The sequence below is a fragment of the Chromobacterium sp. INPA-IVC genome (genome assembly GCF_059047085.1).
The window spans coordinates 217,886-274,601 of sequence record NZ_JBTNLS010000008.1 but is presented as its reverse complement, the minus strand read 5'-3'; the positions used below and the strand labels follow the sequence as shown (position 1 = coordinate 274,601).

The window sequence follows — 56,716 nt, the reverse complement described above, 5'->3', positions numbered from 1 at the left end:
TGTCGCGCAGCAGCAGGTGCAGGCTGTCCAGCCGGCGCGCCAGGCCGGGGTCGATCACCACGGTGTCGCGGAAATAGGGCAGGCCCGCCTTGCCGTTCAGGTCGGCGGCCAGGCCGCCTATCATGTCGACGCCGGGATAGAAGCCGCGATAGGCCCAGCCGTTTTCGTGGGCGGTTTCGCCGGTGTGCACCTCGCCGGGATTGATCAGCACCAGCGCGCCGACGCCGGCGCGGTGCAGGCCGCCGCGGTGGCGGTAGGACTGCGCGCCCAGGGTCAGCGTGTTGACGACGAACTGCTCGTGGAAATGGGGCGGGAAGGTCCGCTCGGCGTATTGCGCGTCCAGGCATTCCAGCGCGCCGAGGTCGTCGGCGCGGAACAGTTCGGAGCGTTCGGCGGAAAGGGCGAGCATGGCGCGGACCTGCGGTGATGGTCCGCCCATTGTGGCAGAGGCGGCGCGGCTTGTGCGCGCCGGCTTGCTTGGCTTGGGCGGCGGCTCAGGAGCCGGCCATGAAGGTGCGGATGCCGGAGCCGACGAACTGCACGCCGATGCAGATCAGCAGGAAGCCCATCAACCGCGTCATCACCTCGCGGCCGCCGCGGCCCAGCCGCTCCGAGATCAGCAGCGACGACTTCAGCGTCAGCCACATGCCGGCGCAGGTCAGGCCGATGGCGGCGAAAGTCATCGCGAAGGCCAGCGCCTTGGCCGGCAGCGTGGAGAGTTCGGCGATCTCGGTGGAAATGCCTATCACCACCGCGATGGTGCCGGGGCCGCTGATGCCGGGCATCGCCAGCGGGAAGAAGGCGTAGTCCTCGCGCTCGCCGGACTGTTTGGGCGCCTGGCCGGGGTCCTGCGACAGGAACAGCATGCGGTAGCCCAGCACCGCCACCACGAAGCCGCCGGCGATGCGCAGCGCGCCGTAGGAAATGCCGAAGGCGGCCATGATCAGGTTGCCGGCCAGCAGGCTCACCGCCATGATGGCGGCGGCGAACACGCAGGCGCGGCGGGCTTGCGAGTCGCGGTGAGGTTCGCTCATTTCGCGGGTCAGCGTGATGAACAGCGGAATCTTGGACAGCGGATTGGTGATGGTGATCAGGCTGAGCAGACCGCCGAACAGGAATTGCAGCGACAAGGTTTTGAACATGGTGTTGAGGCCGGGTATCTAGCCCGCCGATTGTAGAGGCTTACGTTGTGGCGGGGTAGCCGGTGACTGCGCTTTAGACCGGCGGCATGGCAAGGTGTGGCGCGAGGCCGACGGATGCGGCAATTTGTCGCGTTCATCGGCCCGCGCGGCGTGCTAGAGTGAGAGCCATTTTCAATTGGAGACCCCGCGATGAAACGTTTCGCCGCCGCCCTGTTGGGCCTGTGCCTGTCCGGCCTGGCAGCCGCCCACTCCTTCCAGCTGGGCGCCATCCACATCGGCCATCCGTGGAGCCGCGCGATGCCGGCCGCCAGCCAGACCGGCGGCGTCTACCTGTCGCTGGAAAACCAGGGCAAGGCCGAGGACAAGCTGGTGTCGGCCAGCACCCCGCGCGCCGATCGCGCCGAGCTGCACACCCACGTCAACGACAATGGCGTGATGCGGATGCGCAAGGTGGAAGGCGGCGTGGCGATCGCGCCGGGCCAGACCGTCAAGTTCGCGCCGGGCAGCTACCACATCATGCTGATGGGTCTGAAGCAGCCGCTGAAGGCCGGCGACCGCTTCCCGCTGACGCTGGGCTTCGAGAAGGCCGGCCAGGTGGAAGTGCAGGTAGTGGTGCAGGACGGCGTCGACGACCACGCGCACTGATAGCGCTATCAATCCATGCCCACGGCAGCTTGCCGCCATTTTCGGCGCAAGCTGCTGTTTTTTTGTTTGTTTGCCGGCGTTGCGCCGAAGTTACATGCTGCTTCGCAGCAATGCGCGAGGCGACCATCCCGAGCTTTACAGTCCAGGCCCGGCTGGGCACACTGGCCCGAGCAACAAAGTTGAACAAGACGATATCCGCGACGCCGGCCCCCGACTCGGCACTGCGCCAAGTCTGCCAAATAAAAGAGAAATGATGGAGGAGAGGGTGCTTCGCACCCGCACAACACGCTGCAAACAGGGGGTCGGCGCCGTTTTTTACGTTATGCTGTCGTTTTGTTCCCGCCTCGCCTTCTCGTCATGAATCCGTCCGACTCCCCCGCTTCCCTTCCCCGCGTCGTCATCCACTACTGCACCGGCTGCCGTTGGCTGCTGCGCGCCGGCTGGCTGGCCCAGGAACTGCTGACCACCTTTGAGAAAGAACTGGCCGAGGTGGCGCTGCGTCCCGGCAGCGGCGGCGTGTTCCGCGTCGAGGTCGACGGCGAGTTGCTGTGGGACCGCAAGGCGGAGGATGGCTTTCCCGAGCTGAAAATCCTCAAGCAGCGGCTGCGCGACCGCATCGCGCCGGACAAGGCGCTGGGGCACAGCGACCGTCCCTGATTCCCGATGAACGCCCCGCAACGCAAGATCATCCATGTCGACTGCGACTGCTTCTATGCCGCGATCGAGATGCGCGACGACCCTAGCCTGCGCGAAGTGCCGCTGGCGGTGGGCGGACGCCCGGAGACGCGCGGCGTGGTGGCCACCTGCAACTACATCGCCCGCCGCTACGGCGTGCATTCGGCGATGTCGTCGGCGCGCGCGCTCAGGCTGTGCCCGGAGCTGGTGATCCTGCCGCCGGACATGGCGCGCTACCGGCTGGCCAGCCAGCAGATCATGGCCATCTACCAGCGCTACACCGACGTGATCGAGCCGCTGTCGCTGGATGAGGCCTATCTGGACGTCACCGGCCAGCCGCACGAGCAGGGCAGCGCCACGCTGATGGCCGAGGCGATACGCCGCCAGATCCGCGACGAGGTGGGCATCACCGCGTCGGCCGGCATCGCGCCCAATAAATTCCTGGCCAAGGTGGCCAGCGACTGGAACAAGCCGGATGGCCAGTTCCTGATCCGCCCGCGCGACGTCGACGGCTTCGTCGTCACCTTGCCGGTGGAGAAGATACACGGCGTCGGCCGCGTCACCGCCGAGCGGCTGCACCGGCTGGGCATACACAGCTGCGGCGATCTCAGGCGCTGGTCGCCGGCCGACCTGTTCCGCCATTTCGGCAGCTTCGGCGAGCGGCTGCTGGCGCTGTCGCAGGGCCGCGACGAGCGGCCGGTGTCCACCGACCGCAGCCGCAAGACGATCAGCGTCGAGGAGACCTACGCCCAGGACCTGCCCGACCTCGCCAACTGCCTGTCCAAGCTGCCGGAGCTGGCGGACCGGCTGCAGGCGAGGCTGGCGCGCAGCGGCAGCCCGGAGTTCAAGGGCTTGTCGGTGAAGCTTAAGTTCGACGATTTCAGCCAGACCACGGTGGAACAGCCGGGCTACGCGCTGTCGATGGCGGCGTTCGGCCAACTGCTGCGCACCGGCTACGCCCGCGGCGCCCGCCCAGTGCGTTTGCTGGGCGTAGGCGTGAAGCTGGCCGACGATTTCGACCTGCCGCGCCAGCTGAGGCTGTTCGGCCGCGACGGCCGGCCGCTGCCGGACAGCGCGCCGGCCGGCGAGGAGACGCCGCCGCCGGAGGAGCCGGCGGCGGATGCGAGCGCTTGACGCGCCTTACTTGGCCGCGGCCGGCTTGGCGGCGAAGTCGCCGGCGTAGGCCTGGGTCAACAGTTCCGGCTGCAGATACTTGCGCAGCGCGGCGTTGACCTGGTCCACCGTCTGCGCGTCCAGCATCGCCAGCCGCTCGCGGGTGAAGGCCATGGTGCGGCCCTGCCACAGCTGGCGCTGCAGCAGATCGCTGAGCGGGCCGTCCTGGGCCAGCGCCACCTGGTAGGTTCGCCGCAGGCCCTGTTTGGCTTCGGCCAGCTCCTCGGCGGTGACGCCGTCGCGCCGCAGCCGCGCCAGCTCCTCGGCCACGCCCTGTTTCAGCTTGTCCAGATTCTGCGGCGCGAAGATCGCGCCCATCCGCCACGCGCCCACCTTGCCGAAGCTGGCGGCGTCGACGCCGCTGCCGGCGCCGTAGCTGATGCCGTCCTGCTGGCGCAGCCGCGCCAGCAGCCGCGATTGCGCGCCGCCGCCCAGTATTTCGTTGGCCAGCAGCAGCGCCGGGTAGTCGGGCGAATCGTCGCCGATGGCCAGCGGCAGCGAGGCGCTATAGACGGCGTTGGCCTTGTCCGGCGTGGCGATGGACAGGCTGGCCGGCTTGGGTTGCGGCAGCAGGCCGTCCACGCGCTGGTAGGCGGCCTTGCTGTTCCAGCGGCCGAACAACTGGTCCAGCTGGCCGCGGACGGCGGCGGCGTCGAAGTCGCCGACCAGGGCCAGCTGCCCGTGGTCGGCGCCGTAGAACTGCTGGTGGAAGCGCTTGAGCGCGTCCAGCTTCACCCCGGCGATGTCGCGGTAGGATTCGTCCAGCGTCGGGCTGTAGCGGATGTCGTCCTTGGCGTAGGCGTTCAGCTGCTGGCTGACCGCCTGGCCGGCCAGCGCCTGCGGCTCGCCGCGCGAGGCGTCGATGCCGGCCAGCGCCTGGCGTTTCAGCTGCTCGAACTCGTCGGCGGGGAAGGCCGGCTGCTGCAGCAGCTCGGCGATCAGCTCCAGCAGCGCCGGCAGGTTCTGGCGGGTGGTCTTGAAGCGCACCTGCAAGTCCTGGCCGTCCTGGCCGATGTCCAGGCTGGCCTGCAGCGCGTCCAGCTTGTCGGCGATGGCGGCGCGGCTCAGCTTGCGGCTGCCGCGGTCCAGCATGTTGGCGGCCAGCTCGGCCGCCGCGGCCTGGCCGCGCAGATTGCCGGCGTCGCCGAAGGAGAAGCTGAACGCGCCGTGGACGACGTTGCCGCGGGTTTGCTTGGGCAGCAGCGCGATCGCCGCGCCGTTGGCGAGCCGGCCGCGCTGGGTGCGGGCCTCGATATTGGCGGGACTGGCGTCGAAGGCCTCGCCGGCGGCGACGGCGGTCTTGCCCTTGTAATCCTTGACCATCGCGGCCACGTCCGGCACCGGCGGGATGACGGCGCGGTCGGGCTTGGCGGTGGGGATGAACTGGCCGTAGCTGCGGTTGCTGGGCTTGAAGTAGTTTTCCGCCGCCCGCTGCACGTCGGCTACGGTCAGCGCCGCGATGCGGTCGCGTTGCAGGAAGTACAGCCGCCAGTCGCCCAGCGCGATGGACTCCGACAGCTGCACCGCCAGCCGCTGCGGATCGTTCAGCGTCTGGTCGATGTCCTTCAAGAGCGCGGCCTTGGCGCGCTTGAGCTCGGCGGCGGTGATGGGCTTGGCGCGGATGGCCTCGACGGTGGCCTGCAGAATGGGGCGGGCCTGGGCCAGGCTCTGGCGCTTGGACAGCTCGGCCAGGAACACGATGTAGCCGGGCTCGGCCAGTTCGAACGGCATCGCGCTGACGCCGACGGCCTTGTGGGCGGCGACCAGGTTCTTGTACAGGCGGCCGTTGGGCGTGTCGGCCAGGATCGCCGCCAGCGCCTGCAGCGCGGCGCTGTCCGGGTGGCTGCCGGCCGCGGTGCGGTACAGCGTCGCCGCCAGCTGGGTGTCGCCGACGCGGCGCACGGTGACTTCGCGCTCGCCGTCGCGTTGCGGCTCCTCGGTCCAGGTGGGCGCCAGTTCGCGCGGCGGCCGCGGAATCTTGCCGAACAGCGCCTCGATCCGCGCCAGCGCGTGGGCGGGGTCGAACTTGCCGCCCACCACCAGCACCGCGTTGTCGGGCTGGTAGTACTTGCGGTAGAAGGCCTGCAGGTTTTCGATGCGCACCTTTTCCACGTCGGAGCGCGCGCCTATCGTGCTGTGGCCGTAGTTGTGCCAGTCGAAGCTGATCGCCGACAGCTGCTTCCACAGCACGTTGGCCGGGTTGTTCTCGCCCTGCTCCATCTCGTTGCGCACCACCGAGAACTCGGTGTCCAGATCGCTTCTGGCCACCTTGCTGTTGACCATGCGGTCGGCCTCCATCGCCAGTGCCCAATCCAGGCTGGCCTCGTCGGCGGGGAAGGTTTCGAAGTAGTTGGTGCGGTCGAAGAAGGTGGAGCCGTTGAACTGCATGCCGCGCTTGGACAGCTCGGACATCAGGTTGCCGCTGGTGGGCGTGCCCTTGAACAGCATGTGCTCCAACAGGTGCGCCATGCCGGTTTCGCCGTAGCCTTCGTGGCGGCTGCCGACCAGATAGGTCAGGTTGACGGTGGTGGTGGGCTTGGAATCGTCGGGCGCCAGCAGTACGCGCAGGCCGTTGGCCAGCCGGTATTCGCTGATGCCTTCGGCGCTGGCGTAGGGGGCGGGCGCCTGCGCGCGCTGGGCGGCCGGCGCGGCGGTTTCGGCGTGGACGGACAGCGCGGGCGACAAGGCCAGCGCCAGCAGCAGGCTCAGGGTCTTCAGTCTCATGGATTAAGTTGCGTTTCCTTGCTGGATGGGAGGGCGTCCGCTTGACGATGCCGCAGCGTCGCGCGCGGCGTCAAGCCGCGCGGGGCGGATGGACAAACCGGCCTGCTTGGGCAGGCCGGTTCGGCAAGGGTTCCGGAGCGAGGCGCTCAGCGCCGCAGATTGCTGATGCCCATCAGCATGCCCATGCCGATGAACAGCGTGACCGAGGCGGTGCCGCCGTAGGACATGAAGGGCAGCGGCACGCCCACCACCGGCAGGATGCCGGACACCATGCCCATGTTGACGAAGGCGTAGACGAAGAAGGACATGGTGATCGATCCGGCCATCAGCCGGCCGTACAGCGTCTGCGCGCTGGCGGTGATCATCATCGCCCGGCTCAGGATCAGCAGGTAGAGCGTCAGCAGCACCGCGTTGCCGGCCAGGCCGAATTCCTCGGAGTAGACGGCGAAGATGAAGTCGGTGGTGCGCTCCGGGATGTAGTCGAGATGGGTCTGGGTGCCGTTGAGCCAGCCCTTGCCCCAGGGGCCGCCGGAGCCGATGGCGATCATCGACTGAATGATGTGGTAGCCGGTGCCCAGCGGGTCGGTGGTGGGGTCGATCAGGGTCAGCACCCGCTTGCGCTGGTAGTCGTGCAGGTGGTTCCAGACGATGGGCAGGCTGGCGGCGGCCATCACCGCGCCGGCCAGGATCACTTTCCATGGCAGGCCGGCGAAGAACAGCACGAAGAAGCCGGCGGCGGCGATCAAGAGCGCGGTGCCCAGGTCGGGCTGTTTCAGCACCAGGCCCACCGGCACCAGCATGATGGCGGCGGCGATCAGGTAATGCCACCAGCGCAGCGACAGCTCGTATTTCTGGAAGAACCAGGCCAGCATCATCGGCAGCGCGATTTTCAGGATTTCCGACGGCTGGATGCGGGTGACGCCCAGGCTCAGCCAGCGGGTGGAGCCGTTCACCGTGATGCCCTTGAAGTGCACGGCGATCAGCAGCAGCACGCCCAGCACGTAGATCGGCGGCGCGAAGTTCATCACGCTCTGCGGCCGCATCCGCGCGATCACCCACATCACGGTCAGCGCCATCGCGGTGTAGATCAGCTTGTTGTCTATCTTGTCGAAGGACTGGTTGTTGGCGGAGTAGAGCAGCACCATGCTGACCGCGAAGATCAGGCCGAGGAACAGCATCAGCCAGCCGTCCAGCGGCTCTTTTATCTGCTGCCAGATCTGCTTAATCAGCGGCGTCTTCACGTACGTCTCCGTTTTCCATCGGCACGGTTTTCAGCAGGCCGGCCAGGTCGTTGCGCACCTTGCCGGTCAGGTAGAAGTCGAACAGGCCGCGCGCCACCGGCGCGGCGGCGGCGGCGCCGAAGCCGGCGTTCTCGACGATGATGGCCACCGCGATCTTGGGCTGCTCCACCGGCGCGAAGGCGATGAACCAGCTGTGGTCGCGGTACTGCTCGGCCAGCGCGGCGGCGTTGTACTTGGCGCCCTGCTTGATCGCCACCACCTGGGCGGTGCCGGTCTTGCCGGCCATCGAGTACTGCAGGCCGGCGCCGACGCGGGCGCCGGTGCCGGAGATCATCACGTTGCGCATGCCTTCCTTGATGTAGTCGAAGTATTCCTTCGGGTAAGGCAGCTGCCGGATCGGCTGCGGCTCGATCTGGCGGGATTTTCCGGTCTTGGAGTCCACCACCTGCTGCACCAGGTGCGGTTTGAACACCTGGCCGCCGTTGGCCATGATGGCGGTGGCGTTGGCCATTTGCAGCGGGGTGTAGGCGTTGAAGCCCTGGCCGATGCCGATGCTGACCACGTCGGCCGGATACCAGCGCCGCACCTCGGGCTTGTAGCGGGCGAAGCGCTTTTCCTTCCACTCCTTGGACGGCAGCACGCCGATGGATTCGCCGTCCAGGTCGATGCCGGTTTTGCTGCCCAGGCCGAAGGAGCCGACCACCGGATGGATCTTGTCTATGCCCATGTCCCAGGCCAGCTTGTAGAAGAAGGTGTCGCTGGACACGGTGATCGCGCGCTGCAGGTTGACCATGCCGTTGCCGCTTTTCTTGCTGTCGCGGAACTGGTGGCTGGAGCCGGGCAGCGTGAAGTAGCCGGGCGCCGGACGGATGTCGTGCATGCCTATGCTGTGGGTGTTCAGCGCCGCCATCGCCATGAAGGGCTTGAAAGTGGAGCCCGGCGGATAGGTGCCGCGAAGCGCGCGGTTGATCAGCGGCTTTTGCCAGTCGGTGTTCAGCGCGGTCCAGGTCTGGGTGTCGATGCCGTCGATGAACAGGCTGGGATCGAAGCCGGGCTTGGATAGGAAGGCCAGCACGCCGCCGGTGTTGGGGTCTATCGCCACCAGCGCGCCGCGGCGCTCGCCGAACAGCTTGTCGGCCATTTCCTGCAGCCGGATGTCCAGCGCCAGCTTCAGGGTGTTGCCGTTGACCGGCGGCGTGCGGCGCAGGCTGCGCACCGCGCGGCCGCCGGAGTCGGTCTCCATTTCCTCGAAGCCCACCTGGCCGTGCAGGTCCTCTTCGTACACAGCTTCCAGGCCGGTCTTGCCGATGTAGTTGGTGCCCTTGTAGTTGGTGGTCTTGTCCTCTTCCTCCAGCCGCTCCTTGTCCCTTTGGTTGATGCGGCCGATATAGCCCAGCACGTGGCTGGTCATTTCTTTATACGGGTAGTCGCGGAACAGCCGCGCCTTGACCTCGACGCCGGGCAGCTCGAAACCATGGGCGGCCACGCGCGCGGCTTCGTCGTCAGTCAGCTTCACCTTCAGCGGAATGGCTTCGAAATTCTTGCTCTCGGCCAACAGCTTTTTGAACAGCTTCTCGTCGCGCGGGCTGACGTCGGCCAGCGTCTTCAGCTTGGCGACGGTGGCGGCGAGGTCGGGAATCTTGCTGGGCGTCAGCTCCAGCGTGTAGGCGGAGTAGTTCTGCGCCAGCACGATGCCGTTGCGGTCCAGAATCAGGCCGCGGTTGGGCAGGATGGGCACCAGCGAGATGCGGTTGTTCTGGGCCAGCGTGGAGAAATGGTCGTGCTGCAGCACCTGCAGCCAGATGAAGCGCGCGAGCAGGGTGAGGAACATCAGGATGATCAGCGCGTAGGCGATGATCAGCCGCAGCTCGAACTGGGCTTCTTCGGACTGCGGGTTCTTGAAACGGGACGGGCGGCGCATGGATCAGTCGGGTTTCATGCCGTGTGGTGGCGGTAAGGAATCAGCATCAGCTTGGTCAACAGCGGCCACAGCAGCGCGCCGATCAAGGGCGGCAGGAAATAGCTCCAGCCGACGAAGGCGGAGCCGGTCAGCATCCGCACCACCACCATGATCAGCTGGTTGGTCAGCATCAGCCCCAACACCACCAGCGCCTGCTGGCCCAGGTTGAACATCACCAGCTGGCGCTGGCGGCTCAGGGCGAGGAAGGCGGTGATCGAGTAGGCCAGCGCGTGCTGGCCGAACAGGCCGGCGGTGGACACGTCGGCGATGATGCCCATCATGAAGGCGATGCCGATGTTGACCCGGCGCGGCTGGTTGATCACCCAGTACAGGATCAACAGGCCGATGAAGTCGGGCAGCCAGCGCGTGCTGCCGTGCGGCAGCGGCACCAGCTCGACCAGCACGGCGATCACGAAGGTGGTCAGGATGAAGCGGCGCTTGACCGGCTTGAGCAGTTCCTTGGGGCGGTCCAACGACATCTGGGCTTACTCCTCGTCGGCGGACTTCTTGCCGCCCTTGGTCTTCTTCTCCGGCAACTGCGGCGGTTCCGCCGGGCGCGGGCGCGTTTCCTTGGCCTGCAGCACCAGCACGTAGCGCGTCTGCTGCACGCCGGACAGCGGCAGGGTGCTGACGCGGGTGAAGGCGGCGCCGGCGTTGCGGTCGACCTTGCTCACCACCGCCACCGGGATGCCTTCCGGGAACACGCCGTCCAGACCCGAGGTGACGATGCGGTCGTTTTCCTTGACGTCTGAACTCTGCGGCAGGTAGCGCAACTCGATGCCGCCACCATAACCATAGAGGATGGCGCGCTCGCCGGTGCGGGCGATCATCACCGGAACCATCTGGTTCTTGTCGATGATCAAGGTCACCTCGGCAGTCAGCGGCTGCACCCGCGTTACCTGTCCCAGGAGCCCGCGCGCGTCCACCACCGGCTGGCCGGCCTGCAGCTTGGCGTCGTCGCCCTTGTCGATGATGATCTTGTACGAGAACGGGTCGCGGCCGGTGTACAGTGTCTCGGCGATCTGAGCCGAGTCGTCGCGCTGGGCGCGGATGCCGTTCAGCTGGCGCAGCTCGTTCAGCTCGCGCTCCAGCGTCTGCAGCCGCCCCAGCTGGGCGGCCATCTGCAGCTGCTTCTCGCGCAGCAGGGTGTTTTCCTGCTTCAGCTCGGCCTGCGAGGTCAGGTAGTCGCCGGCGTGGCGCACAGCTTGCGCCGGCATGTTGACCGCGCGCTGCACCGGGTACAGCGCCAGCGACAGCGCTTCGCGCGCCTGTTCCATCAGGCCGTAGCGGCTGTCTCCGATCAACAGCGCGATCGAGGCGACCACGCTCATGGCCAGGCGCGCAGCCGGGGGCGGCCCGGAGCGGAAAAAGCTTGGGGTGTTGGCGAAATCCATGGCCACAGCCACCGCGCCTTGACGGCGCGGCGTTCGCTCGGTTTACAGGGTGTTTGCTGGAAGTTTAAGGCACGTTGGTGAAAATGGTGCCGATCTTGTCCATTTTTTCCAGCGCCTTGCCGGAGCCGCGCACCACGCAGGTCAGCGGTTCCTCGGCCACGAACACCGGCAGACCGGTCTCTTCCGCCAGCAGGCGGTCGATGTCCTTCAGCAGCGCGCCGCCGCCGGTCAGCACCATGCCCTTTTCGGCGATGTCGGCGCCCAGTTCCGGCGGAGTCTGTTCCAGCGCGATCTTCACCGCGGAAACGATCTGGTTCAGCGGCTCGGTCAGCGCTTCCAGGATTTCATTGGAAGACACGGTGAACGCGCGCGGAATGCCTTCGGCCAGGTTGCGGCCCTTGACTTCCATCTCGCGCACCTCGGCGCCCGGGAAGGCGGAGCCGATGGTTTTCTTGATTTCCTCGGCGGTGGTTTCGCCGATCAGCATGCCGTAGTTGCGGCGGATGTAGTTGATGATGGATTCGTCGAACTTGTCGCCGCCGACGCGCACCGAGTTGGAGTAGACCACGCCGCCCAGCGAGATCACGCCGACTTCGGTGGTGCCGCCGCCGATGTCCACCACCATCGAGCCGGTCGGCTCTTCCACCGGCAGGCCGGCGCCGATCGCCGCGGCCATCGGCTCTTCGATCAGCTCGACGCGGCGCGCGCCGGCGGCCAGGGCGGAGTCGCGGATCGCCTTGCGTTCCACCTGGGTGGAGCCGCAGGGCACGCAGATCACGATGCGCGGGCTGGCGGCGAAGAAGCGGTTCGGGTTCACCTTCTTGATGAACTGCTTCAGCATTTGCTCGGTGACGGTGAAGTCGGCGATCACGCCGTCCTTCATCGGACGGATCGCCTGGATGCTGCCCGGGGTGCGGCCCAGCATGCGCTTGGCTTCCAGGCCGACGGCCAGGATGGACTTCTTGTTGGTCGGCGCGTCGTTGTGGATGGCGACGACCGAAGGCTCGTCGAGGACGATGCCCTTGCTGCGCATGTAGATCAGGGTGTTGGCGGTGCCGAGGTCGATGGCGAGGTCGTTGGAGAAGTATCCGGTCAGCGAACGAAACATTGGGCGGTCCTGGTCAGTTTTCGTCAGTGGCGGACGCCGGCGGCGTCCGTAAAAATCCAGTTTAATCTGTGGCAGGCCCGTTTCCCCGCCTTTTTATCAGGCATGGCAACTATTCACTGTCCCGAGCGTTGCGCGCGGGCGTTTTGTCGCGCCGGCGCGGTGGCATTCAAACAGTTGTTGCCGGTCTTGCCCGGCGGCGGATTCGGCCTGCGTCTGCAGCCCCGGCGCAGGCTTCCGGCGAGGCGGTAAATGCCCCCGGAATGCGTCGTGGCGCAATGTCGATCTTGGGAGAATCAAACGGGGTATGATACCCTATAAAGCTTGAAATATTAAAGGTTTTAACGAGGAAGCCATGTCGCTGACGCATCAGGATGTCGCACGGATCGCCAAGCTTGCCCGCATCAATGTGAGCGAGGCGGAAATCGCCGCCACAGCGGACCAGCTCAACAATATTTTCGGCCTGATCGAGAAGATGCAGGCGGTGGACACCGACGGCATCGAGCCGATGGCGCACCCGCAGGACGTGTCGCTGCGTTTGCGCGACGACGTCGTTACCGAGACCAGCCAGCGCGAGGCCTTCCAGGCGGTCGCGCCGCAAGTGGAAAAAGGCCTGTTCCTCGTTCCCAAAGTGATCGAGTAAGCCTGTGAGCCGTCCCGCCGCGATTGGTTCCCAGAAAATCGCCGGCCGGGCCAGACTATCCGGATAGCAAGATTTGATCGAAATGACACAAGCCACCCTCAAGCAATTGTCGCAACAGCTGGCGGCCAAGCAGGTCTCCAGCGTGGAACTGGCCGGCCAGTATCTGGACCGCATCGAGGCGCTGAACCCGCAGCTCAACGCCATCGTCACCACCGACCGCGAAAAGACGCTGGCCGAAGCCCGCGCCGCCGACGCCCGCATCGCCGCCGGCGACGCCCATCCGCTGACCGGCGTGCCGCTGCTGCACAAGGATCTGTTCTGCCAGCAAGGCTGGAAGACCAGCTGCGGCTCCAAGATGCTGGACAACTTCGTCTCGCCGTACAGCGCCCACGTGGTGGAGCAGTGCGCCGCCGCCGGCATGGTGACGCTGGGCCGCGCCAATATGGACGAGTTCGCGATGGGCTCGTCCAATGAGAACTCGTTCTACGGCGCGGTGAAGAACCCCTGGGACGCCAAGGCGATTCCGGGCGGCAGCTCCGGCGGTTCCGCCGCCGCGGTCGCCGCGCGCCTGGCGCCGGTGGCCACCGCCACCGATACCGGCGGCTCCATCCGCCAGCCGGCCAGCCATTGCGGCGTCACCGGCATCAAGCCGACCTACGGCGTGGTGTCGCGCTATGGCATGGTGGCCTTCGCCTCCTCGCTGGATCAGGGCGGCCCGATCGCCCAGACCGCCGAGGACTGCGCGCTGATGCTGAACGTGATGGCCGGCTTCGACGAGCGCGACTCCACCAGCCTGGAGCGCCCCCGCGAAGACTATAGCCGCGATCTGAACCAATCCCTGGCCGGCCTGAAAGTGGGCCTGCCCAAGGAATACTTCGCCGCCGGTCTGGACGCCGACGTCGCGCGCGCCGTCGATAACGCCGTGGCCGAGCTGAAGAAGCTGGGCGCCGAGGTGGTGGAGATCGCGCTGCCCAACACCGAGCTGTCGATCCCGGCTTATTACGTGATCGCGCCGGCCGAGGCCTCGACCAACCTGTCCCGCTATGACGGCGTCCGCTACGGCCATCGCGCCAAGGACTACAAGGATCTGGTCGACATGTACGAGAAGACCCGCGCCGAAGGCTTCGGCGACGAGGTCAAGCGCCGCATCCTGGTGGGCAGCTACGTGCTGAGCCACGGCTACTACGACGCCTACTACCTGAAGGCGCAGAAGATCCGCCGCCTGATCGCCAACGACTTCAAGGCCGCCTTCCAGCAGTGCGACGTGATTCTGGGGCCGGTGGCGCCGACCGCGGCCTTCGATCTGGGCCAGATGGCGTCCGATCCGGTGCAGATGTATCTGTCCGACGTCTACACGCTGTCGGTCAACTTGGCCGGCCTGCCGGGCATGAGCGTGCCGGCGGGCTTCGCCGCCAACGGCCGCCCGATCGGCCTGCAGATCATCGGCAATTACTTCGGCGAAGCCAAGATGCTGAACGTCGCGCACCAGTTCCAGCAGGCGACAGACTGGCACGCCAAGGCGCCGGCGCTGTAAGCCGGCGGCTGCGAGACGCGAGTATGGAGTTGGGCGCGCTTGCCGTACGGAATGTGCTGGCTGCGCGCGCCCGCCTTGCCTTCGCGCTGCTCGCGCGCCGACTGAAAGTTTACGTTTTCGAGGGTGCGGCTCTGGCTGCGTCCTGGCATGAATAAGGATTTTCCGACCATGAAATGGGAAGTCGTCATCGGTATCGAGGTGCACGTGCAGCTCAACACCGCTTCCAAGATTTTCTCCGGCTCCAGCACTGCCTTCGGCGCGGAGCCGAACACCCAGGCTTCCGCGGTGGAGCTGGCGCTGCCCGGCGTGTTGCCGGTGCTGAACCGCGCGGTGGTGGACAAGGCGATTCGCCTGGGCCTGGCGCTGGACGCCAACATCAACCAGAAGAACGTGTTCGCCCGCAAGAACTACTTCTACCCTGACCTCCCCAAGGGCTATCAGATCAGCCAGATGGACCTGCCCATCGTTGAGGGCGGCCGGCTCAAGATCCTGGTCGGCGACCAGGAGAAGGTCATCGGCGTGACCCGCGCCCACATGGAAGAAGACGCCGGCAAGAGCCTGCACGAAGACTTCCAGGGCCTGTCGGGCATCGACCTCAACCGCGCCGGCACCCCGCTGCTGGAAGTGGTGTCCGAGCCGGACATGCGCTCGGTCGACGAGGCGCTGGCCTACGTCAAGGCCTTGTACACGCTGGTGACCTGGCTGGGCATCTGCGACGGCAATATGCAGGAAGGCAGCTTCCGCATGGACGTCAATGTGTCGGTGCGCCCGGAGGGCCAAAAGGAATTCGGCACCCGCCGCGAGATCAAGAACCTCAATTCCTTCCGCTTCCTGGAGCAGGCCGCCAAGTACGAGATCCAGTGGCAGATCGACACGCTGGAGGATGGCGGCAAGGTGCAGCAGGCCACCGTGCTGTTCGACCCGGACAGCGGCGAGACCCGCATGATGCGCAGCAAGGAAGACGCGCACGACTACCGCTACTTCCCGGATCCGGACTTGCTGCCGGTTCGCATCTCCGACGAGCAGATCGCCCGCATCAAGGACGAGATGCCGGAGCTGCCGGGCGCGATGCAGGCCCGCTTCGTGGAGAGCTACGGCGTGTCCGCCTACGACGCGGCGCTGCTGACTTCCAGCCTCAAGCAGGCGCAGTATTTCGAGGCCGCAGCCAAGGCCTCCGGCCAGGGCAAGCTGGCCGCCAACTGGATCAACGGCGAAATCGCCGCGCGGCTGAATCGCGACGGCAAGGACATCGCCGACTGCCCGATCTCGGTGGAGCGTTTGTCCGGCCTGATCGTCCGCATCGCCGACAACACCTTGTCCAGCAAGCTGGCCAAGCAGGTGTTCGACGCGCTGTGGGACAGCGAGCTGTCCGCCGACGCCATCATCGAGCGCGACGGACTGAAGCAGGTGTCCGACGTCGGCGCCATCGAGAAGATGGTGGAGGAAGCCATCGCCGCCAATCCCAAGGCGGTGGAGGAATTCCGCGCCGGCAAGGAGAAGGCGCTGAACGCGCTGGCCGGCCAGGTGATGAAGGCGTCCAAGGGCAAGGCCAATCCGGCCCAAGTGCAGGACATCCTGCGCCAAAAGCTGTCTTGATCGCCTGATCGCCAGAACAACAAGGCGGCCTGAATGGCCGCCCTGTTGTTTTTTAAATACATGGCTGAAAATCACCGCCGGTAATTTGTTGCTTTTCCTGAAGATACTTGTGGTTCAAACAGTTCCATTGGCAATCATTGCCGCCTTGTTACAGTCTCCGCGACCCGCAATGTTCATGTCCCACTTTTACAGGCGAATTTAAGTCCCTGATTTGTTTCAGATTCCATTTTTATACGCTGCCGTAAGTCATTGTCTCAAAAGGCGAATTAGTAAATCCCTATGTTGACCGTGGGGCAGTTCTTTCTTATAGTGGCGGAAAGTGGGTCAAAGTGGGTGAAAGTGGGGAAATTCTCCCCCCGGAGCGACGGCTCCGTTTTTCTCGGTCAGCGGGTCTCAAATCATGATTGGTGGCGTCAGCATCTTGTCTCTCGATAGCAAGGGGCGCTTGGCTATTCCGGCCAAGCACCGCGAGACGCTGCTGTCCGCGTTTGGGCACAAGCTGGTCGTCACCCTCGAATCCCAAGACCATCTGCTGCTTTACCCCGAACCCAACTGGCGCCCGGTCGAGGCCCGTCTGCTGGCCCTTCCCACCGGCAATCCCACCCTGAAACGCTATCAACGACTGGTGCTCGGCCACGCCGAGACCCTGGAGATGGACTCCGCCGGCCGCGTGCTGCTGCCGGCCCGCCTGCGCGAATTGACCGCGCTGGACAAGGACGTTGCCCTGGTAGGCATGGGCAACCGCTTCGAACTGTGGAATGCCGAGGAATGGGACAGCCAGACCGCTGACGCGCTGGCCATCGACCAAGCCGATTTGGCGCAACACCTTGGAGATTTCACGCTGTGAGCACCCCCACCTTCGTGCACCGCACGGTATTGCTGACCGAAGCGGTCGACGCGCTCGCCATCCGGCCGGATGGCGTCTACGTCGATTGCACTTTCGGTCGCGGAGGCCACAGCCGCCTGATCCTGTCGAAGCTCGGCCCTTCCGGCCGGCTGATCGCCTTCGACAAGGACCTGGAAGCCATCGCCGTCGCCGACAGGCTGGCGGCGGAGGATTCCCGCTTCAACATCGTGCACAACGGTTTCGAGACGCTGTCGGCCGAGCTCGCCCGCCTGGGCGTGGCCGGCGTCGACGGCGTGTTGATGGATCTGGGCGTGTCGTCGCCGCAGATCGACGACGGCAGCCGTGGTTTCAGCTTCCGTTTCGACGCGCCGCTGGACATGCGCATGGATACCACCCGCGGCGTCACCGCCGCCGAGTGGTTGGCAACGGCCGATGAGGCCGATATCAGAGAGGTCATCAAGACTTATGGTGAAGAGCGGTTTGCTCGCAAGATCGCAGCAGCCATTGTTGCGCAACGGGGGGAAAACCCCATCACGACCACCCGCGAGCTCTCTGTGCTCGTTGGGCAAAACGTCCGTACTCGCGAACCGGGCCAAGACCCGGCTACGCGCACCTTCCAGGCGATCCGGATCTTTGTGAACCGCGAGCTGGACGAGCTGAAGGCGGTGCTGCCGCAGGCCGCGCGCCTGCTGAACGAAGGCGGCCGCCTAGCGGTGATCAGCTTCCATTCGCTGGAAGACCGCATCGTCAAGCAGTACCTGCGCGATGTCAGCAGCGAGGAAAAGCTGCCGATGTGGGCGATGGTGCGCGCCGAGGACATGGCCAAGCCGCCGATCGCCCTGGTGGGCAAGGCGGTGCGGTGCTGCGCTGAGGAAGTGCGCGAAAACCCGCGCGCTCGCAGCGCCATCATGCGCGTGGCCGAGCGCACCGCCGCGCCGTGGCGGGAGGGCGACGCATGAACAAGCTCAACGCGACGCTGCTGCTGATGGCCGTGTTCTCCGCCTGGTCGGTGGTGACGTCCACGCACGTGTCGCGCAAGCTCTACAGCGACTTGCAGAAGGAAACCAAGTCGGGGCAGCAGCTGGAGGTGGAGTTCGGCCAGCTGCAGCTGGAGCAGAGCACCTGGGGCGCGCACGCGGTGATCGAGAAAGCCGCGTCCACCCGCCTCGACATGCACACGCCTGATCCGCGCCAGATCCAGGTGATCACGGCCAAGGGAGCGCTGTGATGCGCGCCGGTTCCAGCTACAGCGTCCGCACCCGCCCCGCGCCGGCCAGCCCCGCGCTGCGGATGACCAGCACGCGCGTGCGCTGCGTGCTGCTGATGCTGGCCTTGCTGTTCCTGGCGCTGATCGGCCGCGCGGTCTATCTGCAGGTGGTGCAGCAGGACTTCCTGCAGGGCCAGGGCGAGGCGCGCTTCCGCCGCACCCTGATGCTGGAAGCCAACCGCGGGGTGATCACCGACCGCAACGGCGAGCCGCTGGCAATCAGCTCCCCGGTGCAGACCATCTGGGCCAGCCCGGCCGACATGGAGCCGGTGCCGCCGGCCAAGCTGCGCGAGCTGGCCGGCCTACTGGACCTGTCGCCGGAAGAGCTGTCGTCCAAGCTGTCCGACCGCAAGAAGGAATTCGTCTACATCAAGCGCCAGATCAGCCCGGAGCTGGCCGACAAGGTGATGGCGCTGGGCGTGCCTGGCATCGCCAAGCAGCAGGAGTTCCGCCGCTTCTACCCGGCTGGCGAGATCGTGTCGCACATCATCGGTTTCACCGGCGTGGACGGCAAGGGCCAGGAAGGCGTCGAGCTCGCCCGCGAGAAGATGCTGTCCGGCAAGGACGGCCGCCGCGTGGTGCTGAAGGACCGCCGCGGCCACATCATCGAGGATGTCGCCGCCATCGAGCCACCGCGCGACGGCCAGAAGCTGGCGCTGGCGATCGACCACCGCATCCAATACCTGGCTTACCGCGAGATCAAGGCCGCGGTGGAGACCAACAAGGCCAAGGCAGGCAGCGTGGTGGTGCTGGACGCCCACACCGGCGAGCTGCTGGCGCTGGCCAACTACCCGTCGTTCAACCCCAACAACCGCAGCGGCGTGACGCCGGAGATGATGCGCAACCGCGGCGTGATCGACTTGTTCGAGCCCGGTTCCACCATGAAGCCGCTGTCGATCTCGCTGGCGCTGGAGCACGGCAAGGCCAATCTGAACACGGTGCTGGACACCCACACTTATATGATCGGGCCGGCCACCATCCGCGACGTGGCGCCGCGCCCCAGCCTGGACATCCTCGGCATCATCCAGAAATCGTCCAACGTCGGCACCAGCAAGCTGGCGCTGATGAACAGCCCGGAAGAGTCCTGGGCCCATTACGACGCGCTGGGTTTCGGCCGGCCGCCGGAAACCGGCTTCCCCGGCGAGGCCGGCGGCCGGCTGCGCGACTGGCACAAATGGCGCCCGATCGAGCAGGCGACCATGTCGTTCGGCTATGGCTTGTCGGTCAGCCTGATCCAGATGGCGCGCGCCTACACCATCTTCGCCAACGACGGCGTGATGCTGCCGATCTCGCTGTACAAGACTGCCAACCCGATGCCGGGCAAGCGCGTGCTCAACGAAAAGACCGCGCACGAGATGCGCGATCTGCTGATCGCCAACAGCCAGCCGGGCGGCGGCGCCGTCGGCGGCCGCATCATCGGCTACAGCATAGGCGGCAAGAGCGGCACCGCGCGCAAGCTGGAGGGCCGCACCTACGTGGCCAACAAGCACCGCGCGCTGTTCATGGGCTTCGCGCCCGGCCACTCGCCCAAGGTTATCGTGGCGGTGATGATAGACGAGCCGTCGGCGGGCAAATACTACGGCGGCGCGGTGTCCGCGCCGGTGTTCTCCCAGGTGGCGGGCGGCGCGCTGCGCGTGCTGAACATCGCGCCTGACGAGCCATCCAACAACACTTTATTGCCGGAATCGACCCCGGTTCCGGCGGATTTTTAAGATCATGAAGAGCCGTTTGACTGCGTTGCCGGACTGGGATCCGGCCTTGTTGCAACAGCTGGGCCTCCCGATCAAGCGGGTGGAGGCCGACAGCCGCCGAGTGCTGCCGGGCGATGTGTTTCTCGCCTGCCGCGGCGAGTACGTCGACGGCCGCGATTTCATTCCCGCCGCGCTGGAAAAGGGCGCGGCCGCGGTGCTGTGGGACGACGCCGAGGGCTTCGTCTGGAAAGCCGAATGGCAAGTGCCCAATCTGGCGGTGCCCAATCTGCGCGAGCGCGCAGGCATCGTCGCCGCCCATGTGCTGGGCCAGCCCTCGCGCGACCTGACCGTGGTCGGCATCACCGGCACCAACGGCAAGACCTCCATTTCCCATTGGCTGGCGCAGGCGTTTTCGCTGCTGGGCCAGAAGGCGGCGTTGATCGGCACCGTCGGCAACGGCTTCTATGGTCAATTGACCGAAACCACCCACACCACGCCGGACCCGGTGACGGTGCAGCAGAAGCTGGCCGAATACCGCCGCCAGGGCGCGCACGTGGTGACGATGGAAGTGTCCAGCCATGGCCTGGACCAGTTCCGCGTCAACGGCGTGGAGTTCGCCACCGCGGTGTTCACCAACTTGACCCGCGACCACCTCGACTACCACGGTTCGATGGAAGCCTACGGCGAGTCGAAGAAGAAGCTGTTCTTCTGGGAAGGCCTGAAACACGCGGTGATCAACGCCGACGACGCTTTCGGCCGCCAGCTGGCCGCCGAGATCGATCCTAAGCAGACCCGCGTGGTCACCTACGGCCTGGAGCAGGGCGATGTGCGTCCGCTGGCGCTGGCCGCCACGCTGGAAGGCCTGCAGCTGACCGTGGCCACGCCCTGGGGCACGGTCGACGTGCGCACCGGCCTGGTCGGCCGCTTCAACGCCGCCAATCTGCTGGCCTGTCTGGCCACGCTGTGTGTCAACGGCGTCAGCCTGCAGGACGCTGCCGCGGTGATGGCGCGCATCCAGCCGGCCCGCGGCCGGATGCAGAGCGTCGGCGGCGCGCATGAGCCGCTGGTGGTGATCGATTACGCCCACACCCCCGACGCGCTGGAGAAGGCGCTGGCCACGTTGTCCGAAATCCGCCCCGCCGGCGGCAGGCTGTTCTGCGTGTTCGGCTGCGGCGGCGACCGCGATCCGGGCAAGCGCCCGATGATGGGCGCCATCGCCGAGAAGCACGCCGACGTGGCGGTGCTGACCAGCGACAATCCGCGCAGCGAGGACCCGCAGGCCATCATCCGCGACGTGCTGGCCGGCATGGACGCCGCCCGCGCGCATGTCGAGGCCGACCGCGAGGCTGCCATCCACTGGGCGGTGGGCCAGGCCAAGGTGGGCGACGTGGTGCTGGTGGCTGGCAAGGGCCACGAGGAATACCAGGACATCGCCGGCGTCAAGCGGCCGTTCTCCGACTTCCGCGTCGCGGAAGAGGCGCTGACCGCGTGGGGGAAGCCGCGATGATGACGCTGAGCCAAGCCGCCCGCTTCGCGCAAGGCCGCCTGACCGGCGCCGACGGCGAAGTGCTGCGCGTGATCACCGACAGCCGCCAGGCGCAGCCTGGCGATTTGTTCGTCGCGCTGAAGGGCGAGCGTTTTGACGCGCATGATTTCGTTGCCGAAGTGACCGCCAAGGGCGCCGCCGCGCTGGTGCGCGATGGCTTTGAATTGGCCGGCGCCAGCCTAATCCAGGCGGGCGACGACACCCGGCTGGCGCTGGGCCGTCTGGCCGCCGGCTGGCGCGAAACCCAGCCGGCTGTCCGCATCGGCGTCACCGGCTCCAACGGCAAGACCACGGTCAAGGAAATGCTGGCCGCGATTCTGCGCGCCCACGCTGGCGACGACGCGGTGCTGGCCACCGCCGGCAATTTCAACAACGACATCGGCCTGCCGCTGACGCTGCTGCAACTGAAGCCTCAACATCGCTACGCGGTGATCGAGATGGGCATGAACCATCACGGCGAACTCCGCTACCTGACCGGGCTGACCCGGCCGCAGGTGGCGCTGGTCAACAACGCGATGCGCGCTCACTTCGGCCATTTCGGCTCCACTGAGGACGTCGCCCGCGCCAAGGCCGAGATTTTCGAAGGCCTGGCCGACGGCGGCGTGGCGGTGGTCAACGCCGACGATGCCAATCTGCCGCTGTTCCGCGCCGCCGCCGGCGGCCATCGCCAGCTCAGCTTCGGCCTGGAGCAGGCTGAGGTGAGCGCGCGCGGCCTGGCCCTGTCGGCGCTGGGCAGCCATTTCACGCTGCGCTCTCCGGCGGGAGAGGCGGAGATTTCGCTGCCGGCCCCGGGCGAGCACAACGTCAGGAACGCGTTGGCCGCAGCGGCCGTCGCCTTGGCGCTGGACGTGCCGCTGGCCGCCATCGCCCAGGGCCTGGCCGCCTTCGGCGGCGCCAAGGGCCGTCTGCAGATCAAGCAGAGCCCGCGCGGTCTGACCGTGATCGACGACAGCTACAACGCCAATCCGGACTCGATGAAGGCCGGCCTCGACGTGCTGGCCGGCCTGCCGGGCCCGCGCTGCTTCGTGATGGGCGATATCGGCGAATTGGGCGAGGCTTCGCCGGCCTTGCACGCCGAGGTTGGGGAACACGCGCGTCTGCGCGGCATCGAACAGCTCTTTGCGCTGGGCGAGGCCTCGCGCCGCGCGGTGGCTGCGTTCGGCGATGCAGGGCAGGGATTTGATTCGATTGACGAGTTGTTGGAATGCCTGGATAGCCGGCTGGCGTCGGGTACCGCCGTTCTGGTCAAGGGGTCGCGCTTCATGCGCATGGAACGGGTGGTGGAACACCTGATGCAAGCAAAGAAAGAGGGAGTTTAAGGTGCTGCTTTGGTTGGCTGATCTGTTGGGTTCGCATATCCGGGCCTTCAATGTTTTCAATTACACCACGCTGCGCGCGGTGATGGCGGCGCTGACTTCGCTCGCCATCTCGCTGCTGCTGGGGCCGTGGGTGATCCGCAAGCTGACCGAGCTGAAGGTCGGCCAGGCAGTGCGCAACGACGGTCCGCAGACCCATCTGGTCAAGGCCGGCACGCCGACCATGGGCGGCTCGCTGATCCTGCTGGCCATCACCATCACCACGCTGTTGTGGGCGGATTTGTCCAACAAATACGTGTGGCTGCTGCTGGCGGTGATGCTGGGCACCGGCGCGCTGGGCTTCTACGACGACTGGCGCAAGGTGGTGTACAAGGATCCGAAGGGCGTGTCCGCCAAGTTCAAGATGGCGTGGCAGTCGGCCATCGCCATCGGCGCCGGCGTGTTCCTGATCGCCACCGCCAAGCTGCCGGCGTCCACCGAGCTGATCGTGCCCTTCTTCAAGACCGTCGCCTATCCGCTGGGCGCGGTGGGTTTTTGCGTGCTGACCTACTTCGTCATCGTCGGCACTTCCAACGCGGTGAACCTGACCGACGGCCTGGATGGCCTGGCGGCATTGCCGACGGTGCTGGTGGCCGCCGGCCTGGCCATCTTCGCCTATGTCGCCGGCCACGCGGTGTTCTCCAAATACCTGGGTTTGCCCTTCATCCCCGGCGCGCATGAGGTAGTGGTGTTCTGCGCGGCGATGTGCGGCGCCTGCCTGGGCTTTTTATGGTTCAACGCCTATCCGGCCCAGGTGTTCATGGGCGACGTCGGCGCGCTGGCGCTGGGCGCCGCGCTGGGCGCGGTGGCGGTGATCGTGCGCCAGGAGATCGTGCTGTTCCTGATGGGCGGCCTGTTCGTGATGGAGGCGCTGTCGGTGATGATTCAGGTCACCTCGTTCAAGTTGACCGGCAAGCGGGTGTTCCGCATGGCGCCGCTGCATCACCATTTTGAATTGAAGGGCTGGAAGGAAACGCAGGTAGTGGTTCGCTTCTGGATCGTCACCATGATGCTGGTGCTGATCGGCCTGTCGACGCTGAAGCTGCGCTGAGGACGGTAGAGATGGATTACGCCAATCGACATGTGACGGTGGTGGGGCTGGGAGGCTCGGGCCTGGCGGCCGCGCGCTACCTGGCCGCGCACGGCGCGCGCGTGCGCGTCGCCGACGCCAATCCGTCCTCCGAGCGGCTGGCCGAGCTGGAGTGCCATTTGCCGGGCGTTGAGGTGGTTGTCGGCGTTTTCGACGATGCGACCTTCGCCGGCTCCGACCTGCTGGTGGTCAGCCCCGGCGTGCCGCTGGCCAATCCGGCCATCGCCGCCTTCCGCCGCGCTGGCGGCGAGGTCGTGGGCGATATCGAGATCCTGGCGCGCGCGATCAAGAACGATGGCAGCAAGGTGATCGCCATCACCGGCTCCAACGGCAAGAGCACGGTCACCAGCCTGGTCGGCCATCTGTGCGAGGCCGCGGGCCTGGATACCATCGTCGCCGGCAATATCGGCCTGGCGGTGCTGGAGGCGCAGCTGGAGCGCGAGCAGAGCGGGCGCCGGCCCGACGTATGGGTGCTGGAACTGTCCAGTTTCCAGCTGGAGTCGACGCTCACGCTGGAGGCCGATGCCGCCACTGTGCTCAATATTTCCGAGGACCACCTCGATCGCTACCAGGATTTGCTGGACTACGCGCACGCCAAGACCCGGGTATTCAACGGCAAGGGCGTGCAGATATTGAACAAGGACGACGCGCTGGTGCGGGCGATGATCCGCCCCGGCCATCCGGTCAAGTGGTTCTCGCTGAACGGCGCCGCCGACTACGCGCTGGCCCGCAACGGCGGCTACTGGCTGAGCGTGGGCGGCGAAAAGGTGTTCGATTGCGCCGACATGCAGCTGCAGGGCCTGCATAACGCCGCCAACGCGCTGGCCGCGCTGGCGCTGTGCCAGGGCATCGGCCTGCCGCTGGACAAGCTGCTGGAAGGCCTGAAAACCTTCCGCGGTCTCGCCCATCGCGTCGAGCTGGTAGACGAATTCGACGGTGTTGCGTTTATCGATGATTCCAAGGGCACCAATGTCGGCGCGACCGAGGCCGCGTTGAACGGCATGACCCGCCGGGTGGTGCTGATCGCCGGCGGCGACGGCAAGGGCCAGGATTTCGCGCCGTTGAAGCCGGCCTGCCAGCGCATCGCGCGCGCGGTGCTGCTGATCGGCCGCGACGCCGGCCGGATCGAGGCGGCGCTAGCCGATAGCGGGCTGACGCTGGAGCGTTGCGACACGCTGGAGGAGGCAACCCGCCGCGCGGCGGCGCTGGCCCGGCCGGGCGACGTGGTGCTGCTGTCGCCGGCCTGCGCCAGCCTGGACATGTTCAAGAACTACGCGCATCGCGCCCAGGTGTTCATCGACACCGTGGCGGCGGTGAAGGCGGCCCGCGCATGATCCGCAATCCGGCCAGCCGCTACACGGCGATCACCGCGCTGGACGAGGCGCTGGCCTGGGCGCTGGCGCTGCTGTTGTCGATCAGCCTGGTGATGGTGTATTCGGCGTCGATCGCCTACGCGGAAGCGGACGCGGCGACGCAGAACCGCTACTTCTACCTGATCCGCCATGTGGTGTTCATGGTGATCGGGCTGTCGGCGGCGTTCGCGGCGTTCCAGATCCCGACGGCGTTCTGGCAGAAGTATTCGGGAAAGATCTTCCTGATCGGCTTGGTGATGCTGGTGCTGGTGCTGATTCCCGGCATCGGCAAGGTGGTCAACGGCTCGCGCCGCTGGATCAACCTGTTCGTGCTGAATCTGCAGCCGTCGGAGGTGATGAAGTTCGCCACCGTGCTGTACGCGGCCGATTACACGGTGCGCAAGAGCCACCTGCTGCACAGCATCAAGGAAGGCTTCGCGCCGATGTTCGCGGCGATGGTGGTGGTGGCCTTCCTGCTGCTGCGCGAGCCGGACTTCGGCGCGCTGATGGTGGTGATGAGCATCGCGATGGGCCTGCTGTTTCTGGGTGGCATCAATATGCGCATCTTTTCGGGGCTCGCGGCGATGGCGGTGGTGGCCATCGTGCTGCTGATCGTGTCGTCGCCGTACCGGCTGAAGCGGGTGCTGGGCTTCATGGACCCGTGGGACGACCCGTACGGCAAGGGCTACCAGCTGAGCCATTCGCTGATCGCCATCGGCCGCGGCGAATGGTTCGGCGTAGGCCTGGGCGGCAGCATCGAGAAGCTGTTCTACCTGCCGGAGGCGCACACCGACTTCATCATGGCGGTGATCGCCGAGGAGTTCGGCTTCGCCGGCATCTGCGTGGTGATCGGCCTGTACGCCTGGATCGTGCGCCGCGCCTTCCACATCGGCGTGGAGTCGAAAAAGCTGGAGCGCTATTACCAGGCGTTGGTGGCGCAGGGCATAGGCATTTGGCTGGGCATCCAGGTGTTCTTCAACATCGGGGTGAACATGGGCTTGCTGCCGACCAAGGGTTTGACGCTGCCGCTGATGTCGTTCGGCGGCTCGGCGATGCTGATGAATTTGATCGCGGTGGCGGTGCTGCTGCGGGTTGATTACGAAAACCGAAGGATTATGCGGGGCTATAAGGTTTAGCCCCGCGTAAGGAAAGGCTGCAGGCCTTTCCAGGCGCCTTGGCGCCGTGTCCTTTGGTTTCTGCGGGCCCGAAGGGCGAAGCAAGAACTGGCGCATGATGCGCGGCAACAAGATTTAACGGAACGGATAGAAATGGCGAATCGCACGGTCATGGTGATGGCGGCTGGTACGGGTGGACACATCGTCCCCGGCCTCGCCGTGGCCAAAGAGCTGCAAAGCCGCGGCTGGAAGGTGGTGTGGCTGGGCACCCGCCGCGGCATGGAAAACAAGCTGGTGCCGCCGACCGGCATTCCACTGGAACAGCTGAATTTCCACGGCGTGCGCGGCAAGGGTCTGCTGGGTTCGATCAAGGGCGCGCTGCAACTGGCCGGCGCGTTCTTCAGCAGCGCGGCGCAGATTTTCCGCCACCGGCCGGATGTAGTGCTGGGCATGGGCGGCTACGTCTGCCTGCCCGGCGGCGTGATGGCCGGCTTGCTGTGGAAGCCACTGGTGCTGGTCAACGCCGACGCCGGCCTGTTGTTGAGCAACAGGGCGCTGCTGCCGTTCGCCAAGAAGCTGGCCTGCGGTTTCGACGGCGACGCCGCGCGCAACGGCAAGGCGCTGGTCACCGGCAATCCGGTGCGCGGCGAGATCGAAAGCATCGCCGCGCCGGCAGAGCGCTTCGCCGGCCGCAGGGGACCGTTGAAGGTGCTGGTGGTCGGCGGCAGCCTGGGCGCCAAAGTGTTGAACGAAACGCTGCCGCAGGCGATGGCCAAGCTGCCGGCCGGCCAGCGGCCGCAACTGGCGCACCAGACCGGCGAGGCGAATTTCGCCGCGGTCGAGGCGGCTTATCAGGCGGCGGGCCTGCGCGAGCAAGTGGAGCTGTTGCCCTTCGTCGACGATATGCCGAAGCGCCTGGCCGAGTGCGATCTGGTGATCTGCCGCGCCGGCGCGATCACGGTCAGCGAGTTGTGCGCGGCCGGGGTGCCCAGCGTGCTGGTGCCGCTGGTGGTGTCCACCACCGGCCATCAGCGCGACAACGCCGAATGGATGGCGCAGGCCGGCGCGGCCTGGCATCTGCCGCAGAAGGAATTGAACGCCGACGGGCTCGCGAGCCTGCTGGCGGGTTTGGACAGAGACCAGTTGCTGGACAAGGCCGAACGCGCGCGCGCGCTGGCCCGTTCCGGCGCGGCAGGCCGGGTGGCCGACCTGTGCCAGCAGCTGGCCGGGGAATGACAGGGCGCCGAACGAGCGTCCAAGCAGAGACACAGACATGAAACACAGGGTCAAACACATACATTTCGTGGGCATAGGCGGCGTCGGCATGTGCGGCATCGCCGAGGTGCTGCACGGCCTGGGCTACACCGTGTCCGGTTCGGACATGGCCGACGGCGCCACCACCAAGCGGCTGGCCGCCGAGGGCGTGCGCGTGTTCTTCGGCCACGACGCCACCTATGTGGAAGGCGCCGACGTGGTGGTGACCTCCACCGCGGTGAAGGCGGACAACCCGGAAGTGCTGGCGGCGCGCGACAAGCGCGTGCCGGTGATCCCGCGCGCGATGATGCTGGCCGAGCTGATGCGCTTCAAGCAGGGCATCGCCATCGCCGGCACCCACGGCAAGACCACCACCACCAGCCTGACCGCGTCGGTGCTGGGCGCGGCAGGGCTGGACCCGACCTTCGTCATCGGCGGCAAGCTGACCGCCGCCGGCACCAACGCCAAGCTGGGCCTGGGCGAATTCCTGGTGGCCGAGGCCGACGAGTCGGACGCGTCTTTCCTGCATCTGAGCCCGGTGATGGCGGTGGTGACCAATATCGACGCCGACCACATGGACACCTACGACCACAGCTTCGACAAGCTGAAGCAGGCTTTCGTCGATTTCCTGCAGCGGATGCCGTTCTACGGCCGCGCGGTGCTGTGCGTCGATGACCCCAATGTGCGCGAGATTCGCGAGCGCGTCACCAAGCCAGTGACCACTTACGGCCTGGACGACTCCGCCGACATCTACGCCGAGAACGTGCGCGCGGCCGCCGGCCAGATGCATTTCGACGTGGTGGTGAAGAACGGCGCCATCACCCGCTTCCCGCTGGTGTTGAACCTGCCGGGCCGCCACAACGTGTTGAACGCCTTGTCGGCGATCGCCATCGGCCTGGAGTGCGGCGCCAGCATCGAAGCCATCCAGAAGGGCCTGGCGGAATTCGCCGGCGTCGGCCGCCGCTTCCAGCGCTACGGCGAAGTTAAGGCCAAGGACGGCGGCAGCTTCACGCTGGTGGACGATTACGGCCACCACCCGGTGGAAATGGCCGCCACGCTGGCCGCGGTGCGCGGGGCCTTTCCCGGCCGCCGCTTGCTGCTGGCCTTCCAGCCGCACCGCTACACCCGCACCCGCGACTTGTTCGAGGACTTCGTCAAAGTGCTGTCCGGCGTCGACGCGTTGCTGCTCTCCGAGGTTTACGCCGCCGGCGAAGCGCCCATCGTCGCCGCAGACGGCCGGGCGCTGGCGCGCGCGGTGCGCGTGGGAGGCAAGGTGGAGCCGCTGTTCGTCGAGGACATCGCCGAGATGCCGCAGGCCATCCTGGACGCCGCCCGCGACGGCGACGTGGTGGTGACGATGGGCGCCGGCTCGGTCGGCGCGGTGCCGGGCAAAGTGACGGCTCTGGCGGGTTGATCAGAATTTCTGTCCGCGCCGTGGGCGCGGGCTTGTTGAGGATAGATAGATGAAGCAGTACGGCAAGGTGGCGGTGTTGATGGGCGGAAGCTCGTCCGAGCGCGAGGTGTCGCTGATGAGCGGCGCCGGCGTGCTGGCGGCGCTGCAGTCCAAGGGCGTGGACGCCCACCGGTTCGATCCGTCGGAAAAACCGCTGTCGGCGTTGAAGGAAGAAGGTTTCGCTTGCGTGTTCAACATCTTGCACGGCCCGTTCGGCGAGGATGGCACGCTGCAGGGCGCCCTGGAGGCGCTGGACATGCCGTATACCGGCTGCGGCGTGATGGCCTCGGCGATCGCCATGGACAAGTGGCGCACCAAGCTGTTGTGGAAGGGCGCGGGCCTGCCGATTCCGGCGTTCGAGTTGCTGGACGAGAGCAGCGATTTCGACGCGATCGAAAAGGCGCTGGGCCTGCCGATCTTCGTCAAGCCGTCCAGCGAGGGCTCGAGCATAGGCGTGACCAAGGTGAAGGCGGCGGGCGAATTGCGCGCGGCCTTCGAAGAGGCGCGCAAGTACGACGCGGTGGTGATCGCCGAGCAATTCATCGGCGGCGGCGAGTACACCTGCGCGGTGATCGGCGACAAAGCGTATCCGACCATCAAGATTGAGCCGGCCACTGAGTATTACGATTACCAGGCCAAGTATTTCCGCGACGACACGGTCTACCGCTGCCCGTCCGGCCTGGCCCCGGAAGTGGAGGCCAAGGCGCGCGAGCTGGCGTTGAAGGCGTTCAAGGTATTGGGCTGCCGCGGCTGGAGCCGGGTGGACTTCCTGATGGACGAGGCGGGCGAAATCTACCTGCTGGAAGCGAATACCAGCCCGGGCATGACCAGCCACAGCCTGGTGCCGATGGCGGCCAAGGTGGAGGGCATCGCTTACGAGGACCTGTGTCTGAAGGTATTGGATACGGTGCATGTGGGATAACCATCGGCTGCTCAGGAGCCTGGCCAATCTGATGCTGGGCGCCACGGCGCTGATGCTGCTGTACGCGGGGGGATTCTGGCTGACGCACGCGCCGGTGTTCCCGGTGAAGAAGATACGGATTCAGGGCGACATGAACCGGGTGACGGCCGAACAGCTGAAGTTCATCGCGGAACACGAACTGTCCGGCACCTTCTTCACGCTGGATATCGACAAGACGCGCGCCGCCTTCGGCAAGTTGCCATGGGTGCGCGACGCGCAGGTGAGACGGCGCTGGCCGGACGCGCTGGATATCACCGTGGAGGAGCATGTGGCGCTGGCGCGCTGGGGGGAGAACGGTCTGGTCAATACCCGCGGCGAGCGTTTCGACGCGGCCAGCGACGCCAAGCTGCCGGTGTTTTTCGGACCGGCGGGCGCGGAGAAGGACATGACGGCGATGCTGACGCAGATGCGCCAGACCTTGCAGCCGTCGGGCCTGGCGCCGCGCGAATTGTGGCTGTCGTCGCGCCGGGCGTGGAAAGTGGTGCTGGACAACCAGCTGCAGCTGGAGCTGGGACGTAACGACGTGGCGGCGCGCGCGGAGCGCTTCGCCACCTACTGGAAGAGCGAGTTGGCGCGGTTGCCGTATCACATCGAATACGTCGACCTGCGCTATCCGAATGGATTCGCCGTGCGGATGCCCGACTACAAGGCGCCGCCGGCCAAGGGAAACAAGTGATTAGGCGTTGGAGCGACAGGTGAGCAAACCAAAGGAAAGCAAGAACATGCTGGTCGGCCTGGACATCGGCACCTCCAAGATCGTGGCGATCGTGGCCGAGGTGCTGGAAGACGGCCAGCTTAACATCGTCGGCATGGGGCACACCCCGTCGCGCGGCTTGAAGCGCGGCATGGTGGTGAACATCGAATCCACCGTGCAGGCGATCCAGCGCGCGCTGGAAGAGGCCGAGCTGATGGCCGATTGCAAGATTCACGAGGTGTTCGTCGGCATCGCCGGCAGCCACATCAAGAGCGTGAACTCGCACGGCATGGTGGCGATCAAGGATCGCGAAGTCACCAAGATGGACATCGACCGCGTGATCGAGACCGCGCGCGCCGTGACCATTCCGCCGGACCACCAGGTGCTGCACATCCTGACCCAGGAATACAGCATCGACGGCCAGGAAGGCGTGCGCGAGCCCCTGGGCATGAGCGGCGTGCGGCTGGAAGCCAAGGTGCACATCGTCACCGGCGCGGTGTCCGCCGCCCAGAACGTGACCAAGTGCGTGCGCCGCTGCGGCCTGGAAGTGTCCGACCTGGTGCTGCAGCCGATGGCCTCGGCCATCGCCGTGCTGTCCGAGGACGAGAAAGACCTGGGCGTGTGCCTGATCGACATCGGCGGCGGCACCACCGACATCGCCGTGTACGTGGGCGGCGCGATCCGCCACACCGCGGTGATCCCGATCGCCGGCGACCAGATCACCAACGACATCGCGATGGCGCTGCGCACCCCGACCAAGGAGGCCGAGGACATCAAGATCCAGCACGCCGTGGCCTTGGTGGGCATGGCCGATCCGGCGCAGATGATAGAAGTGCCGGGCGTGGGCGAGCGCGGTCCGCGCCAGATGTCCCGCGCGACGCTGGCCGAAGTGGTCGAGCCGCGCGTCGAGGAGTTGTTCCAGCTGGTGCAGCAGGAGCTGCGCCGCAGCGGTTTCGAGGAAATGCTGTCGTCCGGCATGGTGCTGACCGGCGGCGCCAGCCTGATGCCGGGCATGGTGGAGCTGGCCGAGGAGGTGTTCCACCTGCCGGTGCGCGTCGGCGTGCCCAAGTACGTCGGCGGCCTGGCCGAGGTGGTGAAGACCCCGCGCTTCTCCACCGGCGTCGGCCTGCTGCTGTACGGCAAGGACCAGATCCAGGGCTATGCCGGCCCGGTGAAGGCCGAGTCGGCCGGCATGGGCCAGATGTTCACGCGGATGAAGGCGTGGTTCGGCAGTAATTTCTGATTTGGATTCGGTGCCGTCGGCGGGTGCCGGCGGCGTGTTGAAGGTTGTTCGGGCGTAGTACCAGGCAGTAATGAATGGCTCATCTTTATGAGGAGAGGAAAATGAGCGGAATGGTTTTTGAAGTCATGCAGGAAACGGCCAGCTCGGCCGTCATCAAGGTCATCGGCGTCGGCGGCGGCGGTTGCAACGCCATCGACAATATGATCACCGGCAATGTGCACGGCGTGGAATTCATCTGCGCCAACACCGACGCGCAGTCCCTGCAGCGCAACCGCGCCCCGCAGAAGCTGCAGCTGGGCACCAACCTGACGCGCGGCCTGGGCGCCGGCGCCAACCCGGAAGTGGGCCGCAGCGCGGCGCTGGAAGACCGCGAACGCATCGCTGAAAGCCTGCGCGGCGCGAACATGGTGTTCGTCACCGCCGGCATGGGCGGCGGCACAGGCACCGGCGCGGCTCCTGTCGTGGCCGAAGTGGCGAAGGAAATGGGCATCCTGACCGTGGGCGTGGTTACCCGTCCGTTCGATCATGAAGGCAAGCGCCTGAAAGTGGCGCAGAACGGCATCGAGGACCTGAAGAAGCACGTGGACTCGTTGATCGTGATCCCCAACGAGAAACTGATGGAAGTGTTGGGCGACGACGTCACCATGCGCGAAGCGTTCCGCGCCGCCGACGACGTGTTGAAGGGCGCCGTGGCCGGCATCGCCGAAGTGATCACTTGCCCGGGCCTGATCAACGTCGATTTCGCCGACGTGCGCACCGTGATGGGCGAGATGGGCCTGGCGATGATGGGTTCCGCCTACGCCTCCGGCATCGACCGCGCCCGCGTGGCCGCCGAGCAGGCCGTAGCCAGCCCGCTGCTGGACAACATCACGCTGGAAGGCGCGCGCGGCGTGCTGGTGAACATCTCCACCGCGCCGGGTTGCCTGAAGATGAGCGAGTACCGCGAGATCATGGGCATCATCCGCCAGTACGCGGACGAAGACGCGCAGATCAAGTTCGGCACCGCCGAAGTGGAAGACATGCCGGAGGACACCATTCGCGTGACGTTGATCGCCACCGGCCTGGGCCAGAAGAAAACCGTCCGCAATGAGGACCGTCCGGAGTACATCAAGATCGTCAAGACCGGCACCGACGACCGCGCGGTGGAAATGGTGAACTACGAGGACCTGGACGCGCCGGCCATCATGCGCACCGGCCGCCGCCGCGCCAATCCCTCGCTGGATTTCTCTAACCCCGAGGTCAGCGAGAGCTACGACATCCCGGCCTTCCTGCGCAAGCAGGCGGACTGAACGGAGGATACGGATAGATAAACGCTATTCATGTCAGCGAATCAATCAATAAAGCATGGCCGAGCGCTATGCTAGAATCGGGTTTTCCCGTCTGGTTGAGTAGCCTGAAATGATTCTGCAGCGCACGCTGAAGCAAGCGATCAGCGCCACGGGCGTCGGTCTGCATTCCGGCGAGCGGGTGAAGCTCACCCTGCTGCCGGCGCCGCCCGATACCGGCATCATCTTCCGTCGCACCGACTTGCCCGAGCCGGTCGACGTGAAGGTAGAACCTTCGCTCGTGAACGACACGCGCCTCTCCTCCACGCTGGTGACGGACACCGGCGTGCGTGTCGGCACGATCGAACATCTGATGTCGGCGTTCGCCGGCTTCGGCATCGACAACCTGGTCGTCGAGGTGACGGCGGCGGAAATGCCCATCATGGATGGGTCTTCCGCGCCGTTCCTTTACTTGTTGCAGACTGCCGGGGTGGTCGAGCAGCCCAAGAAAAAGCGTTTCATCCGCGTCAAACAGACGGTGATGGTGGAAGAGCGCGGCGTGTGGGTCCGGCTGGATCCGCACGACGGTTTCAAGATCACCTTGTCGATCGAGTTCAACCACCCGGCGTTCAACCGCGCGCCGCAGACAGTGGAAGTGGATTTCGCCCGCCATTCCTACATGGACGAGATCAGCCGCGCCCGCACTTTCGGCTTCATGCACGAGGTGGAGTACATGCGCAACCACGGCCTGGGCCGCGGCGGCAGCCTGGACAACGCCATCGTGATCGATGACGAGTACGTGCTCAATCCGGAAGGCCTGCGTTTCCCGGACGAGTTCGTCCGCCACAAGATACTGGATGCGATCGGCGACCTCTACATCGTCGGCCATCCCTTGATCGCGGCGTTTTCCGGCCACAAATCCGGCCACGCGATGAACAACAAGCTGTTGCGCAAGCTGCTGGAAACGCCGGACGCCTGGGAGTACGTCAGCTTCGACGATCCGCTGGACGCGCCGTCCAGCTTCCATCTGTTGCCGTCAGAGGAGTGAGGCCGTGTTCGGCTTCTGGCGGCTGTGGCTGCTGGCGACGGTTCTGGCGATAGGATGGGCGCTGCTGTGCTTCGCCCTCACCCATGACCGTGGCTACCTGCACCGCGTGTTGGCCATTGTCCGCTGGAGCGGCGGGCTGTTGCTTGTCGTCTCCTGCTTCTGGCTGATTTTCCGCCTGCTGCGCTGAGCGCGGCGGGCGTTTTTCATTGAAGGATTGCCCATGACCCGACTGACCCATTTCGACGCTGCCGGCCAGGCCCATATGGTGGACGTCGGCGGCAAGGCCGCCACAGCCCGCCGCGCGGTGGCCGAGGGCGCGATCCGCATGCTGCCGGCCACGTTCGCCTTGGTGAGGGACGGTGGCCACAAGAAGGGCGACGTGCTGGGCATTGCCCGCGTCGCCGCCATCATGGCGGCCAAGAAGACCTGGGACCTGATTCCGCTGTGCCACCCGATCGCGCTGACGCGGCTGGCGGTGGAGTTCGAACTGCTGGACGGCGAATCGGTGGTGCGGATAGAAGTGACCGCCGAGTGCAACGGCCAGACCGGCGTCGAGATGGAGGCGCTCACTGCGGTCAACATCGGCCTCTTGACCATCTACGACATGTGCAAGGCGGTGGACCGCGGCATGGAAATCACCGGCGTTCGCTTGTTGGAGAAAGACGGCGGCAAGAGCGGGTCATGGCGCCATGCCGATACGGATGCCTGATTTTCCTCTTGGCTGTTAGGATTTCTATTTGTCGGCACCGATCATGGGTTTTTCCTCCTGATTTATTCTATTTTTGTTCCCATCTAGATAGCTTGCACAGTTTGCTGGGGCGCGCTCCGGCAATGATATTTCGCTACTGAAGAATTGCCACTGGTTTTATTTCTTTATTTCAATGCGATGATGGTATTGATGCAATGCCATTGGAATGTTAATCTTTGCGCGTATTCGCCACTTTATAATATTAACGATATTGTTGAATTGGCGCTGGTGTGAAGTATTAATTAATCCAAACAAGGGCATATCATGTCAAGAGTCGTCGTAATAAGCGGTGGCGGAACGGGGATTGGCTATGCTTGCGCACAGTATTATGCCAAGCAGGGCATGCAGCTTGTGATATTGGGTCGCCGGCCGGATGTGTTGCGGCAAGCGGTGGATAATATCGCTGCGGAATTTTCTCATGCGCCGTCTGTTTTGGCGTTGACGGCGGATTTATCTATTCCGGAGCAAGTTCAAAACGCATGCGATGCAATACAACAGGAATTTAAAGCGGTCGACATCCTGATCAATGCGGCGGGCAGCAATGCGATCCGCCGCGCGCCAGCGGGAAGTTACGCTGATGGTTTAGCGGGCGTGGCGAGGCGGTGGAATGATAATTTTCAAAATAATACCCTCTCGGCCGTATTGCTGACGGAAGGCATTCGCCCAATATTAAAGCGGCCAGGCGGAAGCATCATTCTGATCAGCTCCATCGCGGCATATCGCGGCTCGTCCATCGGCTGTTATGCGGCGGCCAAGGCGGCATTGCATCCATATTGCTACGATTTGGCGGCGGCATTAAGTCCAGAAGGTATTACGGTCAACGCGGTGGCGCCGGGCTATGTGCAGGACACCGAGTTTTTTGGCGCGGCGCTGTCGCCGGAGCAGCAAAAGAGCAAACAGGCGGAAGCGTTGAATGGCCGGGGCGGGACTCCGCAGGATGTCGCCAATGCCATCGGCTGGCTGACTTCCCCCGAGGCGGAGCATGTCACCGCGCAGATCATCCAGATCAACGGCGGAGCGGAAAAGGGGCGTTGAGCCGATGGCCTTCCATTCCGGAGAGCGGAATGGAAGGCTGTTCCCTTCTTTAGGCGGGACGCACTCCGCCGCGGAGCACGCCGGGCTGGATTGTATGGAAGATTGTCGAGAACGCTTCCGGCAGCGGCCGAGTGAATTCGCTCGCCAGCCAGCAACGCAGCAGACAGCGCTCAGCGCCCGGCGCATCGACGAACTCGGTCCGGGAATGCAGCGTGGTGTGATTGTTGACCAGCGCGATGCTGCCCTTTTCGAAGCTGACTTGCACTGACATGTCGGGATGGTTGATGACTTCGTCTATGCCGCTCAGCATGGCTTTGGCCTCGTCCGGCAGCGCGATGCCGTGGCGGATGACGGAGTCGTTGAATTTTCGGATGTAGCGCAGGACGAAAGCGCCGCCGGACTCGCTGAGGATGGGCAAATGGCAGTAGCTGTCGCCGGCGCTGCCCTCGTCGCGCAGGTCGTGCGGAATCGGCGTGGTCAGCCACTGGAGCCAATCGGGATTGCGGCGCTCCAGCACCTCGATCAATTTGGCCGACGAGCAGATCTTGAATTCGCCGCCGCTGCGGGCGGTTTCCCAACAGGCCAGCACCGTGATGTCGGCGCGGTCGGAGTGGAAGGCCAGCTCCTGGTTGGTCATGTGGCCGCGGGCCGGCGCCAGCTTGGAGTCTTTGTGGCCGGCATCCTTGACCTCCTTGATGACGTCGCCGTTCTTATTGATGGACACCGGCAGGCCGAGCAGCGTGCAGAGTTCGAAGAACGCGTGGTGGAACGCTTCGCGCGGCGCCTGGGCCAGCGCTTCGCTGTGGAACCAGATCGCGCCGCTGCCGGACTCCAGTTGCTGGTGCATGGCGCGGCGCAGCGGCCCGGCCCCCCGCGCATGTGCCGTGTGGCTGTCGCCATTGGTCAAATGACCTAGCAGGCGTTCCAGTTCTTCGGCTATCGGCGCGGGCAGCGCCAACGCGTCCGGCGAGGTCCAGGCGGCCGGTCGTTGATGGGTGATCGGTTGCAAGTCAATGGCATTCATCGCTTGATCCTTTGATCTTCGATGTCGTTGATCGATAGGTCCGGCGGCGGGCGCTGTCGGCGGCGGCGTCCGGGAGGGACGCCGCGTGCCTTCATGCCCTGACCGCGATATAGGCGTAGATATCAAAGTTCACCTTGACCGGCGCATCGCCGCCCACGGTCTGCATCTTGTCCAGCAGATAGTCGGCGTAGCGCGTTTCCGGGTTCTGGTCCATATAGGCGGTGACATAGCTGGTGGACAGCAGAAAGAGAGCCAGTTCAAACGGAGTCAGCTCGATGATGTTGGAAAATATCTTCCGTCTTGCCTCTTGGAGTCCCCCGGCCCGGGCGATGCGCTCCAGCGTGTCGTCGTATTGCGTCAGTCTGGGGTCGCGGAATTTGCCCCACTTGTTGACCAGCTCTTCCTCTATCAACAGGCGCAGGCCGCCGTAGGCCTGGGGCACGTCGTATTTGTAGGCGCAGAACAGCCCGCCGCCGACCAATTGCCGCTTGATGACGTCCAGCACCCTGTCGCGGTCCATCCAATAGAAGGACGTGGCGCTGGTGATGAGGTCGAACTGGCGCGGGCTGGCGTACTCTTCGGCCGCGACGGTCGCAAACCGCAGCGCGGGGTAGTTGGCGATCGCCTTATCGATCAGGTTGGCACCATGATCTATGCCTTCCACGTAATCGAAATGCGGCGCCAGCCGGATGGTCGAAACGCCATTGCCGCAGCCTATGTCCAGCGCGGCGGAGCGGCCCGGAGCATGGTCCAGCAGATATTGATACAGCTCGGCTGGATATTGGATCTTGCGGCGTATCGCGTCGTAGGCGTCTGAATGCTTGTCAAACTGTTTCATGCGCTGATCTCGAGCAGGCTGTCTTCATACTTTCCCTTGTGGACGAAGTTGATGAAGGTGCCTTTGCCGTGGAGGAAGCGATAGGTGTGTTCGGCGCCGGCCGGAACGAAGGCGGTGGCGGGGCTGTGCATGATCTTGGTTTGTCCCGAGATGGAAACCTCTACGGTCAGCCCTTGATAGTCCTCTTCGTCTCCCAGGAACATGAACACCGAGTCGCAGTTGTGCCGGTGGCTATCGACATGGCCTTTCTCATTGGGCGAAATGGCGTCCACGTGGCGCGCGATGAAATAGTAGGGCGAGGCCTTCAGCAAGCGATAGTCCAGCATCACGAAGCGCTTGCCAGGGCCGTGCCGGTGGTAGCGCAGCTCGGTGGCGGATTTTTCGAATGGCTGGATGAACAGATTCGACTCATACATCGCCGGATGTTTCTCGATCACCGATTTCGCGTGGAATATGCTGGCGTCGAAGATATTGTATGAACTGGCGTCCTTCTCGCTGGCCTGCCTATGCAGCTTCGCCGCATGCGCGAAGACGTTTTCTCCGGTGATGGGATGCATCGGGGAGTGGCCGATGCGGCTGAAGGTCGCGACCAGCTCGGATAGTGGTAGCGCGTCGACGAGCTGATATCGCGCGCTGCCGAACTTGGTTTGCAGCAAGGTGGCCAGCTGGAAAGTGTCGGTAATGCCCGCTCTTTCGCCAATGCCGTTGCAACTGGCCGAGATCCAGCGCACGCCGGCGCGCATCGCTTCCAGCGTGTTGGCCAGAGCCAGCCCTCTGTCGTTGTGGACATGGTATTCGAATTCCACTTGATGGAATTCCTTGGTCAGGTTCGACAGGATTTCAAATGTCTCCTGCGGCAGCAGGGCGCCGACGCTGTCGGCGAAGCAAACCCGGTCCGCGCCGGCCAGCTGCGCCACCCTGGTGATGCGCATCAGATCGCTGAGCGAGGTTCGGCTGGCATCTTCAATGGTGGCGCGGACAAGCAGACCCTGACTCTTGGCATAGCGAATGGAGTCGGAAAACAGAGCGATGATCTGCTCCTGCGGCAGATCGTGGAACTTGGCCGCGAGCGAGACCGAATTGAACGAGGCGAACATGCCGACCCACTGGGCGCCCGATGCGGCGACGGCGTCGATGTCTTCCTGTCGGCATCTGGCGTGGGCCAGCACGGGTATCGCGGATGCGTTGACGACTGCTTTGACCCTATCCATCTCGAAGTTGGAGATGTAGGGATGGCCGCATTCGATCATGTCCACGCCGAAGGCGGAGATTTTCTTCGCCAGAATGACGCTTTGCTCGATGTCGAATGAGCATTGGATCGTCTGGCACCCTTCCCGCAACGTGCAATCGATGATTTTGGTATTCATGATGATATCGCCATTTTTCTGCGTTTTGATCTGAGGCTCGTATTCAATTCTGGGAAGTCCATTCCTTTACCGGCGTTTTGCCGAAGGGAAGGAATATCAACTTGGCTGCGGAAAAGTCCGAATGGTGGTCCAGGCCGGTTTCGAAGCCGGTCGGACGCTCATCCACGGAGTGGGTGCGGAAGATCCGGTCCCATATCGAGAAAATGAACCCGTAGTTGGTATCCGTGTATTCAATCTCGCGCCCGTGATGGATGTTGTGGAAGGACGGCATGACGAAGAGCTTGCTGAGCAGGTTTTCCAGCTTTTGCGGGATGTTGATGTTGCTATGGTGGAAGGTGGTCACGCAGAAAGAGATCACTTCGAAGGCTACGACCGTGGTGAACGGCACGCCGATCAGTAGCATGCCTGGCAGGCGGATGGCGAGTACCAGGAATTTTTCGCCGAAGTGTTGACGGAAGCCGGTAGTGGAGTCGATGTGTTCATCGAGATGATGCATGGCGTGGAAGCGCCACAGCACCGGTATCTTGTGAGCGGACCAATGAATGGTGTAATTGAGCAGATCCAACAGCATGATGTCGATGACAAACGCCAGCGCGCCGGTATACCAGTCGGGCCGGTGCATCCGGTAGGGAAAGTCCCTGACCATGTACACCATCAGCGGGGCGATGATGATAGGCGCGGTGACGAAGCGATAACTGATGGCGACGACGACATTGTTGAAAAGACGCTTTTTACTGCGTTCCGGGCTGAAAGCGTGTTTAGGAAAGATGCGTTCCAACGCGAAGATGGCGATAAAAGCGATCGCGCAAATCACAATGCCGTGGCTGATGATATAAGTCACTGCCTCTTTCATGACGATTACTCCAGGAGTGGTGGTTTCCTAAAAATATTACATTCAAATAATTATTGATAAAACTCAGTACATAGTCATATTCACTAAGCGAATTGTTAATGAATATGTCTTTGTCATGGCCTGGGGGTTGAGGCGTCAGAGGGGGAGTTGCAGGCAAGGGGGCGTTGAGGACGGTTTGTGCTGCTGCGGAGCAGCATTGTCAGGACGGTGATGGCGGGAACTGTGCGTTTGCGCAATTTATTTCATGATGGCGGCGATGGGGCCGCGCGTGTGCGAAGATGACGCGCGAGCACTGCCGAGAGGCTCTAAGGGACAGAATATTTGTCTCGATTTTGCATCAAGACAGAACCGCGACGGCGCGCGGATTGCATTTCAGAGGCCGGCCTGGTCCGCTGCGGTCCTTAGCGGAGAAGACACGGCGGCATGGTGCTCGGCGGCGTGGAGCAAACTGGGGGAGTGGATTTCGTGCCAACGTTCGAGGCGATTCCACTCATAAAGGCCCCGCCCCAGTTGAAGATGCAGATAGACATGCTGGTAACGCGAACGCTCCAGCATGCTGTGGGTTAGCTGGTTCAATTCTTGGATGGAAATATAGAGCAGCAGCGTGGATGGGAGCGCGCCGTGCTCGAACGTGCCGGCGGCCAGCAGCAGATGCAGTTGATGGCCGTTCGGCACGTGGTAGTCCTTGCCCACCTTGGCCTCGATGCGGCAGGCGACGTCCAGCGCGTTGGCTGGCCGGGTGAACATCCAGCCTATGCCGCCGGCGGCCTGTTGGGCCTGCTGGATTTCCTTCTTGCGCGCGTTGCGGCGGGCATATTCGCCAGCCAGCACCTCGGTCACCTCGATAGCCAGGCAGCGGCCATCCGACAGCGAGACGCCGACATCGGGCGCTGGGCACTTCAGCGATTTCACATCGAGCGGATCAATGCCCTTTTGCTCGAACAGCCGCCTGACCCATTCCCTTTCCCGATTTTCCTGCAGTGTTTGCTGATCCATCGGCGCCTACGCGAATGCAAGACAGATGTTTCATCTTAGAACATCCGTTGCAGGCGTCGATCATGGCGTCAGCGGGCGCCGCGCAGCGAGGCGATCGCCTGGGCGGCGTCGCGCGGGGCGCTGTGCGACGGGCACATCAGCTCGCGCAGTTCGCGCCTGAGTTTGTCGGTGCCGTTGATCGCCAGCCACTGCGGCCGCATTGACGCGATCCAGCGGTGGTTGATGCTGTCGCCGAAGCCATAGGCCTTGTATTGGTTGTCCTTGCACAGGATGCCCTCGGCGCTGAGATTCTCCACGCCGCTGGGAGTGAGCACGCGGCTGACGAAGCGCACCACGCCGTCGCCGCCCACGCTGAGCGTTTTGGCGTCGACGAAGAAGCGGTTCTGCTGCAGCCAGTCCGGCTTCACTTCTATCCAGTCCGGCGCCTGCGGGTAGTCGGGCAGCGCGTAGTCCTGTTCGGTCCAGGGCTGCTCTTCCTGGAAGTCGATGTTCTTGTTGATTCTGTCGCTGGCGGCCAGCGCGGGCAGGCTCAGGCACAACGCCAGCAGCGCCGGCAGGGTGGTTGCGATGGCTTTCAAATGCGGATGCTCCGTCAGCGCGCCTGTCCGGCGCGCAGGTTGTAATGTCGGCGGCCGGTTTCACGGCCGGCCAGGCCCCAGCTCAGTTCTGAAAAACTGATATCGCCGCGGCTGGACACCGTCAGCAGCATCGAAGCGCGGGTGCCGTAGTCGCGGCCCTGGATGAAGATCGGCGACAGCGTCTTTTCCAGCGCCAGGCCGATGCGGGTATTGGGCAGATGGCCGGGGCCGGCTGGCGTCGGATCGGACAGCGCGGCGTAGGCCTGTTCCTCGGTCGGCGGCCGGCCGAAATCGCCCAGGCGGCTCGCCAGCCGCTGGCTCTTGAACCACGGCGTGTCCAGCGTGGCGTTGGACAGCGTGTGGATGCCCGGCGTGACGCGGGCGATCTGCCGGCCCGGGCTGTGGAAGAAGAACAGGTCCGAGGTGGTGCCGAACAGCAGGTTGAACGGACCGTAGCGATGGCATTCCTCGCGCAGCCAGTCGGCGAAGGCGAACGGATCGTCGTCGCCGGTGACGAAGCGCTGCACCAGCTCGCCGCGGGAACGCTCCGCCTTGGGCGGGAAACCGTCGCGGAAGTTGGTGACGGCGGCGATGCGGTTGCGGCCGTCCACCATCAGCCAGCCGCCGCCGGATTGCTGGTCGCGGCCGCCAAGGGTGTTGGGGAATTCCGGCCACCAGTCCAGCGGCTCGGCGGGGCGGGCATAGTATTCGTCGCGGTTGGCCAAGAGTACCAGCTGGCCCATGCCCGGCGTTTTGTAGGCGAAAGCGAGGATGCACATATTGCGGTGACCGATTTGGGTAAGGCTTGACGACTGGCGTAAACTATACGGCTGCGGCCCGCCGGTTTGCGTGGTCCGGCCGCCATGTGATTCATTGTAACCTGATATGGCTGAAGGATACCCGGCCCATGACCCCCGACAAGCATATTGATCTTTCCGGCCTGAATTGCCCGCTGCCGATACTGCGCGCCAAGAAGGCGCTGGCCGACATGGACAGCGGCGCCGTGCTGGAGGTGATCGCCACCGACCCGGGCGCGCCCAAGGACTTCGAAGCCTTCTGCCGCCAGACCGGCAACGGCCTGCTGGAATCGACCACCACCGGAGAAGGCAAGTTCCGGATGGTGCTCCGGCGCAAGTAGACATCCCTGGCGATGGTTTTCCATCGCCATTGTTTTATCCATCGTTACGGCAAGCCATCCACCATGCAGACTCTCATCCTGATCCGCCCCGACGACTGGCACCTGCACCTGCGCGACGACGCCGCGCTGGCCGCGGTGCTGCCCGACACCTGTCGCCAGATGGGCCGCGCCATCGTCATGCCCAATCTGAAGCCGCCGGTCACCACCGTGGCCGCCGCCGCCGCCTACCGCGACCGCATCCTGGCCGCGCGCCCGGCCGGCAGCGGCTTCGAGCCGCTGATGACGTTGTACCTGACCGACAACACCCGTCCCGAAGAAATCCGCCTGGCCAAGGCCAGCGGTTTCGTCCACGGCGTCAAGCTGTACCCGGCGGGCGCCACCACCAACTCCGACCACGGCGTCACCGACATCTTCAAGGCGATGCCGGCGTTGGAGGCGATGGCCGACGCCGGCCTGCCGCTGCTGGTGCACGGCGAGGTCACCGACGCCGACATCGACGTGTTCGATCGCGAGGCGGTGTTCATCGAGCGGGTGATGAAGCCGTTGCTGGCCAAGCTGCCGGCGTTGAAGGTGGTGTTCGAGCACATCACCACCCGCGAGGCGGCCGAGTTCGTCGCCGCCGCGCCGGCCAACGTCGCGGCCACCATCACCGCCCACCACTTGCTGATGAATCGCAACGCGCTGTTCGTCGGCGGCATCCGTCCGCATCATTACTGCCTGCCGGTGCTGAAGCGCGAACTGCACCGCCAGGCGCTGCTGAAGGCGGCGACCTCCGGTTCGGCCAAGTTTTTCCTCGGCACCGACAGCGCGCCGCACGCCAAGGGCGCCAAGGAGGCGGCCTGCGGCTGCGCCGGCATGTACACCGCCAACGCGGCGATCGAGCTCTACGCCGAGGCTTTCGAGTCAGTCGGCGCGCTGGACAAGCTGGAGGCGTTCGCCAGCCTGAACGGCCCGGCGTTCTACGGTCTGCCGGTCAACGGCGACAAGATCGAGCTGGTCAAGGAAAGCTGGAAGGTGCCGGACGAGCTTGCCTACCCCGGCGACAGCCTGGTGCCCTTGCGCGCCGGCGACAGCATCGCCTGGCGTTTGCGGGACTGATCCTGCCCGCGATAGCAAAGCCGCCTTCGGGCGGCTTTTTCATTTGCCTTGCGGATGCGTCGGAAATCAGCGGTAGTTATTTATTTCATATATAAGCAAAAAATTATTTGTCGACGTGATTTGAAGGGAATTGCTTCGGCTTCGGATGAATTTTGCTTGGGGTAGGCAATAATATTTCACATGGTAAAATGCCATAAGTATAAAACGATGAAGGCGCGCAGGCCGTTGATTTGCTTGACTTGACTATTGTCGGACAGATTTTCCTTTTTGAGAAAAATGAATAGCATATTGTGCTGATAGGGGCTTGATGGAATCAAAACCCTCTGCGCATAATCGTCGGACCCACTCTGGATACAATAGAGTGAAAAAATTCGAACAACCCGCCTGACGCGGGATGCTACAGAATCAGGAGAATTAGAGATGTCGAACAAGCAATCGCTGCAGGTGATCGCCGCCGCCGTCGCGCTGGCCATGGCTTCCGGATCCACGCTGGCCGCCAAGGTGCCGGCAGGCGTCAAGCTGGCCGCCAAGCAGGAACTGGTGCGCTCCAACGGCTCCGAACCGGAATCGCTGGACCCGATGGTGGTGGAAGGGGTGCCCGCCAACGTCATCACCCACGACATGTTCGAGGGGCTGACCGCCACCGACAATGACGGCACGCTGGTGCCGGGCGTGGCCGAATCCTGGAAGCAGACCGGCCCCACCACCTGGGTGTTCCACCTGCGCAAGAACGCCAAGTGGTCGGACGGCAGCATCGTTACCGCCGACGACTTCGTCTACGGCATCCGCCGCCTGGTCGATCCCAAGCTGGCCGCGCCTTACGCCGGCACCTTCGGCATCTTCTTCGAGAATGGCCCGGAAGTCGTCGCCGGCAAGAAGCCGACCTCCGCCATCGGCGTGAAGGCGCTGGACAAGTACACGCTGGAAGTGAAGACCGCCTTCCCGGTGTCCTACCTGCCTGAGCTGATGTCCAACGCCCAGCTCGGCCCGGCGCCGAAGGCGGTCATCGACAAATACGGCAAGGACTGGACCAAGCCGGGCAAGATGGTTTCCAACGGCCCCTTCGTGCTGAAGGACTGGCAGGTCAACAGCAAGGTGGTGATCGAGAAGAACCCGCAGTACTGGGACGCCAAGAACGTGCAGCTGACGAAGGTCAGCTTCCTGCCGATCGAAGACCAGAACGCGGACAACAAGCTCTACCTGTCGGGCCAGACCGACATGAGCTATGAAATCCCGCCGGGCAGCTTCGCCAAGCTGAAGAGCGAGATGCCCAAGGATCTGAAGAACAATACCATTCTCGGCCTGCGCTACTACAGTCTGAACAACCGCGATCCGCTGCTGAAGGACGTGCGCGTGCGCAAGGCGCTGTCCATGGTCGTGGACCGCGACCTGCTGGCGCAGAAAATCACCGCCGACGGCCAGCAGCCGTCCTACAGCGTGATGGTCAAGGGCGTGCACGGCGCGCAACCGACCACCTACGACTGGGCGAAGTGGCCGATGGCCAAGCGCGTGGACGAGGCCAAGAAGCTGCTGGCCCAGGCTGGCGTGAAGCCGGGCACCACGCTGAAGCTGTCTTACAATACCAGCGACTACCACAAGAAGATGGCGATCTTCGTCGCGTCCGAATGGAAGTCCAAGCTGGGCCTGAACACCTCGATGGACAACACCGAGTTCAAGGTATTCCTGAAGAAGCGTCACGACGGCGATTACCAGGTGGGCCGCAATGGCTGGCTGGCCGACTACAACGACGCCACCACTTTCCTGGCGCTGGTGCAGTGCGGCAACACCCAGAACGACAACTTCAACTGCAACAAGAAGGCTGAAGAGCTGATCAAGCAGGGCAACGAATCCACCGATCCGGCCAAGCGCGCCCAGTTGCTGACCCAGGCCACCAAGCTGGTGATGGACGACTACCCGATGATCCCGGTGCTGCAGTACACGCTGCCGCGCCTGGTGAAACCGTATGTGGGCGGCTACTCGCTGAAAAACCCGGTAGACCGCTACCGCAGCAAGTACCTGTACATCGTTCAGCACTAAGCGTGAAAGCGCGGCGTTTGGCCGCGTGACGAGGCCGGTTGCGCCGCAAGGGCAACCGGCCGATGATTGTGGTGTTCTCGCCCTCCGGGGGAGGTCGGCGGCTGCCTGCCGCCGCCCCGGGCTGGCGATCGGGAGTTTCAAGCGATGTGGTCTTATACTCTTCGCCGCGTGTTGGTCACCATACCAACCGTCTGGGCCGTAACGACGGTCTGTTATCTGCTGCTGCACCTGACCCCCGGCGGTCCGTTCGACGGCGAACGCAAGATTTCTCCGGAGGTGCTGGCCAATCTGCAGGCCAAATACCATCTGGACCTGCCGTTGTGGAAGCAGTATCTCTATTACCTGAACAGTCTGCTGCATGGCGACCTGGGAGCGTCGTTCCGCTACGCGGACTGGAGCGTCAACGATCTGGTGGCCCATGCGCTGCCGGTGTCGGCCGCGATCGGCGGCAGCGCCATCCTGATCTCGCTGGTCATCGGCGTGCTGCTCGGCACCATCGCCGCGCTGCGGCAGAACAGCGCCATCGACTATCTGGTGATGCTGGTCGGCAATATGGGCAGCGCCTTCCCATCCTTCATCATCGGCCCGGTGCTGGTGCTGATCTTCTCGATGCTGCTGCACTGGCTGCCGTCCGGCGGCTGGGATGACTTTTCCATCCAGTACATGGTGCTGCCGGTGGCGCTGCTCACCTTCATCAACGTGGCCACCATCGGCCGCGTGATGCGAGGCAGCCTGATCGAGGTGATGAACAGCAACTTCATCCGCACCGCGCGCGCCAAAGGCCTGCCGCTGCGCACCATCGTGCTGCGCCACGCGCTGAAGCCGGCGCTGATGCCGGTGGTGACGCTGCTGGGGCCGCTGGCGATCTCGTCCATCACCTCCGCCGTGGTGACCGAGTCGATCTTCTCGCTGCCGGGCCTCGGCAAGCTGATCGTCAACGGCGCGTCCAACCGCGACTACACGCTGGTGTTGGGCCTGGTGGTGCTGGTGACGGTGATCACCGTGGTGTTCAACCTCCTCGTCGACCTGGCCTATGCCTTGCTCGACCCTAAGATCCGTTATTGAGGAGGACTCCGCAATGATGAAAACCAAACAAGCCGCGGTTGTCGCGGCATTGGAAAGCGGCCTCGCCGAAGCGGCGACCGAAGGCCGCAGCCCGTGGCGCGACGCCCGCGTCCGCTTCTTGCGCAACAAGGCCGCGGTGGTCAGCCTGGTGATCCTGAGCCTGATCACGCTGTCCTGTATTTTCGGGCCGATGCTGTTGCCGCACGGCTATGCCGACACCGACTGGGACGCGATCAGCCTGGCGCCGACCTTCCAGAACCTGCACCTGTTCGGCACCGACGAGCTGGGCCGCGACCTCCTGGTGCGCTCGCTGATCGGCGGCCGCATCTCGCTGATGGTCGGCGCGCTGGCCACCATCGCCGCGGTGCTGATCGGCGTGATCTGGGGCGCCACCGCCGGCTTCCTCGGCGGCAAGATCGACAACGCGATGATGCGCGTGGTCGACATGATGTACGCGGTGCCCTACCTGCTGATCGCCATCCTGATGGTGACCCTGCTGGGCCGCGAGTTCTACCTGGTGGTGCTGACCATCACCATCCTTGGCTGGATGGACATGGCGCGCGTGGTGCGCGGCCAGACGCTGGCCATCCGCTCCAAGGAGTACATCGAGGCCGCGCACGCGATCGGCGTCTCCACCCCCACCATCATCTTCCGCCACATCGTGCCCAATCTGTTGGGCATCGTGGTGATCTACACCACGGTGACGGTGCCGGGCGTGATCCTGACCGAGTCGGTGCTGTCCTTCCTCGGCCTGGGCGTGCAGGAGCCGATGACCAGCTGGGGCGTCTTGATCGGCGACGGCACCAAGGCGATGGAGAGCCAGCCCTGGATGCTGCTGTTCCCGGCCGGCATGCTGTCGCTGACGCTCTACTGCGCCAACTACATCGGCGACGGCCTGCGCGACGCGCTGGACCCGAAAGACCGCTGACCCCAGGATAGACGAGGCAAGCCATGAGCATTTTGAAAGTCAACAACCTCGGGGTTCAGTTCCAGACCAACGACGGCGTGGTCAACGCCGTCAACGGCGTGAGCTTCGAGCTGAACAAGGGCCAGACCCTGGGCATCGTCGGCGAGTCCGGCTCCGGCAAAAGCCAGACCATGCTGGCGATGATGGGCCTGTTGGCCAAGAACGGCCAGGCCAGCGGCGAAGCGCTGTTCCACGGCCAGAACCTGCTGACGCTGCCGACCCGCGACCTCAACCGCATCCGCGGCGACCGCGTGTCGATGATCTTCCAGGACCCGATGACCTCGCTGAATCCCTACCTGACGGTGGAGAGGCAGATGACCGAGGTGCTGGAGCTGCACAAGGGCATGAGCCGCCGCGACGCGAAAAAGCGCGCGATCGAACTGCTGGACGCGGTGCGCATCCCCGAGGCCGCGCGCCGGGTCAATATGTATCCGCACGAGTTCTCCGGCGGCATGCGCCAACGGGTGATGATCGCGATGGCGCTGCTGTGCGAGCCGGAGCTGCTGATCGCCGACGAGCCGACCACCGCGCTGGACGTCACCGTGCAGGCGCAGATCCTGTCGCTGCTGAAGGATCTGCAGCGCGATTTCGGCACCGCCATCATCATGATCACCCACGATCTGGGCGTGGTCGCCGGCCTGTGCGAAAACGTGCTGGTGATGTACGGCGGCAGGGCGATGGAGTACGGCCGCGCCGACGACATCTTCTACCACCCGAGCCACCCGTACACCATCGGCCTGCTGGGCGCGCTGCCGCGGCTGGACCACGAGGACGCCGCGCTGATCAGCATTCCGGGCAATCCGCCGAACATGGCCAATATGCCCAAGGGTTGCCCGTTCAGCGAACGCTGCACGCACGCCGTCGCCCGCTGCGCCAGCGATCTGCCGCCGCTGGCGGCCAATCCGCTCAACCCGCAGATTCTGCGCGCCTGTCACAAACCGGCGGAGGAACTGGTTCAAGCCGCCGAGGAGGTGACTCATGCCTGACAACAAGCAACCCATTCTATCGGTGCGCAACGTCAAGGTGCATTTCCAGGTCAAGGGCGGAGACGCCTGGCCGTGGAGCCCCAAGAAAACATTGAAGGCGGTGGACGGGGTCAGCTTCGACCTGTACGCCGGCGAGACGCTGGGCGTGGTCGGCGAGTCCGGCTGCGGCAAATCCACGCTGTCCCGCGCCATCCTCAACCTGATCCCGGCCACCGACGGCGAGATCGTGTGGATGGGCAAGGACCTGCGCAAGGGCGCGGACAAGGACTGGCTGGCCGTCCGCAAGGACATCCAGATGATCTTCCAGGACCCGCTGGCGTCGCTGAATCCGCGGATGACCATCGCCCAGATCATCGGCGAGCCGCTGCGCGTGCACAAGCCTGAGCTGTCGGCCGACGAGGTGATGAAGCGCGTCAAGGCGATGATGCGCAAGGTGGGCTTGCGCGAGCAGATGATCAACCGCTATCCGCACGAGTTCTCCGGCGGCCAGTGCCAGCGCATCGGCATCGCCCGCGCGCTGATCCTGGAGCCCAAGCTGATCATCTGCGACGAGCCGGTGTCGGCGCTGGACGTGTCGATCCAGGCGCAGATCATCAACCTGCTGAAGGAGCTGCAGCGCGAGATGGGCCTGGCGCTGATCTTCATCGCCCACGACCTGGCCGTGGTCAAGCACATCTCCGATCGCATCCTGGTGATGTACCTGGGCCGCGAGATGGAGCTGGCGCAGAAGCATGCGCTGTACGACGTGCCTTCGCACCCGTATACCCGCGCGCTGCTGTCGGCGATTCCGGTGCCGGACCCGCAACTGGAGAAGAACAAGACTATCCAGATCTTGCAGGGCGATCTGCCCAGCCCGATCAATCCGCCGTCGGGCTGCGTGTTCCGCACCCGCTGCCCGCAGGCGGAGGCGCGCTGCGCGCAGGAGGTGCCCAAGCTGCGCCGCCTGAGCGAGGAGACCCAGGCGTCCTGCCTGTTGGCCTGATTCCGCCGCATCGCCCGCGCATGCGCCGCCAGCCTCAGGGTTGGCGGCGTTTTTGTTTGCCGGCTGTTATGCTGAACTGTGATCTTCAGAAAGGAGCCTGACCATGAGCGCCCATCTTGTCGTCGCGCTGGGCTGCGCGTTCCAGACCCGGCAGTGGCAGGAGCAGAGCCTGCTGCAGACCGAAGGCGCCGGCGAGCTCAAGCGCGCCAGCATTGTCAATGAATTGACCGGCCCGCTGGCGGGCGAAGGCCGGCTGGAATACCAGCTGCTGTATCCGACATCGCCGGACGGCGATGTGATCTTCACCGGCTTCGAGCGGGTGACCGGGACCTGGGATGGATTGAGCGGCAGCTTCGTGCTGCGCCATGACGGCGTGTATTCGCCGGCCACCGGCGCCCGCGCCGCGCTGCAGGTGCTGCCGGGCAGCGGCAGCGGCGGTTTTGCCGGACTGTCTGGCGAAGGGCGGCTGGTGGCCAGCGCCGGCGAGCGCGGCGGCGAATACACGCTGATGCTGAAGCGGGGCTGATGGGGCCGGTGTTGGAAATTCATCAGCGTTGACGCCGGTTTTGGCGTTTTCCCTGTTTTTTAGCCGGTTTTCTTTGAGCTTTCCCGCGTTAATCGTTAATCTTCGGACCTTACTTATAAGAATCAAGGCGTCGCCAGAACGCCTGGGACAAGAGGTCGCGGCCCAGACCGTGACGGTATCGAAGAATCAACGGAAACACCGCCTCCGGCGCAAGCCGCTGGCGGTGTTCCATCTTGATGGGATGTGGGATGCATTACGCGCAACAGGAATATTCCGTGCGTCTGCAATGGGGCTTGCCGGCGGTTCAGCATCTGAGCGCGCAGGCGGCCCATTGCGTGATCGTCGACGTGCTGTCGTTCGGCACCAGCGTCGACATCGCCTGCGGCAACGGCGCCGAGGTGTTGCCTTACCGCTTCAGGACCACCGGCGCCGCCGATTTCGCCAGCGAGCAGCAGGCGATACTGGCCGCCGAGCGCAGCCATCACCAGCCTTCGCTGTCGCCGGCGTCGCTGTGCGGGCTGAAGGCCGGCAGCCGACTGGTGCTGCCCTCGCAGAACGGCGCGGCGCTGAGCCTGATCAGCGAGTCGGCGAACACTGTCGCCGCCTGCCTGCGCAACGCGGCCGCGGTGGCCGACTATCTTGAAGCGATGGGCGGCGACGTGCTGCTGGTGGCCGCCGGCGAGCTGGACGCGGATGGCCGGCTGCGCTTCGCCTATGAAGACTTCATCGGCGCCGGCGCCATCATCCAGCGCCTGCGCCGCAGCAAGTCTCCGGAAGCGCTGGCGGCCGAGGCGGCGTTCGAACTGGCCCGCCACGATCTGGAGCGCCAGCTGCAATACACGGCCTCGGGCGCGGAGCTGGCCGCGCGCGGCTTCCAGGACGACATCGTTCTGGCCGCGCAACTGAACATCAGCGCCTGCGTGCCGGTGCTGGACGACGGCGCCTTCCGCGCCGGACGCGAGCTGGCCGCCGCCTGAGCGGCCGGCGTCTTCAACTTCCCAGGGAGAAATCCATGCTGCCAGCCAAGATGGTCACCACCGCTTTCGAACTGCCCGGCTACCGGGTGAGCGCCAACCTGGGCGTGGTGCGCGGCATCACCGTGCGCTCGCGCTCGCTGGTCGGCAATTTCTTCGGCGGCCTGCAGTCGCTGTTCGGCGGCAACATCACCATCTATACCAGCTTGTGCGAGCGGGCCCGCTCGGAAACCTACGCCGAGATGTGCCAGCACGCGCAGGCGCTGGGGGCCGACGCGGTGATAGGCATGCGTTACGACGCCACCGAGGTGATGACCGGGCTGACCGAGGTGCTGTGCTATGGCACCGCGGTCAAGCTGGAGCCGCTGCCGGGCCGCGAGCAAAACCTCTGATCCCGCGTTGCGCTTCCTTGCCGTACTGGATGTACTGTCTGCGTCGGCGCGCCTTGGCTCAGGCGCTGCGCTAGGGTTTGCCCGCAGCCTGCCGCCCGCGAGCAGGGAGGCAAAACCGCTGATCCGGCGTTGCGGCTCCTTGCCGTGCCTAGTGCGCAGCCCGGGCCGGCGCGTCTTGGCTTAAGCGTTTAGCCGGTACAGCCGTTCGGCCTGTTCGTCGCAGAAGCGGATGTCCTGGCCGGACAGGCCGCGCAGCCACAGCAGCTGCCAGCCGCCGGCGGGCGCCGGCAGCAGTCCGCCGAAGCGGAAGCCGGCATTCTGCAGCTGGGTCCGCCGCGCCAGCGTTTCCGCCGCGGCCGGCAGCTTCAGATAGAGCAGCTGGCCGGCGGGCAGCGCGGCGATTTCGGCCAGCCGCGCTTCGGTCGGCTGTTGCGAGGTCAATTCCAGCCTTTGGCCGTGGCGCGCCAGCGCCAGGCCCGGCAAGGCCGCGCCGGCGGGCGCGCATTCTCCCTCCCCGAATGCCTGGCGCAGCGGCGCCAGCCATGTTTCCCATTCCGCCGGCCAAGCCAGGCGCGGCAGCGGCCGAGGCTGCAGCGGCAGACAGCCGAACACGATGCTTTCCGGCTCCGGCTTGCCGAACGGCGAATCGACGTAGTCCAGCAGCAGCGCGGTGTTGTGAAAGCCCAGCGCGCCGGCGACGTATTGGCTTTGGGGATGCGAGCACACCTGCTTGATGGTCAAGAGCGCGATGCCGAGGTCGGCGGCCATGGACCGCAAGTGGCGGCCCAGCAGGCTGGCGATGCCCTGGCCGCGCGCGTCCGGGTGCACCGCGTTCAGCGCCAGTTCCGCCTGGCCCGGCCGGGCCGGATCCAGCCACAGCGTCGCGTGGCCCAGCAGCCGGCCGTCGCGCACCGCCACCGCCGAGCGCCATTGCCCGCTGGCGTTGCGCTGCTGGATCTGGCTGGGCAGGTAGACGTCGGCGTAGACGTAGTGGTCGCCGTAGACGGCGCGGAACAGCGCGCTGATGTCGGCGGCGTCGGTCGGCAGGTAATCGCGCGCCCAGGCGGCGCTAGGATGGCGGGCGCTCATGCCGTCGCCTCCGCCGGCTGGTAGTCGCGCCGGTCCACCACCCGCAGCAGCTTGCCGGAGCGGGGATGGGTGCGCATCGCTTCCGGCGTGGTCTGGCGCAGCGCCAGGCTCAGCCGCTCCGCTTCGCACAGTTCGGCGATCGCCGGCTGCTTGGCCAGCAGCGCCTGGCGCATCCGCGTCAGGTCCAGCGGCGCGCGCGCCGCCAGCAGCAGCTCCAGCCGGTCGCGGCCGTGCTCGCGCGAGATATCCAGCTGCCAGCCCAGCAGCTCGTGCAGTTCGCCCAGCGCGCGGCCCAGCTCTTCCGGGAACAGCGACAGCGTGCCGACGCGTACGCGGTGGCCGTTGCCGGCCCGGCCCAGCAGCGCGAACTTGCGGTTGGGGCCGGGCGCTTCGCGCCAGCAGGCGAGGTCGCCGCTGGGGTAGCGGATCACCGGCATCAGCCGGCGCTGCAGATTGGTCACCAGCAGCAGGCCGCGCCGGCCAGGTTCCTCTATCGGCTCGCCGCTGTCCTCGTCGGCGATCTCGACGACGCTGTCTTCATCGAATACCCGGTGCTCGCCGTGCGCGCAGTCCGGGTCGGCGTAGCCGATCAGGCCGGCGTCGACGCTGGCGCAGCCGACCGATCCGATCCGGGCCAGCGGGAACACCTGCTTCAGCAAGGCGATCTGTTCGCCGAACAGGCTTTCGCCGCCGTACAGCACGGTCTCAACCTCGGGCAGCGCCCGGGATTGTTCTTCCAGATGGTGGGCGAAGCGCAGCAACTGGGCCGGGACACCGGCCAGCACGTTGATGCGGTGGCTGCGGATCGCGCCGGCGAGCGCGTCGTTGTCGACATTGCAGGTGAACGGGTATTCCAGCACCGGCGCCGGAGAATGCGACAGCGCGCCGTGGATGAACAGCAGGCTGGTGTAGAGGTCGCCGGCGAAGAACAGGTTGGCGACGCGGTCGCCGGGGCGCAGCTGGCGGGCGAGGCCGGCGCCGAAGGCGGCGACGAAGGCTTGCCATTCATCGCGGCTGAACACCGACAGCTTGCCGTCGCCGGTGGAGCCGCCGGTCTTGAATACGTGGCCGTCCTCTGGGGCGGCGGTCAGCGCCGGCCAGCGCGACAGGTCCTGCGAGTCCCACCAATAGACAGCGGGGTCGACCGGCGGCAGATCGGACAGCCGCCAGCCTTCGGCGGGCAGGCCGTGGTAAAGCGCGTTGTAGTGCGGCGAATGGTTGCGGGCGTGTTCGACCAGCGATATCAGTTTCGGATTCATGATTATGTGTGTACATGCCGGCGGCGCGCCGCCGGCCGGGTTTCATCGTCTAAGGTCCAGCACCAGCGGGGTTTTGCCGCTGTGCGGATGGCGGCGGAATTCGGCGGCCGGGGTGGCGGCCACTTCCAGTTGCAGCAGGCCGCCGCCGACCACTTCGTTCAGCATCGGCTCTTCCAGCAGCCGGCCGCGTATCGCCCACGGGTCGCCGTCGGCCAGCAGTTGGATGCGGTCGCCGCCGTTGTCGGCGTGGTCGACCAGCCATTGCATCGGCAGGCCGATTTTCTCGGTCAGCGCGGCCGGATTGACGAAGATGGTGCCCACCCGCAGCAGCGCGCCGTGGCGGCCGGTCAGGCGGAAGCGCGGCGCGGCCAGGCCGCAGGCGCAGCCGCCGTCCAGCCACTGGCCCAGGTCGCCCAGGTCGTAGCGTTCCACCCGCTGCGCCTCGCGCTGGCGGGAGGTGAACACCAGGCGGCCGGATTCGCCGGCGGCGGCGGGCTGGTCGCTGTCCATTTCCAGCACTTCCAGCCACTGGGTCTCGGCCAGCAGGTGGAACTCGCCGTCGGCGCAGTGCGGGCAGGCGTGGCCCAGCGGGCCGGCGTCCACCGAGCCGTACATCGCCGAGCGGATCAGCTCCACGCCGAAGCTGCCGATGTAGGCGCGCTGGCCGTCGCTGATGTGCTCGCCGCCGCAGAACACCTTGCGCACGCCGCCGTAGCGGCGCAGCAGCTTGTTCTCGCATTCGAACAGCCGGTGCAGCGTGCCCGGCATGCCGATCAGGGTGTTGATCTTCTGCTCGACGATGAAGTGGGCGATCTCGCTGAAATCGTCGTCGGACGGGCCGCCCATCGGGTACTGGGCGACGCCCATGTGGTCCAGGATGGTGAAGAAGCTGAGCATGCCGCCGTACAGCTTGCCGCCGTACAGCAGATTCATCGCGCGGTCGGTGGCCGGGTTCAGGCCGGCGGCCAGCAGGCCGTCGGCGGCGGCGCGCATCTGGCGGTGGTAGTCGCGGTAGCTGAAGCCGGCCAGCTTGGGCGCGCCGCTGCTGCCGCCGCTGCGGAAGAACAGCTGGGCTTTGCCATTGGCGGGCTGGCTCTGGAAGGCGGCCTTGTCCATCACCGGCAGCGCGGCCAGGCCCTCGGGCTCGGCCGGCGGCGCGTCCAGGTGGGCGTGGCCGGGCAGCGCGGCGGCGTCCAGGCTCACCGATACCCGGCGCGACAGCCGCTGCAGCGCGTAGACGCCGTCGTGGGGCTCGCCGTGGTAGCCGTCGTGCATGCGGCCGGCCGGGGCGACGCGGCTGACGCCGGCGGCCAACAGCGCGCAGCTCAGCTCCGGCAGCCGGACGGCGGGCGCGATCAGGCCGCAGCTTTGCAGATGGGTGCGCCAGGGGCGCAGGATGCGGGCCAGCGCGGCGCGCGGAGCCGGCCTCAGCTCCACGGTGCGGAACAGCGGCGACGGCGCCAGCTCCTGATTCATGTTCCATGCCAGCCGCCAGCCCTGGCCGGACAGCACCTGGCCCTGATCGTCGGCGAAGGCCTGGTCCAGCTTGTGGAAGGCCATCCGGGCGCTGATCTCGGCCGCTTCCTGCAGGTCCGGCGTCAGCGCCGGCCACAGCGGCGCGCGGCGGGCGAGCGCGGCGGCCAACCGGCGCGCCATGTCGTGGATCGCGGACGGATCGTCGCTGTCCACCAGCAGCGCCTGCGGGCTGGAGCAGGCTTGCTGGTCGAAGCGGCAGATGTCGTCGGCCAGCGCGTCCAGCGCCTCGTCCACGGCGGCGGCGGGATCGAGATAGGCGAAGCTGACGCGGTGGCCCCAGTCTATCCAGCGGCAGCCGGCGGGCAGCTGCGCGCGGATCGCGGACAGCGCGGCGTCGCCGCCCCAGGCCGACACGCCGTCGGCGTCGGCCATCAGCCGCGGCAGCGCCTCGCTCGGCGCCGGCAGCACGGCGACGCGGGCGGCCAGCCGGCCGCTGGCGTCATGGCGCAGCAGCTCGGCCAGCAGCCGGGCGCTGAGGCCCTGGTCGCTGGAGCTGGGGCGCAGCCAGTTGACGTTGCCGGCCAGCAGGCCTTCCAGCGCCGCCATGAAGGGCAGCAGCGCGGCGTTGGACGGCGTCACGTGCAGCACCAGGCCCAGCGGGCGCCAGGCTTCGAAGCGCGGCTCCCGATAGTCGGGCCGGCGCAGCGAGAACGGCCGCTCGCCCAGCTCGCGCTCCAGCTTGGCCTGCAGCGCTTCGCGGCGGCAGAAGGCGGCCAGTTGCGCGCGGCCGGCTTCGTCCAGCAGCAGGTGGCGCTCGGCGCCGGCCAGCGCGTCGGCGAAGCGCTCGGCGCAGGACAGCACGGCGTCGACGTCCGGCTCCGCGGCCAGCGCGCCGGGCAGACTGCCGCGCAGCGCGGCCAATGCGGCGTCGAGCTCGAGGTCGGCGCGCAGTTCTCCATCAATCAGATACATGTCAGGACTCCTTGATCAGTTCGGACGCGGCCATCGCGCAGCTGCGGCTCTTGCTGGTGCCGGCGCGGCCCAAGAGTTCGAACCAGTCGGTGGCCAGGCCGCAGCCGCAGCTTTCGGCCGGATGCAGCACGGCGAGATCGCTCAGCAGCATGCTGTGCGCCGGGCTGGAGGTGATGTAGGGCGAAACCAGGTGCAGGAAGCCGGCCTCGCCGTAGGGCAGCCGCGCCAGCGTCGCGGTGTCGCGCGCCCAGGCGCGGGCCCAACTGGGCACGTGGAAGCGGTGATTCGGGCATTCGACATAGG

54 protein-coding genes (2 of these 54 cut by a window edge) are annotated in these 56,716 nt (G+C 65.4%); 35 read left to right on the top strand and 19 right to left on the bottom strand.

Going from position 1 to position 56,716, the window contains the following annotated elements; genetic code table 11:
* Window positions 1–409 carry the 5' portion of a helix-turn-helix domain-containing protein gene (locus tag ACX17K_RS17015; protein ID WP_493775702.1) on the bottom strand. Its footprint begins 425 nt before the window's first position, so 409 of the gene's 834 nt are visible here — the first part of the coding sequence; the start codon lies at window positions 407–409; the stop codon falls past the left edge of the window.
* 85 nt (window positions 410–494) lie between these two features.
* The gene (locus ACX17K_RS17010; protein ID WP_046155196.1) at window positions 495–1,142 is read right to left on the bottom strand and encodes a MarC family NAAT transporter; all 648 of its coding nucleotides are present in this window, start codon (window positions 1,140–1,142) and stop codon (window positions 495–497) included.
* A 189-nt stretch (window positions 1,143–1,331) separates the two neighbouring features.
* Between ACX17K_RS17010 and ACX17K_RS17005 the strand changes: the two genes are divergently transcribed.
* From ACX17K_RS17005 to dinB, 3 genes are all read left to right on the top strand, one after another.
* A complete protein-coding gene (locus ACX17K_RS17005) occupies window positions 1,332–1,787 on the top strand; it encodes a copper chaperone PCu(A)C (RefSeq protein ID WP_347370257.1) in 456 nt (151 codons plus the stop codon).
* Window positions 1,788–2,144: 357 nt separating this feature from the next.
* Window positions 2,145–2,444, top strand: coding sequence for an Rdx family protein (locus ACX17K_RS17000; RefSeq protein ID WP_021479181.1), 300 nt, complete (start codon window positions 2,145–2,147; stop codon window positions 2,442–2,444).
* Window positions 2,445–2,450: 6 nt separating this feature from the next.
* Window positions 2,451–3,596, top strand: a complete 1,146-nt coding sequence (dinB, locus tag ACX17K_RS16995; protein WP_347751535.1) for a DNA polymerase IV — start codon at window positions 2,451–2,453, stop codon at window positions 3,594–3,596.
* Window positions 3,597–3,602: 6 nt separating this feature from the next.
* On the opposite strand, the gene ACX17K_RS16990 is transcribed toward dinB, so the two are convergent.
* The 6 genes from ACX17K_RS16990 to ACX17K_RS16965 all read right to left on the bottom strand — a co-directional run bounded on the left by ACX17K_RS16990 (window position 3,603) and on the right by ACX17K_RS16965 (window position 12,062).
* Window positions 3,603–6,359, bottom strand: a complete 2,757-nt coding sequence (locus ACX17K_RS16990) for a M16 family metallopeptidase (RefSeq protein ID WP_493775701.1) — start codon at window positions 6,357–6,359, stop codon at window positions 3,603–3,605.
* Window positions 6,360–6,505: 146 nt separating this feature from the next.
* On the bottom strand, window positions 6,506–7,600 hold the full coding sequence (gene rodA, locus ACX17K_RS16985; protein ID WP_046155192.1) for a rod shape-determining protein RodA: 1,095 nt from the start codon (window positions 7,598–7,600) through the stop codon (window positions 6,506–6,508).
* Window positions 7,581–9,521, bottom strand: a complete 1,941-nt coding sequence (gene mrdA / locus ACX17K_RS16980) for a penicillin-binding protein 2 (RefSeq protein WP_493775700.1) — start codon at window positions 9,519–9,521, stop codon at window positions 7,581–7,583. The genes rodA and mrdA overlap by 20 nt, the downstream gene beginning before the upstream one ends.
* Window positions 9,522–9,535: 14 nt before the next feature.
* Window positions 9,536–10,039, bottom strand: coding sequence for a rod shape-determining protein MreD (gene mreD, locus ACX17K_RS16975; RefSeq protein ID WP_046155190.1), 504 nt, complete (start codon window positions 10,037–10,039; stop codon window positions 9,536–9,538).
* Between the two features lie 6 nt (window positions 10,040–10,045).
* Window positions 10,046–10,954: a rod shape-determining protein MreC gene (gene mreC, locus ACX17K_RS16970; protein ID WP_493775699.1), complete on the bottom strand. Its 909-nt coding sequence runs from the start codon at window positions 10,952–10,954 to the stop codon at window positions 10,046–10,048.
* Between the two features lie 64 nt (window positions 10,955–11,018).
* Entirely contained in the window at window positions 11,019–12,062 is a 1,044-nt protein-coding gene (locus ACX17K_RS16965) for a rod shape-determining protein (RefSeq protein ID WP_021477375.1), read from the bottom strand.
* A 352-nt stretch (window positions 12,063–12,414) separates the two neighbouring features.
* On the opposite strand from ACX17K_RS16965, the gene gatC reads away from it, so the two are divergent.
* From gatC to ACX17K_RS16855, 22 genes are all read left to right on the top strand, one after another.
* Entirely contained in the window at window positions 12,415–12,702 is a 288-nt protein-coding gene (gene gatC / locus ACX17K_RS16960) for an Asp-tRNA(Asn)/Glu-tRNA(Gln) amidotransferase subunit GatC (protein WP_166439894.1), read from the top strand.
* Window positions 12,703–12,784: 82 nt separating this feature from the next.
* Window positions 12,785–14,236 (top strand): Asp-tRNA(Asn)/Glu-tRNA(Gln) amidotransferase subunit GatA, encoded by a 1,452-nt coding sequence (gene gatA, locus ACX17K_RS16955; protein WP_493775698.1) that lies wholly within the window; start codon window positions 12,785–12,787, stop codon window positions 14,234–14,236.
* Between the two features lie 168 nt (window positions 14,237–14,404).
* Window positions 14,405–15,832 carry an Asp-tRNA(Asn)/Glu-tRNA(Gln) amidotransferase subunit GatB gene (gene gatB, locus ACX17K_RS16950; RefSeq protein WP_493775697.1) on the top strand — a complete coding sequence of 476 codons (1,428 nt, stop codon included), beginning with the start codon at window positions 14,405–14,407 and terminating at the stop codon, window positions 15,830–15,832.
* Window positions 15,833–16,232: 400 nt separating this feature from the next.
* Window positions 16,233–16,679: a division/cell wall cluster transcriptional repressor MraZ gene (gene mraZ, locus ACX17K_RS16945; RefSeq protein ID WP_011137898.1), complete on the top strand. Its 447-nt coding sequence runs from the start codon at window positions 16,233–16,235 to the stop codon at window positions 16,677–16,679.
* Window positions 16,676–17,638, top strand: coding sequence for a 16S rRNA (cytosine(1402)-N(4))-methyltransferase RsmH (rsmH, locus tag ACX17K_RS16940; protein WP_493775696.1), 963 nt, complete (start codon window positions 16,676–16,678; stop codon window positions 17,636–17,638). The genes mraZ and rsmH overlap by 4 nt, the downstream gene beginning before the upstream one ends.
* Complete coding sequence (gene ftsL / locus ACX17K_RS16935; protein WP_021477369.1) at window positions 17,635–17,907, top strand: cell division protein FtsL; 273 nt, start codon at window positions 17,635–17,637, stop codon at window positions 17,905–17,907. The genes rsmH and ftsL overlap by 4 nt, the downstream gene beginning before the upstream one ends.
* Window positions 17,907–19,658 carry a peptidoglycan D,D-transpeptidase FtsI family protein gene (locus tag ACX17K_RS16930; RefSeq protein ID WP_046155184.1) on the top strand — a complete coding sequence of 584 codons (1,752 nt, stop codon included), beginning with the start codon at window positions 17,907–17,909 and terminating at the stop codon, window positions 19,656–19,658. The genes ftsL and ACX17K_RS16930 overlap by 1 nt, the downstream gene beginning before the upstream one ends.
* Window positions 19,659–19,662: 4 nt before the next feature.
* Window positions 19,663–21,144, top strand: coding sequence for a UDP-N-acetylmuramoyl-L-alanyl-D-glutamate--2,6-diaminopimelate ligase (locus tag ACX17K_RS16925; protein ID WP_231154974.1), 1,482 nt, complete (start codon window positions 19,663–19,665; stop codon window positions 21,142–21,144).
* Window positions 21,141–22,502: a UDP-N-acetylmuramoyl-tripeptide--D-alanyl-D-alanine ligase gene (locus ACX17K_RS16920; RefSeq protein ID WP_493775695.1), complete on the top strand. Its 1,362-nt coding sequence runs from the start codon at window positions 21,141–21,143 to the stop codon at window positions 22,500–22,502. Before ACX17K_RS16925 ends, ACX17K_RS16920 begins: the two co-directional genes overlap by 4 nt.
* 1 nt (window position 22,503) lies before the next feature.
* Window positions 22,504–23,589 (top strand): phospho-N-acetylmuramoyl-pentapeptide-transferase, encoded by a 1,086-nt coding sequence (gene mraY, locus ACX17K_RS16915; protein WP_021477365.1) that lies wholly within the window; start codon window positions 22,504–22,506, stop codon window positions 23,587–23,589.
* A gap of 11 nt (window positions 23,590–23,600) precedes the next feature.
* Complete coding sequence (gene murD / locus ACX17K_RS16910; protein WP_493775694.1) at window positions 23,601–24,962, top strand: UDP-N-acetylmuramoyl-L-alanine--D-glutamate ligase; 1,362 nt, start codon at window positions 23,601–23,603, stop codon at window positions 24,960–24,962.
* Window positions 24,959–26,116, top strand: a complete 1,158-nt coding sequence (gene ftsW, locus ACX17K_RS16905; protein WP_021477363.1) for a putative lipid II flippase FtsW — start codon at window positions 24,959–24,961, stop codon at window positions 26,114–26,116. Before murD ends, ftsW begins: the two co-directional genes overlap by 4 nt.
* A 132-nt stretch (window positions 26,117–26,248) precedes the next feature.
* Window positions 26,249–27,331, top strand: coding sequence for an undecaprenyldiphospho-muramoylpentapeptide beta-N-acetylglucosaminyltransferase (gene murG, locus ACX17K_RS16900; RefSeq protein ID WP_493775693.1), 1,083 nt, complete (start codon window positions 26,249–26,251; stop codon window positions 27,329–27,331).
* Between the two features lie 37 nt (window positions 27,332–27,368).
* Entirely contained in the window at window positions 27,369–28,763 is a 1,395-nt protein-coding gene (gene murC / locus ACX17K_RS16895) for a UDP-N-acetylmuramate--L-alanine ligase (protein ID WP_343480949.1), read from the top strand.
* Window positions 28,764–28,812: 49 nt separating this feature from the next.
* Window positions 28,813–29,724, top strand: coding sequence for a D-alanine--D-alanine ligase (locus tag ACX17K_RS16890; protein ID WP_493775692.1), 912 nt, complete (start codon window positions 28,813–28,815; stop codon window positions 29,722–29,724).
* Window positions 29,714–30,439 (top strand): cell division protein FtsQ/DivIB, encoded by a 726-nt coding sequence (locus tag ACX17K_RS16885; protein ID WP_021477359.1) that lies wholly within the window; start codon window positions 29,714–29,716, stop codon window positions 30,437–30,439. The genes ACX17K_RS16890 and ACX17K_RS16885 overlap by 11 nt, the downstream gene beginning before the upstream one ends.
* Before the next feature lie 19 nt (window positions 30,440–30,458).
* Window positions 30,459–31,700, top strand: coding sequence for a cell division protein FtsA (gene ftsA, locus ACX17K_RS16880; RefSeq protein ID WP_046155176.1), 1,242 nt, complete (start codon window positions 30,459–30,461; stop codon window positions 31,698–31,700).
* 101 nt (window positions 31,701–31,801) lie between these two features.
* Window positions 31,802–32,989 carry a cell division protein FtsZ gene (gene ftsZ, locus ACX17K_RS16875; RefSeq protein WP_021477357.1) on the top strand — a complete coding sequence of 396 codons (1,188 nt, stop codon included), beginning with the start codon at window positions 31,802–31,804 and terminating at the stop codon, window positions 32,987–32,989.
* Window positions 32,990–33,101: 112 nt separating this feature from the next.
* Window positions 33,102–34,013, top strand: a complete 912-nt coding sequence (gene lpxC / locus ACX17K_RS16870) for a UDP-3-O-acyl-N-acetylglucosamine deacetylase (RefSeq protein WP_493775743.1) — start codon at window positions 33,102–33,104, stop codon at window positions 34,011–34,013.
* Between the two features lie 4 nt (window positions 34,014–34,017).
* Window positions 34,018–34,200: a hypothetical protein gene (locus ACX17K_RS16865; protein WP_493775691.1), complete on the top strand. Its 183-nt coding sequence runs from the start codon at window positions 34,018–34,020 to the stop codon at window positions 34,198–34,200.
* A 33-nt stretch (window positions 34,201–34,233) separates the two neighbouring features.
* Complete coding sequence (gene moaC / locus ACX17K_RS16860) at window positions 34,234–34,722, top strand: cyclic pyranopterin monophosphate synthase MoaC (protein WP_493775690.1); 489 nt, start codon at window positions 34,234–34,236, stop codon at window positions 34,720–34,722.
* Between the two features lie 303 nt (window positions 34,723–35,025).
* Window positions 35,026–35,796, top strand: a complete 771-nt coding sequence (locus ACX17K_RS16855; protein WP_493775689.1) for an SDR family NAD(P)-dependent oxidoreductase — start codon at window positions 35,026–35,028, stop codon at window positions 35,794–35,796.
* Window positions 35,797–35,845: 49 nt separating this feature from the next.
* On the opposite strand, the gene ACX17K_RS16850 is transcribed toward ACX17K_RS16855, so the two are convergent.
* The 7 genes from ACX17K_RS16850 to ACX17K_RS16820 form a co-directional block, all read right to left on the bottom strand.
* The gene (locus tag ACX17K_RS16850; RefSeq protein WP_493775688.1) at window positions 35,846–36,820 is read right to left on the bottom strand and encodes a TauD/TfdA family dioxygenase; all 975 of its coding nucleotides are present in this window, start codon (window positions 36,818–36,820) and stop codon (window positions 35,846–35,848) included.
* A gap of 91 nt (window positions 36,821–36,911) precedes the next feature.
* A complete protein-coding gene (locus tag ACX17K_RS16845) occupies window positions 36,912–37,658 on the bottom strand; it encodes a class I SAM-dependent methyltransferase (RefSeq protein WP_493775687.1) in 747 nt (248 codons plus the stop codon).
* Window positions 37,655–39,025: a LeuA family protein gene (locus tag ACX17K_RS16840; RefSeq protein WP_493775686.1), complete on the bottom strand. Its 1,371-nt coding sequence runs from the start codon at window positions 39,023–39,025 to the stop codon at window positions 37,655–37,657. The genes ACX17K_RS16845 and ACX17K_RS16840 overlap by 4 nt, the downstream gene beginning before the upstream one ends.
* A gap of 43 nt (window positions 39,026–39,068) precedes the next feature.
* Window positions 39,069–39,878, bottom strand: coding sequence for a sterol desaturase family protein (locus tag ACX17K_RS16835; protein WP_493775685.1), 810 nt, complete (start codon window positions 39,876–39,878; stop codon window positions 39,069–39,071).
* 372 nt (window positions 39,879–40,250) lie between these two features.
* Window positions 40,251–40,874, bottom strand: coding sequence for a hypothetical protein (locus ACX17K_RS16830; protein WP_493775684.1), 624 nt, complete (start codon window positions 40,872–40,874; stop codon window positions 40,251–40,253).
* 68 nt (window positions 40,875–40,942) lie between these two features.
* A complete protein-coding gene (locus ACX17K_RS16825) occupies window positions 40,943–41,452 on the bottom strand; it encodes a CNP1-like family protein (RefSeq protein ID WP_493775683.1) in 510 nt (169 codons plus the stop codon).
* Window positions 41,453–41,466: 14 nt separating this feature from the next.
* Window positions 41,467–42,231, bottom strand: coding sequence for an NRDE family protein (locus ACX17K_RS16820; RefSeq protein WP_493775682.1), 765 nt, complete (start codon window positions 42,229–42,231; stop codon window positions 41,467–41,469).
* A gap of 128 nt (window positions 42,232–42,359) precedes the next feature.
* Here ACX17K_RS16820 and ACX17K_RS16815 point away from each other — a divergent pair, with 128 nt between their 5' ends.
* From ACX17K_RS16815 to ACX17K_RS16770, 10 genes are all read left to right on the top strand, one after another.
* Window positions 42,360–42,590 carry a sulfurtransferase TusA family protein gene (locus ACX17K_RS16815; protein WP_021477345.1) on the top strand — a complete coding sequence of 77 codons (231 nt, stop codon included), beginning with the start codon at window positions 42,360–42,362 and terminating at the stop codon, window positions 42,588–42,590.
* 63 nt (window positions 42,591–42,653) lie between these two features.
* Entirely contained in the window at window positions 42,654–43,688 is a 1,035-nt protein-coding gene (gene pyrC, locus ACX17K_RS16810; RefSeq protein WP_493775681.1) for a dihydroorotase, read from the top strand.
* A 420-nt stretch (window positions 43,689–44,108) separates the two neighbouring features.
* Window positions 44,109–45,725, top strand: a complete 1,617-nt coding sequence (locus ACX17K_RS16805; RefSeq protein WP_493775680.1) for a peptide ABC transporter substrate-binding protein — start codon at window positions 44,109–44,111, stop codon at window positions 45,723–45,725.
* A 144-nt stretch (window positions 45,726–45,869) separates the two neighbouring features.
* Window positions 45,870–46,790 (top strand): oligopeptide ABC transporter permease OppB, encoded by a 921-nt coding sequence (oppB, locus tag ACX17K_RS16800; protein ID WP_493775679.1) that lies wholly within the window; start codon window positions 45,870–45,872, stop codon window positions 46,788–46,790.
* 13 nt (window positions 46,791–46,803) lie between these two features.
* On the top strand, window positions 46,804–47,718 hold the full coding sequence (locus tag ACX17K_RS16795; RefSeq protein ID WP_493775678.1) for an ABC transporter permease subunit: 915 nt from the start codon (window positions 46,804–46,806) through the stop codon (window positions 47,716–47,718).
* Between the two features lie 23 nt (window positions 47,719–47,741).
* The gene (locus ACX17K_RS16790; RefSeq protein ID WP_493775677.1) at window positions 47,742–48,743 is read left to right on the top strand and encodes an oligopeptide/dipeptide ABC transporter ATP-binding protein; all 1,002 of its coding nucleotides are present in this window, start codon (window positions 47,742–47,744) and stop codon (window positions 48,741–48,743) included.
* On the top strand, window positions 48,736–49,725 hold the full coding sequence (oppF, locus tag ACX17K_RS16785) for a murein tripeptide/oligopeptide ABC transporter ATP binding protein OppF (RefSeq protein WP_493775676.1): 990 nt from the start codon (window positions 48,736–48,738) through the stop codon (window positions 49,723–49,725). The genes ACX17K_RS16790 and oppF overlap by 8 nt, the downstream gene beginning before the upstream one ends.
* A gap of 103 nt (window positions 49,726–49,828) precedes the next feature.
* A complete protein-coding gene (locus ACX17K_RS16780) occupies window positions 49,829–50,251 on the top strand; it encodes a DUF3224 domain-containing protein (protein ID WP_493775675.1) in 423 nt (140 codons plus the stop codon).
* Window positions 50,252–50,526: 275 nt separating this feature from the next.
* Window positions 50,527–51,228, top strand: a complete 702-nt coding sequence (locus ACX17K_RS16775; RefSeq protein ID WP_493775674.1) for a 2-phosphosulfolactate phosphatase — start codon at window positions 50,527–50,529, stop codon at window positions 51,226–51,228.
* Between the two features lie 35 nt (window positions 51,229–51,263).
* Window positions 51,264–51,617: a YbjQ family protein gene (locus ACX17K_RS16770; protein WP_021477335.1), complete on the top strand. Its 354-nt coding sequence runs from the start codon at window positions 51,264–51,266 to the stop codon at window positions 51,615–51,617.
* Window positions 51,618–51,797: 180 nt separating this feature from the next.
* Here ACX17K_RS16770 and ACX17K_RS16765 read toward each other — a convergent pair whose 3' ends face one another.
* The 4 genes in view from ACX17K_RS16765 to ACX17K_RS16750 are tightly spaced (at most 42 nt apart) and all read right to left on the bottom strand, a layout consistent with a single transcriptional unit that may run on beyond the window.
* Window positions 51,798–52,706, bottom strand: coding sequence for a GNAT family N-acetyltransferase (locus ACX17K_RS16765; RefSeq protein ID WP_493775673.1), 909 nt, complete (start codon window positions 52,704–52,706; stop codon window positions 51,798–51,800).
* Window positions 52,703–53,965: a phenylacetate--CoA ligase family protein gene (locus tag ACX17K_RS16760; RefSeq protein ID WP_493775672.1), complete on the bottom strand. Its 1,263-nt coding sequence runs from the start codon at window positions 53,963–53,965 to the stop codon at window positions 52,703–52,705. Before ACX17K_RS16760 ends, ACX17K_RS16765 begins: the two co-directional genes overlap by 4 nt.
* Before the next feature lie 42 nt (window positions 53,966–54,007).
* Entirely contained in the window at window positions 54,008–56,413 is a 2,406-nt protein-coding gene (locus ACX17K_RS16755) for an acyl-CoA reductase (RefSeq protein WP_493775671.1), read from the bottom strand.
* 1 nt (window position 56,414) lies between these two features.
* Window positions 56,415–56,716 carry the 3' portion of a LuxE/PaaK family acyltransferase gene (locus tag ACX17K_RS16750; RefSeq protein ID WP_493775670.1) on the bottom strand. It continues 829 nt past the right edge of the window, so the window shows 302 of its 1,131 coding nt (coding positions 830–1,131); the start codon falls outside the window, past its right edge; the stop codon is at window positions 56,415–56,417.

Coding starts and splice junctions, on each gene's coding strand:
- ACX17K_RS17010 (WP_046155196.1), bottom strand. CDS start 1,142: ATGTTCAAAACCTTGTCGCTGCAATTCCTGTTCGGCGGTCTGCTCAGC.
- ACX17K_RS17005 (WP_347370257.1), top strand. CDS start 1,332: ATGAAACGTTTCGCCGCCGCCCTGTTGGGCCTGTGCCTGTCCGGCCTG.
- ACX17K_RS17000 (WP_021479181.1), top strand. CDS start 2,145: ATGAATCCGTCCGACTCCCCCGCTTCCCTTCCCCGCGTCGTCATCCAC.
- dinB (WP_347751535.1), top strand. CDS start 2,451: ATGAACGCCCCGCAACGCAAGATCATCCATGTCGACTGCGACTGCTTC.
- ACX17K_RS16990 (WP_493775701.1), bottom strand. CDS start 6,359: ATGAGACTGAAGACCCTGAGCCTGCTGCTGGCGCTGGCCTTGTCGCCC.
- mrdA (WP_493775700.1), bottom strand. CDS start 9,521: ATGCGCCGCCCGTCCCGTTTCAAGAACCCGCAGTCCGAAGAAGCCCAG.
- mreD (WP_046155190.1), bottom strand. CDS start 10,039: ATGTCGTTGGACCGCCCCAAGGAACTGCTCAAGCCGGTCAAGCGCCGC.
- mreC (WP_493775699.1), bottom strand. CDS start 10,954: ATGGATTTCGCCAACACCCCAAGCTTTTTCCGCTCCGGGCCGCCCCCG.
- ACX17K_RS16965 (WP_021477375.1), bottom strand. CDS start 12,062: ATGTTTCGTTCGCTGACCGGATACTTCTCCAACGACCTCGCCATCGAC.
- gatC (WP_166439894.1), top strand. CDS start 12,415: ATGTCGCTGACGCATCAGGATGTCGCACGGATCGCCAAGCTTGCCCGC.
- gatA (WP_493775698.1), top strand. CDS start 12,785: ATGACACAAGCCACCCTCAAGCAATTGTCGCAACAGCTGGCGGCCAAG.
- gatB (WP_493775697.1), top strand. CDS start 14,405: ATGAAATGGGAAGTCGTCATCGGTATCGAGGTGCACGTGCAGCTCAAC.
- mraZ (WP_011137898.1), top strand. CDS start 16,233: ATGATTGGTGGCGTCAGCATCTTGTCTCTCGATAGCAAGGGGCGCTTG.
- ftsL (WP_021477369.1), top strand. CDS start 17,635: ATGAACAAGCTCAACGCGACGCTGCTGCTGATGGCCGTGTTCTCCGCC.
- ACX17K_RS16930 (WP_046155184.1), top strand. CDS start 17,907: ATGCGCGCCGGTTCCAGCTACAGCGTCCGCACCCGCCCCGCGCCGGCC.
- ACX17K_RS16925 (WP_231154974.1), top strand. CDS start 19,663: ATGAAGAGCCGTTTGACTGCGTTGCCGGACTGGGATCCGGCCTTGTTG.
- ACX17K_RS16920 (WP_493775695.1), top strand. CDS start 21,141: ATGATGACGCTGAGCCAAGCCGCCCGCTTCGCGCAAGGCCGCCTGACC.
- murD (WP_493775694.1), top strand. CDS start 23,601: ATGGATTACGCCAATCGACATGTGACGGTGGTGGGGCTGGGAGGCTCG.
- ftsW (WP_021477363.1), top strand. CDS start 24,959: ATGATCCGCAATCCGGCCAGCCGCTACACGGCGATCACCGCGCTGGAC.
- murG (WP_493775693.1), top strand. CDS start 26,249: ATGGCGAATCGCACGGTCATGGTGATGGCGGCTGGTACGGGTGGACAC.
- murC (WP_343480949.1), top strand. CDS start 27,369: ATGAAACACAGGGTCAAACACATACATTTCGTGGGCATAGGCGGCGTC.
- ACX17K_RS16890 (WP_493775692.1), top strand. CDS start 28,813: ATGAAGCAGTACGGCAAGGTGGCGGTGTTGATGGGCGGAAGCTCGTCC.
- ACX17K_RS16885 (WP_021477359.1), top strand. CDS start 29,714: ATGTGGGATAACCATCGGCTGCTCAGGAGCCTGGCCAATCTGATGCTG.
- ftsZ (WP_021477357.1), top strand. CDS start 31,802: ATGAGCGGAATGGTTTTTGAAGTCATGCAGGAAACGGCCAGCTCGGCC.
- moaC (WP_493775690.1), top strand. CDS start 34,234: ATGACCCGACTGACCCATTTCGACGCTGCCGGCCAGGCCCATATGGTG.
- ACX17K_RS16855 (WP_493775689.1), top strand. CDS start 35,026: ATGTCAAGAGTCGTCGTAATAAGCGGTGGCGGAACGGGGATTGGCTAT.
- ACX17K_RS16850 (WP_493775688.1), bottom strand. CDS start 36,820: ATGAATGCCATTGACTTGCAACCGATCACCCATCAACGACCGGCCGCC.
- ACX17K_RS16845 (WP_493775687.1), bottom strand. CDS start 37,658: ATGAAACAGTTTGACAAGCATTCAGACGCCTACGACGCGATACGCCGC.
- ACX17K_RS16840 (WP_493775686.1), bottom strand. CDS start 39,025: ATGAATACCAAAATCATCGATTGCACGTTGCGGGAAGGGTGCCAGACG.
- ACX17K_RS16835 (WP_493775685.1), bottom strand. CDS start 39,878: ATGAAAGAGGCAGTGACTTATATCATCAGCCACGGCATTGTGATTTGC.
- ACX17K_RS16830 (WP_493775684.1), bottom strand. CDS start 40,874: ATGGATCAGCAAACACTGCAGGAAAATCGGGAAAGGGAATGGGTCAGG.
- ACX17K_RS16820 (WP_493775682.1), bottom strand. CDS start 42,231: ATGTGCATCCTCGCTTTCGCCTACAAAACGCCGGGCATGGGCCAGCTG.
- ACX17K_RS16815 (WP_021477345.1), top strand. CDS start 42,360: ATGACCCCCGACAAGCATATTGATCTTTCCGGCCTGAATTGCCCGCTG.
- pyrC (WP_493775681.1), top strand. CDS start 42,654: ATGCAGACTCTCATCCTGATCCGCCCCGACGACTGGCACCTGCACCTG.
- ACX17K_RS16805 (WP_493775680.1), top strand. CDS start 44,109: ATGTCGAACAAGCAATCGCTGCAGGTGATCGCCGCCGCCGTCGCGCTG.
- oppB (WP_493775679.1), top strand. CDS start 45,870: ATGTGGTCTTATACTCTTCGCCGCGTGTTGGTCACCATACCAACCGTC.
- ACX17K_RS16795 (WP_493775678.1), top strand. CDS start 46,804: ATGATGAAAACCAAACAAGCCGCGGTTGTCGCGGCATTGGAAAGCGGC.
- ACX17K_RS16790 (WP_493775677.1), top strand. CDS start 47,742: ATGAGCATTTTGAAAGTCAACAACCTCGGGGTTCAGTTCCAGACCAAC.
- oppF (WP_493775676.1), top strand. CDS start 48,736: ATGCCTGACAACAAGCAACCCATTCTATCGGTGCGCAACGTCAAGGTG.
- ACX17K_RS16780 (WP_493775675.1), top strand. CDS start 49,829: ATGAGCGCCCATCTTGTCGTCGCGCTGGGCTGCGCGTTCCAGACCCGG.
- ACX17K_RS16770 (WP_021477335.1), top strand. CDS start 51,264: ATGCTGCCAGCCAAGATGGTCACCACCGCTTTCGAACTGCCCGGCTAC.
- ACX17K_RS16765 (WP_493775673.1), bottom strand. CDS start 52,706: ATGAGCGCCCGCCATCCTAGCGCCGCCTGGGCGCGCGATTACCTGCCG.
- ACX17K_RS16760 (WP_493775672.1), bottom strand. CDS start 53,965: ATGAATCCGAAACTGATATCGCTGGTCGAACACGCCCGCAACCATTCG.
- ACX17K_RS16755 (WP_493775671.1), bottom strand. CDS start 56,413: ATGTATCTGATTGATGGAGAACTGCGCGCCGACCTCGAGCTCGACGCC.